General features: G+C 69.8%; 48 protein-coding genes, 1 tRNA gene, 2 pseudogenes and 1 riboswitch (1 of these 52 running past the window's edge). Of the genes and pseudogenes, 28 read left to right on the forward strand and 23 right to left on the reverse strand.

What is annotated here, in order from left to right:
* From BWR60_RS22190 to BWR60_RS22220, 8 genes and pseudogenes are all read right to left on the reverse strand, one after another.
* Positions 1–899: pseudogene (locus BWR60_RS22190) on the reverse strand (glutamine--fructose-6-phosphate transaminase (isomerizing)); the annotation flags it as partial.
* Positions 897–1097 (reverse strand): annotated as a pseudogene (locus BWR60_RS39025) (glutamine--fructose-6-phosphate transaminase (isomerizing)); the annotation flags it as partial. The pseudogenes BWR60_RS39025 and BWR60_RS22190, both read right to left, overlap by 3 nt.
* Complete coding sequence (glmU, locus tag BWR60_RS22195) at positions 1098–2474, reverse strand: bifunctional UDP-N-acetylglucosamine diphosphorylase/glucosamine-1-phosphate N-acetyltransferase GlmU (RefSeq protein ID WP_230983140.1); 1377 nt, start codon at positions 2472–2474, stop codon at positions 1098–1100. It abuts the pseudogene before it with no gap.
* A gap of 108 nt (positions 2475–2582) precedes the next feature.
* Complete coding sequence (locus BWR60_RS22200) at positions 2583–3413, reverse strand: DUF3108 domain-containing protein (protein ID WP_088153210.1); 831 nt, start codon at positions 3411–3413, stop codon at positions 2583–2585.
* Between the two features lie 89 nt (positions 3414–3502).
* The gene (locus BWR60_RS22205; protein ID WP_088153211.1) at positions 3503–3817 is read right to left on the reverse strand and encodes a BA14K family protein; all 315 of its coding nucleotides are present in this window, start codon (positions 3815–3817) and stop codon (positions 3503–3505) included.
* Positions 3818–3904: 87 nt separating this feature from the next.
* Positions 3905–3979 (reverse strand) — tRNA-Val (locus BWR60_RS22210).
* 80 nt (positions 3980–4059) lie between these two features.
* The gene (gene dusA / locus BWR60_RS22215) at positions 4060–5061 is read right to left on the reverse strand and encodes a tRNA dihydrouridine(20/20a) synthase DusA (RefSeq protein ID WP_088153212.1); all 1002 of its coding nucleotides are present in this window, start codon (positions 5059–5061) and stop codon (positions 4060–4062) included.
* A gap of 53 nt (positions 5062–5114) precedes the next feature.
* Complete coding sequence (locus tag BWR60_RS22220; protein WP_088153213.1) at positions 5115–6530, reverse strand: DEAD/DEAH box helicase; 1416 nt, start codon at positions 6528–6530, stop codon at positions 5115–5117.
* 361 nt (positions 6531–6891) lie between these two features.
* On the opposite strand from BWR60_RS22220, the gene BWR60_RS22225 reads away from it, so the two are divergent.
* Positions 6892–7812 (forward strand): LysR family transcriptional regulator, encoded by a 921-nt coding sequence (locus BWR60_RS22225; protein WP_034845196.1) that lies wholly within the window; start codon positions 6892–6894, stop codon positions 7810–7812.
* Positions 7813–7836: 24 nt separating this feature from the next.
* Here BWR60_RS22225 and BWR60_RS22230 read toward each other — a convergent pair whose 3' ends face one another.
* On the reverse strand, positions 7837–8190 hold the full coding sequence (locus tag BWR60_RS22230) for a hypothetical protein (RefSeq protein WP_088153214.1): 354 nt from the start codon (positions 8188–8190) through the stop codon (positions 7837–7839).
* A 201-nt stretch (positions 8191–8391) separates the two neighbouring features.
* Between BWR60_RS22230 and BWR60_RS22235 the strand changes: the two genes are divergently transcribed.
* From BWR60_RS22235 to BWR60_RS22270, 8 genes are all read left to right on the forward strand, one after another.
* Complete coding sequence (locus BWR60_RS22235; protein WP_088153215.1) at positions 8392–9555, forward strand: ABC transporter substrate-binding protein; 1164 nt, start codon at positions 8392–8394, stop codon at positions 9553–9555.
* Positions 9556–9738: 183 nt separating this feature from the next.
* On the forward strand, positions 9739–10770 hold the full coding sequence (locus BWR60_RS22240; protein ID WP_088153216.1) for an ABC transporter ATP-binding protein: 1032 nt from the start codon (positions 9739–9741) through the stop codon (positions 10768–10770).
* Entirely contained in the window at positions 10767–11714 is a 948-nt protein-coding gene (locus tag BWR60_RS22245) for an ABC transporter permease (RefSeq protein WP_088153217.1), read from the forward strand. Before BWR60_RS22240 ends, BWR60_RS22245 begins: the two co-directional genes overlap by 4 nt.
* Entirely contained in the window at positions 11704–12549 is an 846-nt protein-coding gene (locus BWR60_RS22250; RefSeq protein ID WP_088153218.1) for an ABC transporter permease, read from the forward strand. Before BWR60_RS22245 ends, BWR60_RS22250 begins: the two co-directional genes overlap by 11 nt.
* A gap of 12 nt (positions 12550–12561) precedes the next feature.
* Positions 12562–13989 (forward strand): gamma-aminobutyraldehyde dehydrogenase, encoded by a 1428-nt coding sequence (locus tag BWR60_RS22255; RefSeq protein ID WP_088153219.1) that lies wholly within the window; start codon positions 12562–12564, stop codon positions 13987–13989.
* 165 nt (positions 13990–14154) lie between these two features.
* On the forward strand, positions 14155–15357 hold the full coding sequence (locus BWR60_RS22260; protein ID WP_088153220.1) for a TIGR03862 family flavoprotein: 1203 nt from the start codon (positions 14155–14157) through the stop codon (positions 15355–15357).
* Between the two features lie 64 nt (positions 15358–15421).
* Positions 15422–16189 carry an enoyl-CoA hydratase gene (locus BWR60_RS22265; protein ID WP_088153221.1) on the forward strand — a complete coding sequence of 256 codons (768 nt, stop codon included), beginning with the start codon at positions 15422–15424 and terminating at the stop codon, positions 16187–16189.
* A 121-nt stretch (positions 16190–16310) separates the two neighbouring features.
* Entirely contained in the window at positions 16311–16787 is a 477-nt protein-coding gene (locus tag BWR60_RS22270) for a hypothetical protein (RefSeq protein WP_088153222.1), read from the forward strand.
* 4 nt (positions 16788–16791) lie between these two features.
* On the opposite strand, the gene BWR60_RS22275 is transcribed toward BWR60_RS22270, so the two are convergent.
* Both BWR60_RS22275 and BWR60_RS22280 read right to left on the reverse strand, forming a co-directional pair.
* Entirely contained in the window at positions 16792–17970 is a 1179-nt protein-coding gene (locus BWR60_RS22275) for a fumarylacetoacetate hydrolase family protein (protein WP_088153223.1), read from the reverse strand.
* A 43-nt stretch (positions 17971–18013) separates the two neighbouring features.
* Positions 18014–19543 carry a UxaA family hydrolase gene (locus BWR60_RS22280; RefSeq protein ID WP_088153224.1) on the reverse strand — a complete coding sequence of 510 codons (1530 nt, stop codon included), beginning with the start codon at positions 19541–19543 and terminating at the stop codon, positions 18014–18016.
* A gap of 225 nt (positions 19544–19768) precedes the next feature.
* Between BWR60_RS22280 and BWR60_RS22285 the strand changes: the two genes are divergently transcribed.
* The 7 genes from BWR60_RS22285 to BWR60_RS22315 all read left to right on the forward strand — a co-directional run bounded on the left by BWR60_RS22285 (position 19769) and on the right by BWR60_RS22315 (position 28181).
* The gene (locus BWR60_RS22285) at positions 19769–20896 is read left to right on the forward strand and encodes a sugar ABC transporter substrate-binding protein (protein WP_088153225.1); all 1128 of its coding nucleotides are present in this window, start codon (positions 19769–19771) and stop codon (positions 20894–20896) included.
* 20 nt (positions 20897–20916) lie between these two features.
* Positions 20917–22467 (forward strand): sugar ABC transporter ATP-binding protein, encoded by a 1551-nt coding sequence (locus tag BWR60_RS22290; RefSeq protein ID WP_088153226.1) that lies wholly within the window; start codon positions 20917–20919, stop codon positions 22465–22467.
* Between the two features lie 145 nt (positions 22468–22612).
* Positions 22613–23677 (forward strand): ABC transporter permease, encoded by a 1065-nt coding sequence (locus tag BWR60_RS22295; RefSeq protein WP_088153227.1) that lies wholly within the window; start codon positions 22613–22615, stop codon positions 23675–23677.
* A gap of 10 nt (positions 23678–23687) precedes the next feature.
* On the forward strand, positions 23688–24638 hold the full coding sequence (locus BWR60_RS22300; protein ID WP_088153228.1) for an ABC transporter permease: 951 nt from the start codon (positions 23688–23690) through the stop codon (positions 24636–24638).
* A 106-nt stretch (positions 24639–24744) separates the two neighbouring features.
* The gene (locus tag BWR60_RS22305; protein ID WP_218823618.1) at positions 24745–26211 is read left to right on the forward strand and encodes an alkaline phosphatase family protein; all 1467 of its coding nucleotides are present in this window, start codon (positions 24745–24747) and stop codon (positions 26209–26211) included.
* Positions 26212–26364: 153 nt separating this feature from the next.
* Positions 26365–27285, forward strand: a complete 921-nt coding sequence (locus BWR60_RS22310; RefSeq protein WP_088153229.1) for an SMP-30/gluconolactonase/LRE family protein — start codon at positions 26365–26367, stop codon at positions 27283–27285.
* Between the two features lie 14 nt (positions 27286–27299).
* A complete protein-coding gene (locus tag BWR60_RS22315; RefSeq protein ID WP_088153230.1) occupies positions 27300–28181 on the forward strand; it encodes a DMT family transporter in 882 nt (293 codons plus the stop codon).
* Positions 28182–28300: 119 nt separating this feature from the next.
* Here the strand turns inward: BWR60_RS22315 and BWR60_RS22320 are convergent, their stop codons facing one another.
* Positions 28301–28987, reverse strand: a complete 687-nt coding sequence (locus tag BWR60_RS22320) for a GntR family transcriptional regulator (RefSeq protein WP_088153231.1) — start codon at positions 28985–28987, stop codon at positions 28301–28303.
* 197 nt (positions 28988–29184) lie between these two features.
* On the opposite strand from BWR60_RS22320, the gene BWR60_RS22325 reads away from it, so the two are divergent.
* The 6 genes from BWR60_RS22325 to BWR60_RS22350 are packed head-to-tail and all read left to right on the forward strand — an operon-like array spanning position 29185 to position 35344.
* A complete protein-coding gene (locus BWR60_RS22325; protein ID WP_088153232.1) occupies positions 29185–30198 on the forward strand; it encodes an ABC transporter substrate-binding protein in 1014 nt (337 codons plus the stop codon).
* A 1-nt stretch (position 30199) separates the two neighbouring features.
* Positions 30200–30961, forward strand: a complete 762-nt coding sequence (locus BWR60_RS22330; protein WP_088153233.1) for an ABC transporter ATP-binding protein — start codon at positions 30200–30202, stop codon at positions 30959–30961.
* A gap of 2 nt (positions 30962–30963) precedes the next feature.
* Complete coding sequence (locus BWR60_RS22335; protein ID WP_218823619.1) at positions 30964–31830, forward strand: ABC transporter permease; 867 nt, start codon at positions 30964–30966, stop codon at positions 31828–31830.
* A gap of 49 nt (positions 31831–31879) precedes the next feature.
* Positions 31880–33622: an L-arabinonate dehydratase gene (gene araD, locus BWR60_RS22340; protein WP_088153234.1), complete on the forward strand. Its 1743-nt coding sequence runs from the start codon at positions 31880–31882 to the stop codon at positions 33620–33622.
* Between the two features lie 10 nt (positions 33623–33632).
* On the forward strand, positions 33633–34601 hold the full coding sequence (locus tag BWR60_RS22345) for an SMP-30/gluconolactonase/LRE family protein (protein ID WP_088153235.1): 969 nt from the start codon (positions 33633–33635) through the stop codon (positions 34599–34601).
* A gap of 23 nt (positions 34602–34624) precedes the next feature.
* Complete coding sequence (locus BWR60_RS22350) at positions 34625–35344, forward strand: ribonuclease activity regulator RraA (RefSeq protein ID WP_088153236.1); 720 nt, start codon at positions 34625–34627, stop codon at positions 35342–35344.
* 248 nt (positions 35345–35592) lie between these two features.
* On the opposite strand, the gene BWR60_RS37200 is transcribed toward BWR60_RS22350, so the two are convergent.
* On the reverse strand, positions 35593–36057 hold the full coding sequence (locus BWR60_RS37200) for a hypothetical protein (protein ID WP_179221895.1): 465 nt from the start codon (positions 36055–36057) through the stop codon (positions 35593–35595).
* Between the two features lie 78 nt (positions 36058–36135).
* Between BWR60_RS37200 and BWR60_RS37205 the strand changes: the two genes are divergently transcribed.
* The gene (locus tag BWR60_RS37205; RefSeq protein ID WP_088153238.1) at positions 36136–36471 is read left to right on the forward strand and encodes a hypothetical protein; all 336 of its coding nucleotides are present in this window, start codon (positions 36136–36138) and stop codon (positions 36469–36471) included.
* 609 nt (positions 36472–37080) lie between these two features.
* Complete coding sequence (locus BWR60_RS22370; RefSeq protein ID WP_088153240.1) at positions 37081–37458, forward strand: hypothetical protein; 378 nt, start codon at positions 37081–37083, stop codon at positions 37456–37458.
* 75 nt (positions 37459–37533) lie between these two features.
* On the opposite strand, the gene BWR60_RS22375 is transcribed toward BWR60_RS22370, so the two are convergent.
* Complete coding sequence (locus BWR60_RS22375; protein ID WP_088153264.1) at positions 37534–38469, reverse strand: 2-hydroxyacid dehydrogenase; 936 nt, start codon at positions 38467–38469, stop codon at positions 37534–37536.
* Positions 38470–38704: 235 nt separating this feature from the next.
* On the opposite strand from BWR60_RS22375, the gene BWR60_RS22380 reads away from it, so the two are divergent.
* From BWR60_RS22380 to cbiB, 4 genes are all read left to right on the forward strand, one after another.
* Complete coding sequence (locus BWR60_RS22380) at positions 38705–40249, forward strand: glycosyltransferase (protein ID WP_218823620.1); 1545 nt, start codon at positions 38705–38707, stop codon at positions 40247–40249.
* Positions 40250–40896: 647 nt separating this feature from the next.
* Entirely contained in the window at positions 40897–42003 is a 1107-nt protein-coding gene (locus tag BWR60_RS22390) for an SPFH domain-containing protein (RefSeq protein WP_088153243.1), read from the forward strand.
* A gap of 9 nt (positions 42004–42012) precedes the next feature.
* A complete protein-coding gene (locus tag BWR60_RS22395; protein ID WP_088153244.1) occupies positions 42013–43074 on the forward strand; it encodes a primosomal protein N' (replication factor Y) - superfamily II helicase in 1062 nt (353 codons plus the stop codon).
* A gap of 158 nt (positions 43075–43232) precedes the next feature.
* Entirely contained in the window at positions 43233–44207 is a 975-nt protein-coding gene (gene cbiB / locus BWR60_RS22400; RefSeq protein ID WP_088153245.1) for an adenosylcobinamide-phosphate synthase CbiB, read from the forward strand.
* 178 nt (positions 44208–44385) lie between these two features.
* Here cbiB and BWR60_RS22405 read toward each other — a convergent pair whose 3' ends face one another.
* The 9 genes from BWR60_RS22405 to BWR60_RS22445 all read right to left on the reverse strand — a co-directional run.
* A complete protein-coding gene (locus tag BWR60_RS22405; RefSeq protein WP_218823621.1) occupies positions 44386–45855 on the reverse strand; it encodes a cobyric acid synthase in 1470 nt (489 codons plus the stop codon).
* A gap of 136 nt (positions 45856–45991) precedes the next feature.
* Positions 45992–46603: a cob(I)yrinic acid a,c-diamide adenosyltransferase gene (gene cobO / locus BWR60_RS22410; protein ID WP_088153265.1), complete on the reverse strand. Its 612-nt coding sequence runs from the start codon at positions 46601–46603 to the stop codon at positions 45992–45994.
* An 11-nt stretch (positions 46604–46614) separates the two neighbouring features.
* Positions 46615–49722 carry a cobaltochelatase subunit CobN gene (gene cobN, locus BWR60_RS22415; protein WP_429913036.1) on the reverse strand — a complete coding sequence of 1036 codons (3108 nt, stop codon included), beginning with the start codon at positions 49720–49722 and terminating at the stop codon, positions 46615–46617.
* Between the two features lie 912 nt (positions 49723–50634).
* Positions 50635–51663, reverse strand: coding sequence for a cobalamin biosynthesis protein CobW (cobW, locus tag BWR60_RS22420; protein ID WP_088153248.1), 1029 nt, complete (start codon positions 51661–51663; stop codon positions 50635–50637).
* A gap of 9 nt (positions 51664–51672) precedes the next feature.
* Positions 51673–52197, reverse strand: a complete 525-nt coding sequence (gene cobU, locus BWR60_RS22425) for a bifunctional adenosylcobinamide kinase/adenosylcobinamide-phosphate guanylyltransferase (protein WP_088153249.1) — start codon at positions 52195–52197, stop codon at positions 51673–51675.
* A 122-nt stretch (positions 52198–52319) separates the two neighbouring features.
* A riboswitch (cobalamin riboswitch) is annotated at positions 52320–52533 on the reverse strand.
* Positions 52534–52587: 54 nt separating this feature from the next.
* Positions 52588–53757: an acyl-CoA desaturase gene (locus BWR60_RS22430; RefSeq protein WP_088153250.1), complete on the reverse strand. Its 1170-nt coding sequence runs from the start codon at positions 53755–53757 to the stop codon at positions 52588–52590.
* A 79-nt stretch (positions 53758–53836) separates the two neighbouring features.
* Positions 53837–54874 carry an ABC transporter permease gene (locus BWR60_RS22435; protein WP_088153251.1) on the reverse strand — a complete coding sequence of 346 codons (1038 nt, stop codon included), beginning with the start codon at positions 54872–54874 and terminating at the stop codon, positions 53837–53839.
* Between the two features lie 166 nt (positions 54875–55040).
* Entirely contained in the window at positions 55041–56537 is a 1497-nt protein-coding gene (locus BWR60_RS22440) for a sugar ABC transporter ATP-binding protein (protein ID WP_088153252.1), read from the reverse strand.
* A 131-nt stretch (positions 56538–56668) separates the two neighbouring features.
* On the reverse strand, positions 56669–57671 hold the 3' portion of the coding sequence (locus BWR60_RS22445) for a sugar ABC transporter substrate-binding protein (protein WP_088153253.1). The gene runs 20 nt beyond the window's last position; only the last 1003 of its 1023 coding nucleotides appear in the window; its start codon lies off the right edge, out of view; it ends in the stop codon at positions 56669–56671.

The following is a 57671-nucleotide window of genomic DNA, read 5'->3' on the forward strand; positions in this document are numbered from 1 at the left end:
ATCTCGACCGGCAGCCGCGCCACGGTCTCGAACCAGTATTTCGCCACCATGCCGGAATAGAAGGCGGTGCCGCAGGCGACGATGGTGGCGCGCGGCACATCGGCGAAGTCGAAGGGCAACGGCGGCGGCACGATGGCGCGCGTCGCCGGGTCCAGCATGGTGCGCAGCGTGTCGCCCACCACCGCCGGCTGCTCGTAGATCTCCTTCAGCATGTAGTGGCGGAAATCGCCCTTGCCGATCAGCGCCCCGGTCTGGGCGATCGGCTTCACCGGCCGCTCCACCGACTGGTCCCCGGCATCGTAGATCTCGACGCCCGAGCGGGCGATCACCGCCCAATCGCCCTCGTCGAGATAGCAGATCCGGTCGGTCCAGGACCCGATCGCCATGGCGTCGGAGCCGACATACATCTCGCCGTCGCCGAAGCCGATGGCCAGCGGCGAGCCGCGGCGGGCCACCACCAGCAGGTCCTCCTCGCCGGTGAACAGGAAGGCCAGGGCGAAGGCTCCCTCCAGCCGCTTCAGCGCGGCGGCGCTGGCCTCGCGCGGCGCCAGCTGCTGGTCGAGATAGTGGCTGACCAGATGGGCGACGATCTCGGAATCGGTCTCGGTGGCGAAGACATGGCCCAGGCCCTCGAGCTCGCGGCGCAGCTCGCGGAAATTCTCGATGATGCCGTTGTGGACGATGGCGACCCGGTCGGTCGCGTGCGGATGGGCGTTGGTCTCGCTCGGCCGGCCATGCGTCGCCCAGCGGGTGTGGCCGATGCCGANCTCGCGGCGCAGCTCGCGGAAATTCTCGATGATGCCGTTGTGGACGATGGCGACCCGGTCGGTCGCGTGCGGATGGGCGTTGGTCTCGCTCGGCCGGCCATGCGTCGCCCAGCGGGTGTGGCCGATGCCGATGGTGCCGTCGACCGGGTCCTCGCCCAGGCGCCGCTCCAGATTGGCCAGCTTGCCCTCGGCCCGGCGGCGCTCGATCCGGCCGCCGACCAGCGTGGCGATGCCGGCGGAATCATAGCCGCGATATTCCAGGCGTTTCAGCGCCTCGACCAGGCGGGACGCCACCGGCCGGGTCCCGACGATGCCGACGATGCCGCACATTCAGCTCTTCTCCTGCGCCCGCCCAGCTTTTCGCTCACGTTCAGCCTTCTCGGCCTTCTTCTTCTCGCGATAGCCTGGCGCCCAGCCGGGCTTGTCCTCCTGCCGCGCCCGGCCGATCGCCAGCGCGTCGGGCGCCACGTCGCGGGTGATGACGCTGCCGGCGGCGATGTTGGAGCGGTCGCCGACCGTCACCGGCGCCACCAGCACGGTGTCGGAGCCGACGAAGACCTCGGCGCCGATGCTGGTGCGGAACTTGTTGTAGCCGTCGTAGTTCGAGACGATGGTGCCGGCGCCGATATTGGTCTTCTCGCCGACCGAGACGTCGCCGAGATAGGTCAGGTGGTTGGCCTTGGCGCCGGCGGCGAGGTCCGCCGCCTTCAGCTCGACGAAATTGCCGATATGCGCCCCCTCGCCCACCACCGTGACCGGGCGCAGCCGGGCGAAGGGCCCGATGCGGGCGCCGCTGCGGATCGTCGCCCCCTCGATATGGCTGAAGCCCAGGATCTCGACCCCGCCCTCGACCGTGACGCCGGGGCCGAAGAAAGTCGACGGGCCGACCACCACGTCGCGGCCAAGCTTGGTGTCGACCGACAGCCAAGTGGTCTTCGGGTCGATCAGCGTCGCGCCGCCGAGCATAGCGCTGCGGCGCAGCCGGTCCTGCAGGATCGCCTCGGCATCGGCCAGCTCGACCCGGGAGTTGATGCCGAGCACCTCGTCCGGGTCGCCCTCGACCACGCTGCAGGCCCAGCCGCGGGCGCGGGCGGCCTCGACCGTGTCGGTCAGGAAGAACTCGCCCTTGGCGTTGTTCGCCTGCAGCGCAGCGACCAGCTCCGGCAGGCGGCGGCCGTCGAAGGTCATGATGCCGGCGTTGCACAGCCCGATGTGGCGCTCATCCGCGCTGGCCTCGGAATACTCGACGATGCGGTCGAGGCCGCCATCGGGGGTCTGCACCAGCCGGCCATATTGCAGCGGGTCGACCGGGCGCATGCCCAGCACCACCACCGCCGGATCCGCCGCAGCACGGCGGGCATCGACCAGCCGCTCCAGCGTCGCCGTGGTCAGGAGCGGCGTGTCGCCGAACAGCACGATGACGTCGCCCTCGAAGCCGTCGATCGCCGGCAGCGCGGCGCGCACAGCGTCGCCGGTGCCGCGCTGATCGGGCTGGATGAAGGTCGGGACCGGGGCGACGCTCTTCGCCACCGCCTCCATCCCCGGGCCGACCACCACGGCGATCCGCTCGGGCGCCAGGGCCTGGGCGGCAGCGACGACATGGCCGAGCATCGACCGGCCGGCGAGCTCATGCATCACCTTGGGACGGTCGGATTTCATCCGCGTGCCCTTGCCGGCGGCGAGGATGAGACAGGCGACAGCACTCACGGGGCGATGGCTCCACAATCACGGAACAGCGTCCCGCGTGGTCTGCCACGGCCGGGCCGAAAGGCAAATTCAATTATTGTTTCGACGGGTTACGCGGCCCGGCTGAGATCAGGAGGCACCGGCCTGCGCCGCGCGCAGATGCACCACCACAAGGCCCCAGGGCGACTCGCTCTGAATCCGCACCGGCACCGCCGGCAAGCCGCCGCCGGGCGAGGCCAGCCAGGTCTCGATCACCCGCTCGTCCGACACGCGGGAGCTGCGCTGGAAATACTCGGTCGGCTTGGTGGTCCGCCGCTCGTCGCCGAAGTTGAAGTCGCCCACCATCGGCGTCAGCGTCAGGGTGCAGCGCTGGGTCTCGCCGCCATACATCCCCTGATCGGCCTTCTGCAGCATCACCGTGCCGCCATCGGCCAGGTCGGCGCGGTACAGGCGGCGCCCGTCGAACACCGGCACCTGGCCCTTGCAGGCCGCGGCGCCGACATGCAGGGCCTGCAGGATCGAGACCACGCCGCTCAGCGGGTCGACGGCATGCACCAGCTGCTCCGGCGGGATGGTCTGCGCCCGCTTCGGCTTCTTGCTCGGCACGATCTCGACATCCATCCGGCCGCCGCCGAGGAAGGTGATGGTCGTGGTCCGGGCGTCGTCGCCGTTGATCCGCTCCACCACATTGCGCGCCGGGCGCACCTGCGGGCCCTGCAGGGCGCCGCTCGACTGCACGTTCGAGCGCCAGTCGCTGAAGGTGGCGGCGATGCCGACGACATGGGCCGACAGGTCGACGTCGTAGCGGTCGCTGCCCAGCGACACGCCCGACGTCACCTCCAGCATGCGCAGGCCGCCGACATAGACGTCATAGGTCATGCGGGCGCTGGCATCGGCGGCCATGGCGGGGCCGGCGGCCAGAGCCATGGCGGAGGCGGCGATCGGAATGAGGCGGTGCATGCGCGTCAGGAACCTCGCGGCGACGGGGACGGCAGACTGCGAAGAAACTGGGGCGCGATTGCGGCGATATCCAGGGGCTGACGCGTCGCCTACAGGCGGCAGCGGGCCGTCACGCCGGGCCGCACGACATAGAGGTCGGTCCGCGGGTCATAGCTGCGATAGCGCTGGGCGCAGGCGCGCTGGTGCTGCGACAGGCTGGCCGGGGCCTGCTGCCCGGCACGCCGCTGCTGCTGGATCCGCTGCTGGTGGCGCCGGAGATTGTCGTATCTCTGCGAGTCCAGATAGGGGGTCAGGAAATCCTGCGCGAGGGATGGCGCCGGGATCGCGACCATCGCCGCCAGCGCCAGCGACGCCAGGACTGTCCGCAGCCCCGGACCCGCCGTGTCACGTGCTTTCGCAGCCATGGATCCTCCGCTCGAATGGCCGATGGATATCGGCCTCGCTAGCGGAAGACTGTGTCGACAATGGGGAAGGCTATCGGGGGGATAGGATGGTGGGCGCGACAGGGATTGAACCTGTGACCCCTCCCGTGTGAAGGGAGTGCTCTCCCGCTGAGCTACGCGCCCCCGCGTCGTCGGGGCCGCTTAAGTACGAGGCGGCACCCCGGCTGTCAAGGCCGCAATGCGGCGGCCCCGACGTCTTTTCGTCAGGCCGCCCGGCGCTGTTCGATCGCGGCCTCGACCAGGTCGACGGCGGCGCGCAGCACCTCCGGCCCCGCCCCCGGGCGATGGGCGTTCTCGGCGAGGTGACGGCGGAAGGCGCGGGCGCCCGGCACGGCCTGGTACAGGCCCAGGATGTGGCGGGTCATGGATCCCAGCGGCACGCCCCTGGAGCGGTTCGCCTCGACATAGGGCAGGAAGCCGTCGATCGCGTCGCGGCGGCTGCGGACCGGTCCGTCCTCGCCGAAGATCCGGCGGTCGGCCTCGGCCAGGACCCAGGGGTTCTGGTAGGCCTCGCGGCCGATCATCACCCCGTCGAGATGCGCGAGCTGCGCCTCGGCGGCGTCGAGAGAGGTGATGCCGCCATTGATGGCGATGGTGAGATGCGGGAAGTCGCGCTTCAGCCGGTGCACCACGTCGTAGCGCAGCGGCGGGATCTCGCGATTCTCCTTCGGGCTCAGCCCGCTCAGCCACGCCTTGCGGGCATGGACGATGAAGGTGTCGCAGCCGGCCTCGGCGACGGTGTCGATGAAGGCCACCAGCTCCTCATAGCTGTCGCGGTCGTCGATGCCGATGCGCGACTTGACCGTGACCGGCACGTCGCAGGCGGCGCGCATCGCCGCGACGCAGGCGGCGACGGTCGCAGGCTCCGCCATCAGGCAGGCGCCGAAGCGGCCGGACTGCACCCGGTCGCTGGGGCAGCCGACATTCATGTTGATCTCGGCATAGCCCCAGTCGGCACCGATGGCGGCGGCGCGGGCCATCGCCTCGGGGTCGCTGCCGCCGAGTTGCAGCGCCACCGGCTGCTCCGCCTCGGAGAAGCCGAGGATGCGGTCGCGGTCGCCATGCAGCACCGCCCCGGTGGTCACCATCTCGGTGTACAGCCGGACGCGGCGCGAGACCTGGCGCAGGAAGAACCGGCAGTGCCGGTCTGTCCAGTCCATCATCGGCGCCACGGAGAGGCGGTGCTTGTCGGCGGTCGGAGTCATGGCCGCAGTCTATCCAGAAGGACGCCGGGACCGAAGCCCCGGCATTCTGTCGGTTACCGGCCGACCGGGCGGCGGCGCATCGGCGCCGAGCCGCCGTCATTGGCCGGCGCCTGGCGGCGGTCGCCGCCCTGCTGCGCCGGGCGCTGGCCCTGGTGCCCGTGGCCATGCGGACGCTGGCCGTTCTGGCCCTGGGGCCGCTGCCCCTGGCCGTGATGGCCGCCATGGCCATGCGGGCGCTGGCCCTGACCGCCCTGCGGGCGGCCGCTGCGCTGCTGCGGACGGCCCTGGCCGCGCGGGGCCGGGCCGGCGCTGCCCTGCCGGAACGGGATGGTGGAGCGGTAGGCATGCTCCTCCACCACCGGCACGGGCTGGCGGATCAGCTTCTCGATGTCGCGCAGATAGGCGCGCTCCTCGACGTCGCAGAACGAGATCGCCATGCCGTCGGCGCCGGCGCGCGCGGTGCGGCCGATGCGGTGGACATAGCTCTCCGGCACGTTCGGCAGCTCGAAGTTGATCACATGGGTGACGCCGTCGACATCGATGCCGCGGGCGGCGATGTCGGTCGCCACCAGCACCCGGACCTTGCCGTTGCGGAAGCCCAGCAGGGCGCGCTCGCGCTGGCTCTGCGACTTGTTGCCGTGGATCGCGTCGGCGACGATGCCGGCCTGGGTCAGCTGCTTGGCCACCCGGTCGGCGCCGTGCTTGGTGCGGGTGAACACCAGGACGCGGCGGATGCTCTCGTCGTCGCGCAGGATCTCGGTCAGCAGGGACCGCTTGTCGTCCTTCTCGACGAACATGACGCGCTGGTCGATGCGCTCGGCCGTGGTCGCGACCGGCGCGACCTCGACCCGCACCGGGTCGGTCAGCAGGCGGCCGGCCAGGTCGGAGATGTCGGTCGGCATGGTGGCCGAGAAGAACAGGCTCTGCCGCTTGGCCGGCAGGGTCGCGACGATCTTCCGGATGGCGTGGATGAAGCCCATGTCGAGCATCTGGTCGGCCTCGTCCAGGACGAAGACGTCGAGCTCGTTGAGGCGGATGGCGCCCTGGGACATCAGGTCGATCAGCCGGCCCGGGGTGGCGACCAGCACGTCGACGCCCTGCGCCATGGTGCGGATCTGCGGACCCATGCCGACGCCGCCGAACACGGTGGTGCGGGTCAGCGGCAGGTGGCGGCCGTAGACGCGGAAGCTCTCGGCGATCTGGCTGGCCAGCTCGCGCGTCGGGCTCAGCACCAAAGCGCGGCAGCCGCGGCGCGGCGCGGTGCGCCGGTCGGCCATCAGCCGGTGCAGGATCGGCAGGGCGAAGGCGGCGGTCTTGCCGGTGCCGGTCTGGGCGACGCCCAGCAGGTCACGGCCCTGCAGCAGATGGGGGATGGACTGCGCCTGGATCGGCGTCGGGGTCTCGTAGCCCTCGGCCGCCAGCGCCTTGAGGAGGAGCGGGTTCAGGCCGAGATCGGTAAAACTGGTCAAAGGGGAACTTTCGGTAACAACGACGCCGGGCCGCCGACCGGTGCGTCCGGGTCGGGGCGATAAGCGCGGGTTGACGGTGACGCCCCGCGCGATCTGGGCAGTCGGATGGGTTCGATCGGGACCGACAGGACGCATCCCGGAGGGAGCGCTCACGCGATCGGTGGCCGACGGCTGTCCTGTGGACCAAACCACTGCAGCGCCCGGAATGTCGTTGCGCAGTGCACAAAAGTCAAGGCTGTCGCGGCTTTGCATTCCTGCCCTGCATGGCGCCTCAGAAAGTTTCGTTCGGTTTCACCGATCGTCTCTCACCGTCCATCGATTTTCCTTGCGGCCGAGATCGGGCCGCGGGACCGTGAAGCGCATGAACGTGACGCTGCGTCAGATCGCGTATTTCACTGCGGTGGCCGAGGCCGGCTCGGTCTCCGGCGGCGCCGCGGCGGTCGGCATCTCGCAATCGGCGATCACCGACGCGCTGAAGGCGCTGGAGGAGCAGACCGGCGCGAAGCTGTTCGAGCGGCACGCCCGCGGGGTGATCCTGACCTATCCCGGCCACCAGTTCCTGCGCCATGCCCGCACCATCCTGGCGGCGGTGGCTGATGCCCAGAACGCGCTGAAGACCCTGCCGGAGGCGGTGCAGGGCACCCTGCCTCTCGGCGTCACCACCATGGTCTCCGGCTATTTCCTGGCCGACCTGCTGGCCCGGTTCCGCCGGGTGTTCCCGAATGTCACGGTCGAGGTGATCGAGGAGGAGCGGAGCTATATCGAGCACCTGATGATCAATGGCGAGATCGCGGTCGCGGTGATGATCGTCTCGACCCTCGACAACCGCGACGCGCTGGAGAGCGAGATCCTGGTCCGCTCCGAGAGCCGGCTGTGGCTGCCGCCGGACCACCGCTTCATGGGGCGCGAGGCGATCCCGCTGGCCGAGATCGTCGACGAGCCGCTGATCGCGCTGGCGGTGGACGAGATCGTCGAGGCCAGCGACCTGCTCTGGCGCGCCGCCGGGCTGATCCCGAAGCGGGTGCTGCGAACGGCGTCGGTGGAGGCCGTGCGCAGCCTGGTGGCGACCGGCGCCGGCGTCGCCATCCTGCCCGACATGGCCTACCGCCCCTGGTCGCTGGAAGGCGACCGGATCGAGGCCCGGCCGCTGGCCGACCCGCTGCCGACGCTGGATGTCGGCGTGGTCTGGCGCCGCGGCTCGCCGCTCTCGACCCAGGCCGAGACCTTTATCCAGGTCGCCCGCACCCACCCGGCCCCTCGCCTGCGGTCACTGCAGGCTTAGCCGGCCGGACGGTGCCAGCCCGGATCAGTTGAAGATCGTGAGGCCCATGAAGCCGCGCCCGCGGATCCCTTCGAGGATCACGGACAGGCCCAGGAAGGTGAGGACGAAGCCGGCTGCACCGACGATCTGGCCCAGCCGCGAGGGTTCAAGGCGCAGAAAGTCCTCGACCTTGGCCGTCCCCGAGATGTCGTAGCCCAGGCGCCGTCCCAGCCACGCCTGCCAGGGCCGGTACAGGCGAAACCCGCGCAGAGCCACGCCGACATATGTCCCGATGAAGCGCCTCTGCAGATCGAGCAGGAAGCGGCCGAAGGTGAACCACCATGCAATCCACCCTCCTGCCAGCATCGCACCGCCGGCCAGGATCAGCCAGATGTCCATTCCTCTCCCCCCGACTATTCACCGGACCGAGCCTCATCGACCAATAGGGCCGTTTCCGGGCGGTGCGGTGAACGGAACGCGGCGATCGGCATGCAAAGCCATCGGTTTTCCCGATAGTAAAACCGGATATTTCATATTTCTCGGTGTTCCGGCAACGGACCTACCATTCTCTCCAACAACACGATCAACGGGGAGATCGAGATGGGATCGCAGCTTCGCCGGATGCTCGCTCTGGGCAGCGCCCTGGTGTTCGGCACCACCACCCTGGCCGGCGCCGCGCCGCTGGCGAAGATCGGGGACGGCGAGGGCCAGGTCGATATCGTCGCCTGGGCCGGCTACATCGAACGCGGCGAGACCGACAAGGCCTATGACTGGGTGACCGGCTTCGAGAAGGAGACCGGCTGCAAGGTCAACGTCAAGATCGCCGGCACCTCGGACGAGATGGTGGCGCTGATGAACGAGGGCGGCTTCGACCTCGTCACCGCCTCCGGTGACGCCAGCCTGCGCCTGATCTACGGAAAGCGGGTGCAGGAGATCAACACCGACCTGGTGCCGAGCTGGAAGACGATCGACCAGCGGCTGCAGAACGCGGCCTGGTTCACCGTCGACAGCAAGCATTACGGCGTGCCCTACCAGTGGGGCCCGAATGTGCTGGCCTACAACACCGACGTGTTCAAGACCCCGCCGAAGAGCTGGAGCGTGGTGTTCGAGCCGCAGAACCTGCCCGACGGCAAGCCGAACAAGGGCCGGATCGAGGCCTATGACGGGCCGATCTACATCGCCGATGCGGCGCTGTACCTGATGAAGGCGAAGCCCGAGCTGGGGATCAAGGACCCCTATCAGCTGAACGAGGAGCAGTACAAGGCGGCGACCGACCTGCTGCGCGGCCAGCGCCAGCTGGTGATGCGCTACTGGCACGACGCGTCGGTCCAGGTCGACGACTTCATCAATGAGGGCGTCGTCGCCTCCTCGACCTGGCCGTTCCAGGTCAACCTGCTGAAGTCGCAGAACAAGCCGATCGCGAGCGTGATCCCCGAGGAAGGGGCGACGGGCTGGGCCGACACCACCATGCTGCATGCGGACGCGGCGCATCCGAACTGTGCCTACAAATGGATCGAGCATTCGCTGAGCAAGAAGGTCCAGGGCGACCTGGCGGCCTGGTTCGGGTCCGTGCCGGTGGTGCCGGCCGCCTGCGAGGGCAACGAGCTGCTGGGCGCCGAGGGCTGCAAGGCCAACGGCTTCGAGAATTTCGACAAGATCCACTTCTGGACCACGCCGCGACAGCAGTGCGCGGACCATCCGGAAGGCTGCGTCCCCTATCTGCGCTGGACCACGGACTACATCGCGATCCTGGGCGGAAGATAGACCGCTCTCGCCCCCTCACCCTCCCGGCCCAAGCGGGCCGGGCCCCTCCCTCTCCCCGAGGAGAGGGACCGGATTGCAGCTCCTTCACCTCTCCTTGGGGAGAGGTCGAAATCGCGCAGCGATTTCGGGTGAGGGGGAGCCGGCCGCGCCGCATCGCATTCGCATACCCACAGGCCATCCCCCATGACCGATCGCAGCCTTGCCGTCCGCTTCGACCATGTCAGCCGCCATTTCGGGGCGGTGCGGGCGGTCAACGACGTCAGCTTCGAGATCCGCGACGGTGAGTTCTTCTCGATGCTCGGCCCCTCCGGCTCAGGCAAGACCACCTGCCTGCGCCTGATCGCCGGCTTCGAGCAGCCGACATCCGGGCATCTGCTGCTGCACGGAAGCGACGTCTCGACCACCCCGCCCTATGACCGGGACGTCAACACGGTGTTCCAGGACTACGCCCTGTTCCCGCATATGAGCGTGTGGGAGAACGTGGCCTATGGCCTGATGATCCGGCGCGTGCCGAAGGCCGAGCGCCGCCGGCAGGCGGAGGAGATGCTGGGCATGGTCAAGCTCGGCGACTTCGCCGGCCGCCGGCCGGCCCAGCTGTCGGGCGGCCAGCGCCAGCGCGTCGCCCTGGCCCGCGCCCTGGTCAACCGCCCCTCAGTCCTGCTGCTGGACGAACCGCTCGGCGCGCTCGACCTCAAGCTGCGCGAGGCGATGCAGGAGGAGCTGAAGGCGCTGCAGCGCCAGGTGGGCATCACCTTCATCTATGTCACCCACGACCAGGGCGAGGCCCTGGCGATGAGCGATCGGGTGGCGGTGTTCAACCTGGGCCGGGTCGAGCAGATCGACACGCCGGGCGCGATCTACGACCGGCCGGCCACCGCCTTCGTCGCCGGCTTCGTCGGCGCCTCCAACATGGTGGATGCCGCCACCGCCGGGAAGCTGATGGGCCAGGCCCGACCCTTCGCCCTGCGGCCGGAGCGCATCCGCATCCTGACCAACGGCCAGGCGGTGCCGGCGGATGCGGTGGAGGTGGCGGGCACGGTCGACGGGGTCAGCTTCCTCGGCGCCACCACCCGCTATCGCGTGGCGTTGGCCCCAGGCGGCGCCATCGACGTGGTCGAATCCAATCTCGACGCGGTGCCGAAATCCCCGGGCCAGGCCGTGCGCCTCGCCTGGCGGCGCGACCATGCCCACCCGCTGACCGAGGCCGCGGCATGAGCGTCGCCGCCGCCCTCCCCGCCCCGGCCGCGGACGGCGTCGGCCGGCGGGCCGCCCGCCTGCTGTACCGCAACGGCTGGCTGGTGCTGCTCCTGCTGCTGGTGCCGCCGGTCCTGTGGCTGGGCGTGATCTATCTCGGCTCGCTGTTCGCGCTGCTGCTGCAGAGCTTCTATTCGGTCGACGGCTTCACCGGGATGATCGTCCCGGAATTCACCCTGTCGACCTATGCCGACCTGTTCACCGCCGCCAACATGGACATCGTGCTGCGCACGGGCGTGATGGCGGCGACCGTCACCATCATGTGCGCGCTGATCGCCTTCCCGATCGCCTATTACGCCGCCCGCTATGCCCGCGGCCGGGCCAAGGCGGCCTTCTACATCGCGATCATGCTGCCGCTGTGGTCCAGCTACCTGGTCAAGGTCTATGCCTGGAAGCTGATCCTGGCGCGCGAGGGCGTGGTCACCTGGCTGGCCGGCCAGTTGCACCTGACCTGGCTGCTCGACGGCATCCTGGCCCTGCCGGTGGTCGGCGGCCCGTCGCTGTCCAGCGCCTATCTCGGCACCGCCACGGTCTTCGTCTACATCTGGCTGCCCTACATGATCCTGCCGGTGCAGGCCTCTCTGGAGCGGGTGCCGCGGTCGCTGACCGAGGCCTCGGCCGATCTCGGCGCCAGGCCGGGGCAGACCTTCCGCACCGTGGTCCTGCCGCTGGCCTTCCCGGGCGTGGTCGCCGGATCGATCTTCACCTTCTCGCTGACCCTCGGCGACTACATCATCCCCGGCATCATCGGCTCCTCCCGCCCCTTCATCGGCCAAGTGGTGCTGCAGCTGCAGGGCACCGCCGGCAATGTGCCGCTGGCCGCCGCCTTCACCGTGGTGCCGATCGCGATCATGGCCGTGTACCTGACGGCGGCGAAGCGACTGGGGGCCTTCGATGCGCTCTGACGCCACCGCTACGCGCGGCAAGCTCACCGCCGGCACCCGCGCCCCCTGGGGCCTGCGCCTGTCGGCCCTGGCCGGCATCCTGTTCCTGCATGTGCCGCTGCTGTTCATCCTGCTCTACGCCTTCTCCAGCGACGAGAAGACCTTCCAGTTCCCGCCGCCGGACCTGACCCTGCACTGGTTCAGCGTGGCCTGGCTGGAGCGGCCGGACATCTGGGCCGCGCTCGGCCTGTCGGTGAAGGTCGCGGCGATGGCGACGCTGCTGGCCATCGTGCTGGGCACCTGCGCCGCCGCCGCGGTCTGGCGCAGCAGGTTCTTCGGGCGCGAGACGCTGTCGCTGCTGATCATCCTGCCGATTGCGCTCCCCGGCATCATCACCGGCATCGCCCTGCGGTCGGCCTATTCGCTGCTGGACATCCCGTTCAGCTTCTGGACCATCGTCATCGGCCACGCCACCTTCTGCATCGTCGTCGTCTACAACAACGTGCTGGCCCGGTTCCGGCGCACCTCCGGCTCGCTGATCGAGGCGTCGATGGATCTCGGCGCCGACGGGTTCCAGACCTTCCGCCACGTGGTGCTGCCGAACATCGCCACCGCGCTGCTGGCCGGCGGCATGCTGGCCTTCGCCCTCAGCTTCGACGAGGTCATCGTCACCACCTTCACCGCCGGGCAGCAGCAGACCCTGCCGATCTGGATGCTGACCGAACTGATCAAGCCGCGGCAGCGGCCGGTGACCAATGTCGTCGCCATCATCGTCATCGTGGTGACGTTCCTGCCGATCCTCGGCGCCTACTACCTCACCCGTGACACCCACGACTTTTCCGGCTCCGGTAAGTAAGGGAGACATTTCATGGACATCGAGCTTCTGATCGACGGCGCTCTGGTGAAGGGCGAAGGCCAGGCCGAGAAGGTGCTGAACCCGGCGACCGGCAAGCTGATCGTCGAGGTGCCGGAGGCGTCGCAGGCCCAGCTCAACGCCGCCGTGGCCGCCGCCGCCCGCGCCTTCGAGAGCTGGTCGCTGACCACCCCGGCCCAGCGCGCCGGGCATCTGCTGAAGCTGGCCGACGCCATCGAGCGCGAGGCCGAGGCCTTCGCCCGGCTGGAGTCGCAGAATTGCGGCAAGCCCTATGCCCGGGTGCTGGAAGACGAGATGCCGGCGATCATCGACACCTTCCGCTTCTTCGCCGGGGCGACGCGCTGCCTGATCGGCTCGGCCGCCGGCGAATACGTCACCAACCACACCAGCATGATCCGGCGCGACCCGATCGGCGTGGTCGGGTCGATCGCGCCGTGGAACTACCCGCTGATGATGCTGGCCTGGAAGATCGCCCCGGCCCTGGCCGCCGGCAACACGGTGGTGCTGAAGCCGTCGGAGCAGACACCACTGACCGCGCTGAAGCTGGGCCGCACCCTGGCCGAGATCTTCCCCAAGGGCGTGATCAACGTCGTCGCCGGCCGCGGCGAGACGGTCGGCTCGGCCCTGACCGCCCATCCCCAGGTGCGCATGGTGTCGCTGACCGGCGACATCGCCACCGGCCAGAAGGTGCTGCAGGCGGCGGTGAAGAACCTGAAGCGCACGCATCTCGAGCTCGGCGGCAAGGCGCCGGTGCTGGTGTTCGACGACGCCGATGTCGAGGCGGCGGTGGCGGGTGTGCGCGCCGGGGGCTTCTACAATGCCGGGCAGGACTGCACCGCCGCCTGCCGGGTCTATGCCGGCCCGAAGATCTATGACCGGCTGGTGGCCGACCTGGCCGGCGCCGTCGCCAGCCTGAAATACGGCGCGCCCGACGACGCGGCCAGCGAGCTCGGCCCCCTGATCAGCGAGCGCCAGCGCGACCGGGTGGCCAGCTTCGTCGAGCGCGCGGCGGCGCAGAAGCACACCGAGATCCTGGCCGGCGGCGGCAAGGCCGAGGGCGACGGCTTCTTCTTCAGGCCGACCCTGGTGGCCGGCGCGCTGCAGACCGACGAGATCGTGCGCAAGGAGGTGTTCGGCCCGGTGGTCTCGGTCACCCGCTTCGACGACCCGGACGCCGCCATCGCCTGGGCCAATGACAGCGATTACGGTCTCGCCTCCTCGGTCTGGACGTCGAATGTGAAGACGGCGCTGAAGACAGCGGCCCGGCTGCAATATGGCTGCGTCTGGGTGAACGCCCATTTCACCCTGACCAGCGAGATGCCGCATGGCGGGCTGAAGATGTCCGGCTATGGCAAGGACATGTCGATGTACGGGCTGGAGGACTACACCGTCGTCCGCCATGTGATGATGAACTTCAGCTGAAACCTCTCACCTTCCCGTCATTGCGAGCGAAACGAAGCAATCCAGGCGAAGCAGCCGCTAGACTGGATTGCCACGCCCCTTCGGGGCTCGCAATGACGGGTATGGGGCTTGGCCTGATAAGCCGGAAGCGCTAGGGTCCGCGCCCCGCAACCGACCGCCCGTCCCGTGCCCGAAACAATCGCCATCATCGGCGGCGGCCCCGCCGGGCTGATCGCCGCGCAGCGCCTGGCCGAGGCCGGGCGCTGCGTGACCGTCTACGACCGGATGCCGAATGTCGGGCGGAAGTTCCTGATGGCCGGGCGCGGCGGGCTGAACCTGACCCATTCCGAGCCGCTGGACCGCTTCGTCACCCGCTACGGCGCGGCGCAGGGCTGGATCGAGCCGCTGGTCCACGCCTTCACGCCGGACGACCTGCGGGCCTGGAGCCACGACCTCGGCGTCCCGACCTTCGTCGGCTCCAGCGGCCGGGTGTTCCCGGAGAGCCTGAAGGCCTCGCCCCTGTTGCGCGCCTGGCTGGGCCGGCTGGCGCAGCTTGGCGTCGAGATCCGCACCCGGCATGACTGGATCGGCCTCGGCGCCGGGCACCGGCTGCTGCTGCGCGGGCCGCAAGGTGAGTTTGAGGCCGCGGCCGACGCCACCATCCTGGCTCTCGGCGGCGCCAGCTGGCCGAGGCTGGGCAGCGACGGCGGCTGGGCACCGGTCCTCGCCGCGCGCGGCGTCGCCATCGCGCCGCTGCTTCCGGCCAATGCCGGGGTCGAGATCGCCTGGTCGCCGCATCTGCGCGACCGCTTCGCCGGCACGCCGCTGAAGCGCATCGCGCTGACGCTCGGCGGGCGCACCGTGCGCGGCGAGGCGGTGATCGCCGCCACCGGGCTGGAGGGCGGCGCGGTCTACGCGCTCGGGGCTCCGCTGCGCGAGGCGATCGCGCGGGACGGCGGCGCCACGCTGACGCTGGACCTGCGGCCGGACATGACTACGGCGGAGATCGCCGACCGGCTGGCGCGCGCCGGCAGCAGCGACAGCGCCCCGAACCGGCTGCGCCGCGCCCTGTCGCTGACCGGCCCGGCCTGGCCGCTGCTGCGCGAGGGCTTCGCCGCCGCGGCGCTGGCGACGCCGGAGGCCTTGGCCGCCGCGATCAAGACGATCCCGCTGCGCTCGACCGGCCTGCGGCCGCTGGTTCGCGCCATCTCCACTGCCGGCGGCATCCGCCGCGACGCTCTCTCCCCGGCGCTGGAACTGCAGGCGCTGCCGGGCGTCTTCGCCTGCGGCGAGATGCTGGACTGGGAGGCGCCGACCGGCGGCTATCTGCTGCAAGGCTGCTTCGCCACCGGCATCGCCGCCGCCCGCGGGCTGCTGGGCGGTCTTTGAGCACTCGACATGGCCGCGGCCACCTCTCTACCGTGACGTCCCGGAGATCCAGGGAGAGACCGCCATGACCGATCCCGTCCTGACCGAGACCAAGGGGCCGGTCGCGACCCTCCGGCTGAACCGGCCGGAGAAGAAGAACGCCATCAGCTTGGCCATGTACCAGGGCATGACCGCGGCGCTGAAGGCGGCGGCCGAGGACCCGGCGGTGCGAGTGGCGGTGATCCGCGGCGGCGACGATTTCTCGGCCGGCAACGACATCGCCGATTTCCTGGCGGCGGGCGGCGACGCCGGGCTGAAGCCGATCCTCGACTTCCTCGATGCCCTGTCCGGCTTCCCGAAGCCGGTGGTGGCCGGGGTACGTGGCGCCGCGATCGGCATCGGCACCACCCTGCTGCTGCATTGCGATGTCGTCCTGGCCACGCCCTCGGCGCGCTTCGCCCTGCCCTTCGTCCAGCTCGGCCTGGTGCCCGAAGCCGCGTCCTCCCTCCTCCTCCCCGCCGTGGCCGGCCGGCTGAAGGCCTCCTGGTGGCTGCTGACCGGCGAGGGCTTCGATGCCGAGGCTGCCCTGCAGGCCGGGCTGATCACCCGGCTGATCGGCGAGACCACGCTGGACGCCGAGATCGACGCCGCGGCGGCGCGCCTCGCCGCCCTGCCCCCGGCCGCGATCCGCCAGACCAAGGCGCTGCTGCGGGCACCCCAGGAGGCGGCGGTGCGCGAGGCCATGACCCGCGAGGTCCAGGCCTTCGCCGTGCAGCTGAAATCCGCCGAGGCCAAGGAAGCCTTCACCGCCTTCCTGGAGAAGCGGAAGCCGGATTTCAGTCGGTTCGAGTAAGCCGTTGCCGCAAGAATTCCTTCAACCGAGACAATTTTAGGTTCTTTTAGACGTCATCCGGCCATATTGACGAAGCATCGTTTCGACTGTCCTGATCGACAAGAAGGGGGAGTCAGTCGAAATGCATTCACCTGTCCTGAAGCACGGCATCGCCGTCGCCGCCGCGGCGCTGGTCCTGTCCGGCTGCGTGGCGTCCAAACCCAACCCGGTGCAGCAGATGGCCAACGGCATGGTCGGCAAGCCGGTCGCCGTGGCGATCAAGGCCTTCGGCCCGCCGACGCTGAACCTGCCGCCCTGCTCCTATTGTACCGATGGCGGCACCTATGCCTGGGACAACACCCGGATCTCGAAGCAGTGGCAGAACCAATGGGTGCAGACCGGCACGACCACCGAGCAGCGCATCGTCGGCCAGACGCAAGGCGGCAACGGCATCGCGCCGATGCTGATCACCCAGGATGTCGAGACCCCGGTCGGCGAGAACCGGATGGTCCTCGCCGACAATGTCGACTATCTCTGCAACATCCAGGCCTTCACCGACATGAAGGACAACATCAAATCGATCGACGTCGTGGGGTGCACCGCCGACAGCCGGTACTGACGCCTTAGGACGGCAGCAGCCCGCGCTTCGCCAGGCTGGCCATCAGCGCCCTGGCCCCGAAGGTCCAGGGGGCGATCTTGTCGCTGTGGTTCACCCGGTTCACCAGCATCCCCAGGCTCGGGGTCGAGATGGTGACGATGTCGCCGATCTTGTGGGTGAAGCCCATGCCCGGCGCCTCGCGGTCGTCGGTCGGCGCGAACATGGTGCCGAGGAACAGCACCGCCCCGTCCGGATACTGGTGGTTCGGGCCCAGCATCTGGCCGGCGAGGTCCAGCGGGTCGCGGCTGATCTTCGAGATCGAGCTATGGCCCTGCAGCGTATAGCCCTCCGGCCCGTGCACCGCCATCGACAGGTCCGCCTTGCGGATGTCGTCGATGCCGAAGCCGCCGTCGAACAGCCGGATGAACGGGCCGATGGCGCTGGAGGCGTTGTTGTCCTTGGCCTTGCCGAGCAGCAGCGCGCTGCGGCCTTCGAGGTCGCGCAGGTTGACGTCGTTGCCCAGCGTCGCGCCGACGACCTTGCCGCTCGACGCCACCACCAGCACGATCTCGGGCTCGGGGTTGTTCCAGGTAGAGATCGGCAGGATGCCGATCTCGGCGCCGAGGCCGACCGAGGACATCGGCTGGCTCTTGGTGAAGATCTCGGCATCCGGGCCGATGCCGACCTCGAGATATTGCGACCAGGCGTTCTGCGACAGCAGCACGTCCTTGATCCGCTGCGCGTCGGCCGAGCCGGGCTTAATGGCCGCGAGGTCATCGCCGATGATCGAGACGATGCGCTGGCGGATGGCGTCGGCCTTGGTGGCGTCGCCGCGCGCCTGCTCTTCGATCACCCGCTCCAGCATCGAGGCGACGAAGGTCACGCCGGCCGCCTTCACCGCCTGCAGGTCGATCGGCGCCAGCGGCCAGGGCTTGGCGGCGTCGCGCGTGGTCTCGTCGGCATTGGCCAGCAGCTCGGCGACGCTGCCGATCACCGGGCCGTCGGCCCTGGCCAGCGCGGCCGGGTCGGCAGCGGAGATCAGGTCGGCAACGGTCGGCGCGGCCCGGGTGATGTCGATCACCTGGCCGCCGCGCAGCGCCACCACCGCCGGCCCCTGGATCTGCGGCAGCCAGACCCGGCCGACCAGTGTGGCGCGGTCGGCATCCGCCGGCAGGCAGGCCGCGACCGAGATGTAGTCCTTCATGGGTGTCCCTTCCCGCTTCTCTTCTGGTCCGGCGTCGCCGCCGTCACATCACCGCGCCGATCTGCCAGGGCACGAACTCGTTGTCGCCGAAGCCCTGGGCCTCGCTCTTGGTCTGGGCGCCCGAGGCCACGGCCAGGAACATCTCGAAGATGCGGCGGCCGGCCTGCTCGATCGACTCGTCGCCGTCGATGATGGTGCCGCAATTGATGTCCATGTCCTCCTCCATGTGCCGGTACATGGTGGAGTTGGTGGCGACCTTGATGCAGGGCGCCGGCTTGAAGCCGGAGACCGAGCCGCGGCCGGTGGTGAAGCAGACGATCTGCGCCCCGCCCGCCACTTGGCCGGTGGCCGAGGCCGGGTCGTAGCCCGGCGTGTCCATGAAGACGAAGCCCTTGGCCGTCATCTGCTCGGCGTATTTGTAGACCTCGACCAGGTTGGTGGTGCCGCCCTTGGCTGCGGCGCCCAGCGACTTCTCCAGGATCGTGGTCAGGCCGCCGCGCTTGTTGCCGGGCGACGGGTTGTTGTTCATCTCGCCGCCGTTGCGGGCGGTGTAGCCTTCCCACCACTTGATCCGGGCGATCAGCTTCTCGCCGACCTGGCGGTTGACCGCGCGCCGGGTCAGGAGGTGCTCGGCGCCATAGATCTCCGGCGTCTCCGACAGCACGGCGCTGCCGCCGTGGCGGACCAGCAGGTCGACCGCAGCGCCCAGCGCCGGGTTGGCCGAGATGCCGGAATAGCCGTCCGACCCGCCGCATTGCAGCGCCACCATCAGCTCGCTGGCCGGCACGGTCTCGCGACGCGCCTTGTCGGCCTCAGGCAGCATCTCCATCACCCGGGCGATGCAGTGGTCGACCGTCTTGCGGGTGCCGCCCAGATTCTGGATGTTCATGGTCTGGAACAGCGGCCCGCGCTCGATCTGGTAGGCGTCGAGCAGGAAGTCGATCTGGTTGACCTCGCAGCCCAGCCCGATCATCAGCACGCCGGCGAAGTTCGGGTTGCGGGCATAGCCCCACAGCGTGCGCTGCAGGTTGTCGTAGCCTTCGCCTGAATCCGCCATGCCGCAGCCGGTGGAATGGGTGATCGCGACCACGCCGTCGACATTCGGGAACTGCTCCAGCACGCCGGAGCGCTCGAAATGCGCGGCGATCATCCGGCTGGTGGTGGCCGAGCAGTTCACCGAAGACAGGATGCCGATGTAGTTGCGGGTGCCGACCCGGCCGTTGGCACGGCGGAACCCCTGGAAGGTCGCACGCTCGGCCTCCGGCAGCATCGCGGTCGGCTTGGCGTCGGCGCAGAAGGCGTAGTCGCGCTCGAAATCGCCCATGGCGCAGTTCTGGACATGGACATGCTCGCCGGTGCCGATCGCCTCGGTGGCGAAGCCGATGATCTGGTTGTAGCGGCGGATCGGCTCGCCCTGCGCGATCGGCCGGGTCGCCATCTTGTGGCCGGCCGGGATGTGGCCGGCCGTGGTCACCCCCTCCTCCGGGATCGGCGTGCCCGGCGTGATGTCGGCGCGGGCGAGGACGACGTTGTCGTCGCGGTTCAGGCGGATGAAGAGGCTGGGGCTGGGCATCGGTTTTGCACGCGTTCTTGGGCTTGCCTGGCGGATCTTGGGCGGCGGTCACTTTACGTCGGACTTTTGGCCGGCGCCATCCTCCAGAAGCGACCGTCCCGAGGCTCGCGGCATTCTGTCTGATGAATTGACGGCCGCAACGGATAAGCGCAACATTCCGGCTGCCAATTATGTCGGACGAGTTTCAATCGTTCGCGTCCAAAGGCTTCTCAGGGAGGAACCCGAATGCTGCTTCGCCGTCTTGCCGCGGTCGCCGCGGCGGCCCTTCTGTCGACCGCCCTCACCGTCCCCGCCTCCGCCGCGCCGAAGACCGTCCCCGGCCCCGGCGCCCTGCCGCAGTGTTTCGCGCCCTGGAACCAGGACACGAAGTTCTTCAAATGGGACGCGCATCAGGGGCCGTTCCGCATCGCCCTGGTCAACGGCTTCGTCGGCAACATCTGGCGCATCCAGATGATCCAGACCGCCAAGGCCTTCGCCGCCCTGCCGGATGTGGCCAAGGACATCAAGGAGTTCAAGGTCATCTCGACCGGCACCGACGCCGCGGCGCAGCTGGGCGCGATCGAGGATTTCATCAACCAGGGCTTCGACGCCATCGTCGTCAATGCGGTCAGCCCGACCGGCTTCGACCGGGTGATCAAGCTGGCCAACCGCAAGAACGTCGTGCTGGTGCCCTTCGACAACGTCCTCGACACCACCGAGGTGATGCAGGTCAACGAGGACCAGACCGCGATGGGCGTGAACTCGGCCAAGTTTCTGATCGAGAACGTGCCGAACGGCGGCAAGATCCTCGAGGTCCGCGGCCTGCCCGGCAACTCGGTCGACCGCGACCGGCATGACGGCTTCCAGAAGACGATGAAGGACTCCGGCAAGCCCTACGACATCGTCGAGGTCGTGGGCAACTGGGCGCCGGGCGACTCGCAGAAGGCCACCGCCGACGCCCTGGCCGTGCACGGGCATTTCGACGGCATCTTCACCCAGGGCGGGTCGAACGGCACGGTGCAGGCGCTGCTCGACGCCAAGCAGCCGCTGGTGCCGATGGCCGGCGAGGGCGAGAACCTGTTCCGCCAGCAGATCGCCCAGTACAAGGACCAGGGGCTGAAGGGCTATTCCTACGGCCAGTCCCCGGCGCTGGTCGCCATCGCCATGAAGGCGGCGATCGCCGCGCTGAAGGGCGAGACGATGCCGCAGATGGTGTCGATCCCGATCCCGGTCGCCGACTACAAGACCCTGAAGGACGGCGAGAACTACTGGTCGAACCTGACGGTCGACTTCTTCGCGCCGAACGCCTTCGAGCCCTGCGGCATCACCTTCACCGCGCCGCAGATCATGGCGCAGAACGCCGAGAACAAGTAAGCGCGGTGGCGTCGTCGGGCATGACGGCAGCCGCCGGCACGCCGCCGCTGGTGCGGCTGACCGGGGTCAGCAAGCATTACGGCGGCGTGCACGCGCTGCGCGAGGTGGATTTCGCGGCCCGTTCCGGCTCGATCCACGGCGTCCTCGGCGAGAACGGGGCCGGCAAGAGCACGCTGATCAAGATCGTCGCCGGGGTGGTGCAGCCCAGCGCCGGCGAGCTGGCGATCGACGGGCGGCCGGCCAGCTTCACCTCGCCGCAGGCGGCGAACGCGGCCGGCGTCGTCTGCGTGTTCCAGGAGCTGTCGCTGCTGCCGGACCTGTCGGTCGCCGATAACATCTGCATCACCCGGCCGCCCCGCCGCTTCGGCCTGATCGACCGCCGGGCCCAAAGGCGGCGGGCGGAGGAACTGCTGGCACGGATCGGCTGCTCCGACATCGACCCGCGGCTGCCGGTCAAGGCCCTGCCGCTGTCGCGCCGGCAGATGGTCGAGATCGCCAAGGCGCTGGGGCGCGACCCGCGCCTGCTGATCCTGGATGAGGCGACCTCGGCCCTCACCGCCGCGGATGTAGAGAAGGTCTACGCCCTGCTGCACCAGCTGCGCCGGGACGGGATGGGCGTGCTCTACATCTCCCACCGCATGCCGGAGATCAAGGCGCTGTGCGACACCTGCTCGGTGTTCCGCAATGGCCGGCACATCGACACCTTCCCGGCCGGCGAGCGCGGCGATGACGAGGTGGTGCGGATGCTGATCGGCCGCGAGATCCACAACGCCTATCCGCCGAAGCCGGCCCGGACCGAAGCGCCGGCGCCGGTGCTGGAGACGCGCAGCCTGCGCTGGGGCCAGCGCCTGGCCGATGTGTCGCTGACCGTCGGCCGCGGCGAGATCGTCGGCCTGGGCGGGCTGGACGGCCAGGGCCAGCGCGAGCTGCTGCTGGCCCTGTTCGGCGTGCTGCGCGGGGTCGAGGGCAGCGTGCTGGTCGACGGGAAGCCGGTGCGGGTCGGCAGCCCGTCCCGGGCCAAGCGCGCCGGCATCCGCATGGCGCTGATCCCGGAGGACCGCAAGACCGAGGGGCTGCTGCTGCCGATGTCGGTCGGCGAGAACATCACCCTGGCGGCGCTGGGCGGCATGGCCAAGGGCGGCGTGATCGACCGCAAGCGGGAGGCTGACAGCATCGCCCGCATGGTCGAGGCGCTGCGGATCAAGATCGGCTCGGCCGACGCCGCGGTCGGCACCCTCTCCGGCGGCAATCAGCAGAAGGTGGCGATCGCCAAATGGCTGCTGACCGACGCCCGCATCATCCTGCTGAACGACCCGACCCGCGGCATCGATGTCGGCACCAAGCAGGAGATCTACCAGCTGCTGCACGATTTGGCGGCGGCCGGCACCTCGATCCTGTTCTACTCGACCGACTATGACGAGCTGATCGGCTGCTGCGACCGGGTGCTGATCCTGTATGGCGGGCGGGTGGTGCGGACGCTGGAGGGCGACGCGATCACCGAGACCAACATCGTCGCCAGCGCCCTGAACCTGGCTGCAGGCGACGCGATGCCGGAGGTGGTGCCCGCATGATCAGACCCCGGCAAGATACCAAAGATCGTCATTGCGAGCGCAGCGAAGCAATCCACAAGGCCGCTCACACGGCTCCATGGATTGCTTCGTCGGCTTCGCCTCCTCGCAATGACGGTGAGGTGGGCGGCTTGCGCGGAGGTCCGATATGACCGCCCTGCTCCACCGCCTGTCGCGCCAGGGCGGGCTGCTGCTCGCCATCGGCCTGTTCGTGCTGTTCTACGGCCTCTACTCCTACCAGCACCCGCGCGGCGGCAGCGCCGACCTGATCGTCCAGAACGCCAACGAGACCTTCACCCTGGCCCTGGTGGCGATGGCCCAGACCGTGCCGGTGCTGCTGGGCGGGCTCGACCTCTCGGTCGGGCCGCTGATGACCATGGTGAACTGCCTGGCGTCGCATCTGCTGACCGGCAGCGGCTGGGAGCTGGCGCTGGGCATCCTGCTGTGCCTCGCCGCCGGGCTGTTGGCTGGCTTCATCAACGGCGCGCTGGTGGTGTACGGCCGGATCCAGCCGATCATCGCGACGCTGGCCACCGGCGCGGTGCTGATCGGCATCGCGCTGTTCCTGCGGCCAACGCCGGGCGGCGCGGTCGACAGCGACCTGTCCTGGGCCGCCACCAACACGCTGTTCGACGTCGCCGACACCTATGGCTGGTGGGGCGGCGACCTGCCGGGCTGGTTCCAGGCGATCCAGTCGATCCCCGTGCCGATCATCCTGATCGTGCTGGTGGTGCTGCTGGTCTGGCTGCCGTTCAAGAACTCGGTCACCGGCCGCGGCTGCTACGCCATCGGCTCCTCCGAGCAGGCGGCCTTCATGTCCGGCGTCGCCATCGACCGGTCGAAGCTGGCGGCCTTCACCCTGGCCGGATTCTTCGCCGCGGTCGCCGGCGTCTACCTGGCGCTGCAGACCGGCAGCGGCAATGCCGACACGCCGATGGCCGGCGCCTACACCCTCAACTCGATCGCCGCGGTGGTGATCGGCGGCACCTCTCTGTTCGGCGGCTCGGGCGGCGCGGTGGCCTCGATCGTCGGCGTCATGGTGCTGCGCGCCATCTCCTTCTGCTTCCGCGTGGTGCCGGAGGACAGCGTGCTGGGCTTCCTGGCCAACCCGCTGCTGCAGCCGCTGTTCGAGGGGGTGATCCTGCTGGCCGCGGTCTCGCTGGGCGCCGCCCGGGTGTTCACGGTCAAGAACCGCCTGCAGCTGTTCGGGTAGCGGAGGACCGATGCAAGCCTATCTCCGCTCCATCGACCGGCCGATCCTGGTGGCCTGCGGCTTCGTCATCCTGATCCTGGCGGCGGGCACCGCCTACACCGCCATCACCCAGGGCACGGCCACCTTCCTGTCGCCGGTCTATCTGCTGCAGCAGCTCAAGGTCGCCGCCTTCCTCGGCGTCGTCGCCGCCGGGATGATGCTGGTGATCCTGATGGGCCATATCGACCTGTCGGTGCCCTGGACCGTGGCCGCCTCGGCCATGCTGGCCACCGCCGCGGGCGGGCCGGAGGCGATCCCGGTCGGCCTCGCGGTCGGCGCCCTGGTCGGGCTGGTCAACGGCCTCGGCGTCGCCGTGCTGCGCGTGCCGTCGATGATCTTCACCCTCGGCGTCAACACCGTGCTGCGCGGGCTGATGGTGATGCTGACCGGCGGCTTCTCGCCGACCAGCATGGCGACGCCGCCGATGGCCTTCCTGGCCAAGACCGAGCTGCTGGGCATCCCGATGGCGGTGTTCGTCTGGGCCCTGCTGTCCCTCGGCATCGTCTTCCTGCTGACCCGCACGCCGATGGGCCGCTACATCTACGCCATCGGCAACAAGGAGGCTGCGGCCTATCTGTCCGGCGTCAACACCCGGCTGGTCATCCTCGGCGCCTTCACCCTGTGCGGGCTGTGCGCGGCTCTGGCCGGCATCCTCCTCGCCGGCTATTCCAGCAAGGCCTACCAGGCGATGGGCGACCCCTATCTGCTGCCGGCCATCGCCGCCGTGGTGATCGGCGGCACCAACATCCTGGGCGGCCAGGGCCGCTATGCCGGCACGGTGGTCGGCACCATCCTGATCGTGCTGCTGCAGAGCGTGCTGTCGGTGATGCAGATGCCGGAGGCCGGGCGGCAGATCATCTACGGGCTGGTCATCATCCTGATGCTGCTGCTGTACGGGCGCGGCGGCCGGTCGGCGGCCTGACGTTATCGTTTTGTAAGGTCGCGACAATCCGGCCCCGGCGAAACAAATCCGTCACGCGCCGGTGAAATCATCCCCGCCTCTCACTCCCTGCCAGAGGTCCGGGGTCATGAAGAAGCTCAGTCGGCTGCTGACGGCGACCGTTGTCGCCGGCGCCGGGTTCATCGGGTCGGGCCAGGCCCAGGCCGGCCCGGTCCGCCATGTCGTGCTGATCAGCGTCGACGGCCTGCACGCCGTCGACCTGGAGAACCTGATCGCCGCCCACCCCGACACGCCGCTGGCCGGCCTGGCGGTCAAGGGCACCCGCTACGTCAACGCGGCCACCCCGATCCCGTCCGACTCCTTCCCGGGCCTGCTGGCGCAGGTGACCGGCGGCACGCCGCGCTCGACCGGGGTCTATTACGACGATTCCTACGACCGCACCCTGTCGGCGCCGGGATCGGACTGCTCCGCGGTCGGGACCGAATCCGAGTTCGCGGAGAACATCGACTATGACGACTCGGCGCTCGACGGCGGCGCCGGCCGGCACGGCGGCGCGGCGATCGACCCGGCGAAGCTGCCGCGCGACCCGAAGCAGGGCTGCCAGCCCGTCTATCCGCACAGCTTCCTGCGGGTGAACACCGTGTTCGAGGTGATCCGCAGCCATGGCGGCCACACCGCCTGGGCCGACAAGCACCCGGCCTACGACCTGGTCAACGGCCCGTCCGGCCAGGGCGTCGAGGACCTGTATACGCCGGAGATCCAGGCGGTGAAGAACGCGGTCCCGGACACCGAGGCGAATGACGACCTGAAGGTCGCCGCGGTGATCAACGAGATCGGCGGCAAGAGCAGCGACGGGGCGCGGACCGCCGAGGTGCCGGCGATCCTGGGCCTGAACTTCCAGGCGGTCAGCGTCGGCCAGAAGCTGGCCGGCGTCGGCTATCTCGACGTCCAGGCGACGCCGAGCCCGGGGCTGGAGGACGCCCTGCTGCACACCAGCCAATCGATCGGCCGGATCCTGCAGGCCCTGGCCGACCGCAAGCTGCTCGACTCAACTCTCGTCATTGTCAGCGCCAAGCACGGCCAGTCGCCGATCCAGCCCGGCCGGACGGTCGGCATCAACGATGCGGCCTATGGCAGGATCCTCGGCGACAACCTGGCCTTCGAGATCGCCGACGACGCGACCTATATCTGGCTGAAGGACCAGGGCAGGACGGCGGAGGCGGTGGCGGCCCTGGCGGCGCACCAGGACGAGCTGGGCATCGGCGAGATCTTCGCCGGCAAGGCCCTGGCGGCCCGGTTCGACGATCCGGCGACGGATCCGCGGACGCCCGACATCGCCATCCAGCCGCGGATCGGCGTCGTCTACAAGGGTGCGAAGAGCACCAAGATCGCCGAGCATGGCGGCGCCAACCCGGACGACGTCAATGTCGCCCTGCTGCTCTCCGGGCCGGGCATCGGCGCCGGCATGGTGACGCAGCCGGTGCAGACGGCGCAGATCGCGCCGACGATCCTGACGGCGCTCGGGATCGACCCGAAGGAGCTCGCGGCGGTCCGCCAGGAGGGCACGACGGCCCTGCCGGGGCTCGGCCGGTAGCCGCATCGTTCTATCCGGCAGGGCGCCCCGTCCGCGGCGCCCTGCCGTCCCGTCGAATCATTGACGAGCCTCGCGGGCGGGCGCCACACTCCGGCCAGTTATGTCCGATCAATGGGCTGCCCGGCCAGGCCCGGGCCAAGGGAGGAAACCGGGATGCTCGACCCCTGCTTCGAGGTGCTGGACAAGCGCTTCGCCGGCTATGTCATGGGCAATGTCCATATCGACGTGCTGGCCAGCGATGTCGGGCTGCGCTGGTCGGAAGGGCCGGTCTGGTTCGGCGACGGCCGCTACCTGCTGTGGAGCGACATCCCGAACAACCGGATCATGCGCTGGGACGAGACCGACGGCAGCGTCAGCGTCTACCGCAACCCGTCGAACTACACCAACGGCCACACCCGCGACCGGCAGGGCCGGCTGGTGTCCTGCGAGCATGGCGGCCGCCGGGTCAGCCGCACCGAATATGACGGCCGCGTCACCGTGCTGGCCGACAGCTATAACGGCAGGCGCCTGAACTCGCCGAACGACGTGGTGGTGAAGTCGGACGACACGGTGTGGTTCACCGATCCCTCCTACGGCATCCTGTCGGAATACGAAGGCCACCAGTCCGAGCCGGAGCAGGATGGCTGCCATGTCTACCGCTTCGACCCGAAATCGGGGGCGCTGAAGGCGATCGCCACCGATTTCGTCAAGCCGAACGGCCTGGCCTTCTCGCCGGACGAAAAGCTGCTCTATGTCGCCGACACCGGCGCCAGCCACGACCCGGACGGGCCGAAGCACATCCGCCGCTTCCAGGTGCGCGACGACGGCACGCTGGCCGGCGGAGAGGTCTTCGCCGACTGCACCTTCGGCCTGTTCGACGGCTTCCGCGTCGACCATCACGGCAACATCTGGAGCAGCGCCGGCGACGGCGTACATTGCTACACCCCGGACGGCACGCTGATCGGCAAGATCAAGGTGCCGGAGGTGGTGGCCAATGTCTGCTTCGGCGGCGTGAAGAAGAACCGTCTGTTCATCTGCGCCACCACCTCGCTGCGGTCGGTCTACCTGAACACGCGCGGCGTGCAGACGCCCTGAGGATCCGACTGGCCATGCCGCCCGCCCTGCCGCGGACCGTGGCCGCCCCCGCCGCCGGCATGCTGCTCATGCTGGCGGCGATGGGCAGCTTCACCACCATGGACACGGTGTCGAAGCTGCTGACGGACCGCTACGACCCGGTCCAGGTGACCTGGGCGCGCTACACCTTCCACGCGCTGCCGATGCTGCTGATCGCGGGGCCGGCGTGCTTCCGGCGGATGGCCGCGACAACCCGGCCGGGGGTGCAGCTGGTGCGGGCCCTGGCGCTGCTGGCCTCCGCCGTGCTCGCCATCCTCGGCTTCAGCCTGATGCCGCTGGCCGATTTGTTCGCGATCAACTTCATCGCGCCGCTGCTGGTGATCGTGCTGTCGGTGCTGTTCCTGGGCGAGCATGTCGGCCCGCATCGCTGGGCGGCGGTGGCCGCCGGCTTCGCCGGGATGCTGATCATCGTCTGGCCCAGCGGCGACGGCGTCGGGCTGCTCGGCGGCCTGGTCGCCTTCGGCTCGGCGCTGTTCTGGGCGATCGGCCTGGTCGCGACAAGGCGGCTGGAGGGCGAGGATCCCCGCACCACCCTGTTCATCACCGCGCTGACCGGCACCGTGCTGCTGAGCCTGGCGCAGCCCTTCGTCTGGACACCACCCGACGCGGCCGGCTGGGGCCTGATGGTGGCGATGGGGCTGCTGGGCCTGCTGTCGCACACCCTGCTGATCGCCGCCTTCGCCCAGGCCCCCGCCTCGTCGCTGGCGCCGTTCCAGTACAGCCAGCTGCTCTACGGCCTGGCCTATGGCTGGCTGGTCTTCGGCGACATGATCGGCGCGCGGCCGCTGCTGGGCTGTGCCGTCATCGTCGCTGCCGGCGCCTATGTCTGGTGGCGGGAGCAGCGGGTTCCGGGCTGAGCCGCTGCATTGGGACGATCCCTCGATCCCTTCACCGTCATGGCGAGCCCCGCAGGGGCGTGGCCAAACACGGGCCCGTTCGCCCAGGCCCCAGGGACTGCTGCAATCAGCCGGACTGTTTATCCCCTGACGTAGTCCGGGAACTTGGCGCGGATCTCGTCGACCTGCGACAGCGTGCCGGACAGATGTCCGCGCAGCGCCTCCTGCGCCGCATCGGCGTCGCCGGCGGCGATGGCATCGAGGATCCGGGCATGGTCGTCCAGGATCGACTGGGCCTTGCCCGGCACCGGCAAATGCAGCCGGCGCAGCCGGTCGAGATGGCCGCTGCGGCTGCGAATCAGCGCCCACAGGCCCGGCACCTCCGCCGCCTCGCACAGCTGGCGGTGCAGCGACTGGTCGGTCTCGACGAAGCCCTCGAGATCCTGGGCGTCGACCAGGGCCCGCTGGCGGGCGATCAGCGCCTGCAGCCGCGGCATGAAGGACCGGTCCGGCTGCAGCGCCAGGGTCCGCACCACCTCCAGCTCCACCGACCGGCGCAGGAAATGCGCCTGCCGCGCCGTCGCCAGGTCGATCGGGCTGACCACCGTGGCGTGCTGCGGGAAGATGTCGACCAGCCCCTCCTCCGCCAGCCGCAGCAGGGCGTCGCGGATCGGCGTCTGGCTGACCCCGAACTGGGCCATCAGCTCGTTGCGCGCCAGCACCGACCCCGGCGCCAGGGTCAGCGCGATGATCTGCTCGCGCAGCCGCTCATAGACCTGCGGCGCCGCCTGCCGGGCGCGGTCGAGCTGGATCGCCGTGACGGTCATGCTGGTGGAGTCCTCGTCCCCTTTGTCCCCGCGATTTGAGCGGGGCCGGGCCGCGCCCGCAATGGCGATGATAATCGCGCTTGGCCATAGATGCACTAATGCATTAGTGTCTCAGTGACTCGCAACCGGGCGCCCCAGCGGCCCGAAGCCGGATCGAACCGGCCGCAGCCCAACGCCCTATCGTGGAGGAAACACGGATGAAGTGGATGCGACTCTGCGCGGCCGCCCTGGCGCTGGCCGGCACCCTGGCCGCCGCGGCGCCGGGCATGGCCCAGGACAAGGCCGAGATCACCATCTCGCGCCAGCCGGGCATCCTGTACATGGCCGCCCATGTCATGGAGAAGCAGAAGCTGGTCGAGAAGCACGCCGCCACGCTGGGCGTGCCCGACCTGAAGGTCAGCTGGACCACCTTCTCCGGCGGCGGCGCCCAGACCGACGCGCTGCTGGCCGGCGGCGTCGACATCGTCAACACCGGTGTCGGCAACCTGCTGCTGCTGTGGGACCGCACCCGCGGCGGGGTGAAGGGCATCGTCGCCTCCTCCGCCCTGCCGCTGAACCTGCTCAGCCGCAACCCGAACATCAAGTCGCTGCAGGATTTCGGGCCGACCGACAAGATCGCGGTGCCGACCGTCCGCGTCTCGACCCAGGCGATCCTGCTGCAGATGGCCGCCGCCCAGGCCTTCGGCGCCGACCAATGGGCCAAGCTGGACGGCAACACCGTGCAGCTCGGCCATCCCGACGCGGCCGCGGCCCTGGCCAACACGCAGCATGAGGTGACCAGCCATTTCTCGGCCCCGCCCTTCGACTATTTCGAGCTGAAGAACATTCCCGGAACGCATGTGGTGCTGCGGTCGCCCGATGTCATCGGCGGCCCGCTGACCCAGGCGCAGTTTTTCACCACCACCCGATTCGCCGACGCCAACCCGAAGGTGGTCGAGGCGGTGAAGGCGGCCACCCTCGAGGCGGTCGACTTCATCCACAAGGACACCCGCGCCGCGGTCGAGATCTATCGCGAGGTCACCGGCGACAAGACCAGCGTCGACGACCTGATGGAGATGCTGAAGCAGCCGGGGATGATGGACTTCATCGCCGCCCCCCAGGGCACGATGAAGTTCGCCCAGCACCTGTACAAGATCGGCACGCTGAAGACCGAGCCGAAGGCCTGGACCGACTACTACCTGCCGATCGCCGCCGACCTGAACGGCAACTGAGATGGCGCTGCTCGAGGTCAGCGGCGTCACGCTGCGCTACAAGACGCCGTCGGTCCAGGTCACGGCGACCGAACGGGTCAGCTTTCAGGTCGACCAGTCGGACCGCTTCGTGCTGCTGGGCCCGTCCGGCTGCGGCAAGTCCACCCTCTTGAAGGCCGTCGGCGGCTACATGAAGCCGAGCGAGGGCGCGATCCGGATCAAGGACCGCGAGGTGGCGGAGCCGGGCGCCGACCGGATGATGGTGTTCCAGGAGTTCGACCAGCTGCTGCCCTGGAAGACGGTGCTGGAGAACGTGATGTTCCCGCTGCGCACGGCGCGGAAGCTGCCGCGGCGGGAGGCGGAGGAGCGGGCCCGGGCCTATATCGAGAAGGTCCACCTGACCCGGGCGGTCGACAGCTATCCGCACACCTTGTCGGGCGGCATGAAGCAGCGCGTCGCCATCGCCCGCGGCATGGCGATGGAGCCCGACATCCTGCTGATGGACGAGCCCTTCGCCGCGCTGGACGCCCTGACCCGCCGGCAGATGCAGGACGAGCTGCTGCAGCTGTGGCAGGACACGCGCTTCACCGTGCTGTTCGTCACCCATTCCATCGCCGAGGCGATCCGCATCGGCAACCGCATCCTGCTGCTGTCGCCGCATCCCGGCCGGGTCAAGGCCGAGGTGCGCGACGTCGACCAGGTCTCGGCCGAGGACGGCAGCGCCGGCCAGCTGGAGCAGCAGATCCACGACCTGCTCTTCACCGGGCCGGGGCACAGGGAGTGACCATGATGGGACAGGCCCGCATCCTGATGGCGGATACCGAGGCGGCGGCCGCCCCGCAGATCGGCGCGGTCGAGCGGAAGCTCGGCCTGGCCGAGCTGCTGTGGGGCAGCGCCTTCATCCGCAAGACCTTGCTGATCCTGGTGCTGGCCGCGATCTGGCAGGTCTATGCCTCGATCCTCGACAACCCGCTCCTGTTCCCGACGCTGGGCGACACCTTGTCCGCCATGGCCGACGGCTTCCTGCACGGCCCGCTGGCGCTGCGGGCCTGGACCTCGATCAAGGTGCTGCTGATGGGCTATGCCGCCGGCATCGCCCTGGCCGCCACCCTGACCGTGCTGGCGATCAACACCCGCATCGGCACCGATTTCCTCGAGACCATGACGGCGATGTTCAACCCGCTGCCGGCGATCGCGCTCCTGCCGCTGGCGCTGATCTGGTTCGGCCTCGGCATCGGCAGCCTCGTCTTCGTGCTGATCCATTCGGTGCTGTGGGCGGTGGCGCTGAACACCCATTCCGGCTTCCTCGCCGTGTCGAACACGCTGCGCATGGTCGGCCGCAACTACGGGCTGAAGGGCTTCGGCTATGTCGCCCGCATCCTGGTGCCGGCCGCCTTCCCCTCGATCCTCACCGGGCTGAAGATCGGCTGGGCCTTCGCCTGGCGCACCCTGATCGCGGCCGAGCTGGTGTTCGGCGTCTCCTCCGGCCAGGGCGGGCTGGGCTGGTTCATCTTCGAGAACCGCAACCTCCTGGATATCCCCTCGGTGTTCGCCGGCCTGCTCACCGTCATCATCATCGGCCTGGTGGTCGAGAACGTGATTTTCCGGACCATCGAACGCCGGACGGTGCGACGATGGGGGCTGCAGAACTGAGTCTCTGCCTCCCCAGCCACCGATCCTCTCCCGACGACGGCAGCGAGCCATGACCGACAATCGCCGCAAGACCCCCGACACCCTCCGCAGCGCCCGCTGGTTCGCGCCCGACGACCTGCGCTCCTTCGGCCACCGCTCCCGCGCCATGCAGATGGGCTTCGCGCCGGAGGAATGGGCCGGCAAGCCGGTGATCGCGATCCTCAACACCTGGTCCGACGCCAACCCCTGCCACGCCCATTTCAAGACCCGGGTCGAGGATGTGAAGCGCGGCGTGCTGCAGGCCGGCGGCTTCCCGATGGAGCTGCCGGCGCTGTCGCTGTCGGAGAGCTTCGTCAAGCCGACCACCATGCTGTACCGCAACATGCTGGCGATGGAGGCGGAGGAGCTGCTGCGCTCCCACCCCGTCGACGGCGCGGTGCTGATGGGCGGCTGCGACAAGACCACCCCCGGCCTGCTGATGGGCGCCACCAATGCCGGCCTGCCGATGATCTTCATGCCGGCCGGCCCGATGCTGCGCGGCAACTGGAAGGGCAAGGTGCTCGGCTCCGGCTCCGACGCCTGGAAGTTCTGGGACGAGCGCCGGGCTGGCAACATCAGCGACCAGGACTGGGTCGATATCGAGGGCGGCATCGCCCGCAGCTACGGCCATTGCATGACCATGGGCACGGCCAGCACCATGACCGCGATCACCGAGGCGCTGGGGCTGACCATGCCCGGCGCCTCCTCGATCCCGGCCGCCGATGCCGGCCATATCCGCATGGCCTCGACCTGCGGCCGCCGCATCGTCGAGATGGTGTGGGAGGATCTGGTCCCGGCGAAGATCCAGACCCGCGCCGCCTTCGAGAACGCGATCGTGGTGGCGATGGCGATGGGCTGCTCCACCAACGCCATCATCCATCTGGTCGCCATGGCGCGCCGCGCCGGCCATGACATCGGTCTGGACGATTTCGACGCCGCCAGCCGGGTGGTGCCGGTGATCGCCAATGTCCGCCCCAGCGGCGACCAGTATTTGATGGAGGATTTCTTCTACGCCGGCGGCCTGCCGGGGCTGATGACCCGGCTGCGCAACCACCTGAAACTGGACGCGCTGACCGTCAGCGGCCGGACGGTGGGCGAGAACATCGCCGGCGCCGAGATCTACAACGAGGACGTGATCCGGCCGATCGACAACCCGCTCTATGCCGAGGGCGCGCTGGCGGTGCTGCGCGGCAACCTGTCGCCCGATGGCTGCGTCATCAAGCCCAGCGCCTGCGAGCCGCGCTTCCTCAAGCACAGCGGCCCGGCCATCGTGTTCGACGACTACCCGGCGATGAAGGCGGCGATCGACAGCGATGATTTGGACGTCACCGCCGACCATGTGCTGGTGCTGCGCAATGCCGGGCCGCAGGGCGGGCCGGGCATGCCGGAATGGGGCATGCTGCCGATCCCGAAGAAGCTGGTGAAGCAGGGCGTGCGCGACATGGTCCGCATCTCCGACGCGCGGATGAGCGGCACCAGCTACGGCGCCTGCATCCTGCATGTCTCGCCCGAATCCTATGTCGGCGGCCCGCTGGCGCTGCTGCGCACCGGCGACATCGTCACCCTCGACGTCGCCGCCCGCCGCCTCGACATGGAGGTGTCGGAGGCGGAGCTGGCGCGCCGCCGGGTCGAGCTGCAGCCGCCGCAGCCCCGCTACGAGCGCGGCTATGGCTGGATGTTCAACCGCCATATCCGACAGGCGCATGAGGGCTGCGACTTCGACTTCCTCGAGACCGGCTTCGGCGCCCCGGTGGCCGAACCGGACATCTTCTGAGGGAATAGCGATGAGCGATCGGAACGACGTCCGGGACGGTTGGGCGCCCTCGACCCGCTATCCCGACCCGGCGGTGCAGGTGCTGGACCCCAGCTTCGCGCCCTACCGGATCTTCAGCGCGGCGGTCGAGCGCATCGCCACCGGCTGCCGCTGGGCCGAGGGGCCGGTCTGGTTCGGCGACCGCCGCGCTTTGCTGTGGAGCGACATCCCGAACAACCGGATCCTGAAATGGGATGAGGAGACCGGGGCGGTCAGCGCCTTCCGGAAGCCGTCCAACAACGCCAACGGCAACACCCGGGACCGTCAGGGGCGGCTGGTCACCTGCGAGCATCTCGGCCGCCGCGTCACCCGCACCGAATATGACGGCAGCATCACCGTGCTGGCCGACGGCTTCGACGGCAAAAGGCTGAACTCGCCGAACGATTTGGTGGTGAAGTCCGACGGGTCGGTCTGGTTCACCGACCCGCCCTTCGGCATCGCCGGCAACTACGAGGGCCGACAGGCGGCGCAGGAGCTGCCGGGCAATGTCTATCGGATCGACGGGGAGACCGGCGCCCTCACCGTCGTGGCCGAGGACATCCGGGGGCCGAACGGCCTGTGCTTCTCGCCCGATGAGAGCCTGCTGTACCTCGTCGAATCCCGCGCCGTGCCGCACCGGCTGATCTCCGCCTTCGACCTGACCGATGGCGGCCGCCGCATCGCCAACCGGCGGGTGCTGATCGACGCCGGCCCCGGCACGCCGGACGGCATGCGCGTCGATGTCGACGGCAATCTCTGGTGCGGCTGGGGCATGGGCAGCGCCGAGCTGGACGGGGTGATGGTGTTCAACCCCGACGGCAAGCCGATCGGCCGGATCGCCCTGCCCGAGCGCTGCGCCAACCTGTGCTTCGGCGGCGAGATGCGCAACCGCCTGTTCATGGCCGCCAGTCAGTCCGTCTACGCGCTCTATGTCGGCACCCAGGGTGCCGTCGGCGGCTGACCTTTCCGAATGAGGACGAAGGAATGACCGGATTGAAGCCCGAGACCCGGGACAAGCTGAAGACCGTCAGCACCGCCACCCTGACCACGGCGCTGTTCAAGCGCGGCCTGCGCAACCAGTTCATCCAGGATGTGCACCCGCTGAACCCCGCGGGTGCGCCGATGGTCGGCGAGGCCTTCACCCTGCGCTACATCCCGGCGCGCGAGGACCTGAACCCGATCAGCGTGTTCCAGGACCGCGCCCACCCGCAGCGCAAGGCGGTCGAGGACTGCCCGCCCGGCGCCGTCTTCGTCATCGACAGCCGCAAGGATCCGCGCGCCGCCTCGGCCGGGTCGATCCTGGTGGCGCGGCTGATGAAGCGCGGCGTCGCCGGCGTGGTCACCGATGGCGGCTTCCGCGATTCGCCGGAGATCGCGAAGCTGGACATCCCCGCCTATCACAATCGCCCGGCGGCCCCGACCAACCTGACCCGCCACCAGGCGCTGGACATCAACGTGCCGATCGGCTGCGGCGACGTGCCGGTGTTCCCGGGCGACATCGTGGTCGGCGACGGCGAGGGCGTGGTGGTGATCCCGGCGGACATCGCCGACGAGATCGCCGACGAGGCGGTCGAGATGACCGCCTTCGAGGATTTCGTCACCGAGGAGGTGATGAAGGGCCGCTCGATCCTCGGCCTCTACCCGGCGACCGAGGAGCAGACGAAGTCCGACTTCACCGCCTGGCGCAAGGCCAACGGGCGGTAGAGCGGAATGAGGTGAGGCCGGATCGGCGCATCCGTGCGAGATGTTCGATTGCCTCTCCCGCCGGACGCGGGAGAGGTCGACAGCGCGCAGCGCTGGCGGGTGAGGGCTGGTCCCGGCCTCGACGCCCGCCCCTCACCCGGAGGCGCAAGCGCCTCCGGCCTCTCCCGTGAACAGGAGAGGCAAAACACTTCGACCCTATTGCTCTGTGTCAAGCCCGGCAATGACAGTCAGGGGGGCGGACGCCGGCGTCACCCCGTATCCGCCGGCTCCGGCCGGTCGACCGGCGGCAGGTCCAGCCGCGCCAGGTGCTGGTCCGATGTCTCGACCCAGCGCTCCGCCTCCTCCGGCGGCAGGCCGAAGACCGGGCACAGCCGGGCCACCGCCTCCGCCGCCGGGAAGCCGTCGGCGATCTCGACCAGATCCGGCCGGTCCATCTGTTCCGCCATGGCGAAGAAGCGGCGGTCGCATTCCGCCTCGTCCTCCGTCCCCGCCTGGATCGCGGCGCCCAGCGCCATGATCACCCGCAGCCGCCGCCGGATCACGTCCGGCGGCGCGGCCGGGACCGGGGCAGCCTCCMCATCGTCGGCCGGCGCGTAGCCCAGCTGCTCCAGCGCCGCATCCGCGGTGGCGAGCCATTGCCCGGTGTCCGCCGGCAGCCCGAACTCCCGGCACAGCCGGGCCACCGCCGCCGGCGCCGGGGTGGTCTCGACCATCTCCGCCACCTCNCATCGTCGGCCGGCGCGTAGCCCAGCTGCTCCAGCGCCGCATCCGCGGTGGCGAGCCATTGCCCGGTGTCCGCCGGCAGCCCGAACTCCCGGCACAGCCGGGCCACCGCCGCCGGCGCCGGGGTGGTCTCGACCATCTCCGCCACCTCAGGCCGCTCCAGCCGCTCGGCGATCTCGCCGAAACGTTCGCTGGCCTCGGCATCCTCCGCCTCGGTCCTGGCGCCGTCAAAGGAAGCGGCCGCCATCGCCAGCATCGCCCGCATCCCGGCCGGCGCCCTGTCGCTCGCCTCGACCGGCCGGACCTTCTGCGGCGGCGGCACCTCGGGCGGGCGGGACAGCCTGTCCTCCAGCAACAGGGTCAGCCGCAGCGAGCGGGCGGCGACGGCGATACGCTGGCAATAGTCGACACCCGGCTGCGGCGCCTCCACCGCCTCGGTGCGGGCGGCCTCCATCACCTCCATCTGGATCTCGGCCGCCCGGGCCAGCAGGCGCAGATGCCGCGCCGCCCGCTCCTCCTGGGGAGCGGCCGGGGCCTCCGATNCTGGCAATAGTCGACACCCGGCTGCGGCGCCTCCACCGCCTCGGTGCGGGCGGCCTCCATCACCTCCATCTGGATCTCGGCCGCCCGGGCCAGCAGGCGCAGATGCCGCGCCGCCCGCTCCTCCTGGGGAGCGGCCGGGGCCTCCGATGCCGGGTCGGTCTGCACCTTGTCCATGGAACGTATCATGAACAAGAATCGGAGTTAATGCAACGGCACACTGTGTTCACGACGGAGCGAGTCGAGCTGCGGTCATGTCGGAGCCGGCCGGCTGGCGGGCGATCGGGATGTTCAAATCAGCTCGGTTGCGCGGGCCTCGCCCATCGCATCGATCAAATGCCTTCACAGCAGCGCTGTCGGAATTTACAGTCGGACCGCGAGTGGATGCACAACTTTATTGAACAATTTCCGGAAATCCGGAGTCATCCGGCTCGATCTTGCAATTGTGCTAAATTTTATTGACGGAGGATACTATGGCGACTTCATACAAGACATCGGGTTCGGCAGGCGACAGCGGCTCCCAGGCAGCGGGACCCGGCACCAGCGCCCGGCTGTCTTCCAGCGTCGACCTGTACGGCATCCTGCAGGACGCCGCCCGGGACGCCGTGGGTGCAGGCTCCTCGGACGACATCGTGAACCGCATGTCGTCCTACATCGACGGCCGCCTGTCGTCGTTGCTGAGCAACTACGACTTCTTCCTGTCCATCACCACGGGCAATCAGGGTGGCGCCGGCGGCTGGGGCCGGAACGGACAGATCTTCCAGGGACAGCAGATGTGGGGCGGCGGCGCCGGCATCCTGCCGGGGATCGGCGCGCAATACGGGGTGGTCTGCGTGGTGGTCTGGCTCTGACCGCGCGGGGCGTGGTGCGCCACGCCCCTTTTCTCCTCGGCCCGGAGCGGGGCGGCACGGCCGCCCCATCCCCCTTCACACCACCGGCGTCAGCAGCGGCCGGCCGGCGAAATGGGCCAGCAGGTTGCGGACCACGAGGTCGGCCATGGCGTTGCGGGTCTCGACCGTGGCGCTGCCCACATGCGGCTGCAGCACCACGTTGTCGAGGCCGTACAGCGCCTCCGGCACCTTCGGCTCGAACTCGAACACGTCGAGCCCGGCGGCGCCAAGGCGGCCATCGACCAGGGCCGCGACCAGCTCCGGCTCGTCCACCACCGTGCCGCGGGCGATGTTGACCAGGATGCCCTCGGGGCCTAGCGCCTCGATCACCGCGCGGTTGACGATGTGGTGGGTGGCGGCGCCGCCCGGACAGCACAGCACCAGCACGTCGCTGTCCTTCGCCAGCGCGACCAGGTCCGGATAGTAGGGATGGTCGATCTCCGGCTTCGCCCGCGGGCCGTGCCAAGCGATCGACAGGCCGAACACCTGCGCCCGATCCGCCACCGCCTGGCCGATCCGGCCCATGCCGACCACGCCCAGGCGCTTGCCGCGCAGGCTGCGGGCCAGCGGCAGGCCGCCCTGGGTCCATTTGCCGGCGCGCACGAAGCGGTCGCCGACGCACAGCCGCCGCGCCGTCGCCAGCATCAGCAGCAGGCCGAGATCCGCCACCTCGTCATCCAGCACGCCCGGCGTGTTGGTGACACGGACGCCGCGGCTCTTGGCATGGCCGGTGTCGACCTTGTCGTAGCCGACGCCGAAATTGCCGATGATCTCCAGCGCCGGGAACCGGTCCATGAATTCCGCCGAGACGCCGGGGCCGGTGACGATGCCGCGCACCTCCGGCGCCACGCGCCGGATCAGCGCCTCGCGGTCCTCGGCCTCCCACAGCCGGTGCACGGTGCAGTTCGCCTCCAGCTCGGCGAAGGGGCCCGGCATCAGACCGGCGAGAGCGAGGACGACGGGTTTGGTCATGGTGGCTTCCTCCATGGCCCCGGAGCGGCGGGCCGCCGGCCAGCCTATCGTACAAGTCCGACGATTCAAGCCATTCCGGCCGCCATGTTCATGGGGCCGGCCGATGCCTGCCATGCTGGCGCCACGTTCCGCTGCGTTTGATGTCAGCACGGTACCGATACGGTACACTGACGGAACAACGACATGAGTCGGCTGTTGTGAGTTCTGAATATACGCAAGAAAAGGCCGGGCCATCTTGACCCCCTTGGATATCGTCGAATTCGGCGTCTACGGTCTACTGGCCATCGCGCTGACGCTATTGTGCCTCCTGTCCTGCAATCTGCTCTGGCTCGCGATCACCTTCTGGCGGCATCAGTCGCAGGGGCAGAGCCTGGCGACTCAGCGGACGGCACCGACCCCGGATGACGCCCTGCCCAGGGTGCTGATCCAGATCCCGGTGTTCAACGAACGGCATGTGGTGCGCCGCATCCTCGGCGCCGCCGCCGCGCTCGACTGGCCGCAGCACAAGCTGACGATCCAGCTGCTCGACGACAGCATCGACGAGACCCGCGAGATCGCCGAGGCGGCGGTGCAGGAGCTGCGCGCCGCCGGCGTCGACGCCCACCGCCTGCACCGGGTCGACCGCACCGGCTTCAAGGCCGGGGCGCTGCATGCCGGCCTGGCCGTCACCGACCACCCCTATGTCGCGATCTTCGACGCCGACTTCATCCCGCGGCCGGACTTCCTGCGCCGCACTGTGGGCGTGCTGGAGAACGACAAGAAGCTGGCCTTCGTGCAGGGCCGCTGGGAGCATCTGAACGGCGACGAGAACCGCCTGACCCGCGCCCAGACGCTGATGCTGGACGCGCATTTCGGCATCGAGCAGCCGGCCCGCAGCATGACCGGCCTGCCCCTGCCCTTCAACGGCACCTGCGGCATCTGGCGCCGCGCCGCGATCGACGACGCCGGCGGCTGGAAGGCCGACACGCTGACCGAGGATCTGGACCTCAGCCTGCGCGCCCATCTCAAGGGCTGGCGCGCCCGCTACCTGTCCGACATCACCGTGCCGGGCGAGCTGCCGTCGAGCGTCGCCGCCTGGCGGGTGCAGCAGTTCCGCTGGACCAAGGGCTTCACCCAGGTCGCCTGCAAGCTGCTGCCCACGATCTGGCGGTCGGCCCTGCCGCGCAGGGCCAAGGTCGCGGTCAGCCTGCAGCTGCTGCAGTGCCTGTTCTATCCGCTCGGCGCGCTGGCGATGGTGAACACGCTGATGTTCCTCATCGTCGGCTTCGACCAGCCGGTGGCGCTGACCGTGCTGGGCGTGGTCTCGACCGTGCTCGGCATCGCCGGCACCTCCGCCTTCCTGATCTCCGGCCGTTGCGCCGTGCGGCGCGAGCGGCTGGGCCAGGCGGTGATGGACATGCTGGCCACCATGGCGCTGAACGCCGGCCTGTCGATCTCGAACTCGCGCGGCGTGATCGAGGCCTTCCTCGGCCGGCGCAGCGGCTTCGTGCGCACGCCGAAGAAGGGCAGCTCTCGCCGCTCCGGCTACCGCAGCGGCGCCGGCAGCGGCATCCCGGAGACGGCGGCCGGCGTGGTGCTGCTGGGCATGGTGCTGACCGACCTGGCCTGGTACCTGCCGTTCCTGGTGGTATCCGGCACAGGCCTGCTGATCATGGGCACCGCGCTGCTGGCCGAACGCTACGACCTGCGGCTCGACCCGAAGGCCCTGCCCCGCACCATGCCGGGCGTGAAGCTGGCGCCGCCGGCGGCCCGGGCCTCGCAGCCCAACACGCGGAGCTGAAGCGGCAGGCTGGCTCCTCGCCGTCATTGCGAAGAGGCGAAGCCGACGAAGCAATCCAGGGGCCGGTGCGCACCGGCCCCTGGATTGCTTCGCTGCGCTCGCAATGACGTGTTGGGAATTCTGAAAGGGTCTCGCCCGTCCTACAGCCGTTTCTCCAGCACCATCTCGTAGGGCTCGAAGCCGTGCTTGCGATAGGCACGGACGGCGCTGTCGTTGCCGGCCAGCACGCCGATCCGCATGCGCGCCACGCCGGTGCGGTGAAGACGTCGGAGACATAGCCGAAGCGGTTCGAATCCGCGGTCTCCGAGATCAGGTCGTCCTGCTGCACCCAGCAGGCGGAGAAGCCGGCGAGATCGCCCTCGGCCGACACCGCCACCAGGATCACGCCGCCGCGCTCCGGCGCATGGCCTTCGAGCCAGTCGAGATAGGGCCCCGCCGTCTCCCGGCCCGGCAGGCGGGTGTCGTGCAGCGCCCGCTCGTAGTCCTGCATGTCGACCAGCGCGGCCCGCAGCGCCGCGCGATCACCCGGCCCCGCCGGCCGCACAGTCACCTCGAACATCCCATCCCCCGCTGCCTCTTTTTGGTCCCAAGCTGATACTATCTTCGTTGCGAGTTCGGCCCGTGGGGGCCGGCGACGGAGAGCGGCCATGTCCCTGTGGAGCAAGATCGGCGGCGAGTTCATCGACATCATCGAATGGACCGATGATACGCAGGACACCATCGTCTACCGCTTCGAGCGGCACAACAACGAGATCAAGTACAACGCGCAGCTGACCGTGCGCGAGAGCCAGGTCGCCGTCTTCGTCAACGAGGGCAAGGTCGCCGACGTCTTCCAGCCCGGCATGTACACGCTGGAGACCAAGAACCTGCCGATCCTGTCGACGCTGCAGGGCTGGAAATACGGCTTCGCGAGCCCGTTCAAGGCCGAGGTCTACTTCCTCAACACCAAGCGGTTCACCGACCTGAAATGGGGCACGATGAACCCGGTGATGCTGCGCGACCCGGAATTCGGGCCGGTGCGGCTGCGCGCCTTCGGCACCTATGCCATCCGGGTCAAGGACCCCACCGCCTTCATCCGCGAGATCGCCGGCACCGACGGCCGCTTCACCACCGACGAGATCACCGACCAGCTGCGCAACCTGATCGTCACCAGCTTCGCCGGCGCGGTGGCGAAGTCGAACATCCCGGTGCTGGACCTGTCGGCCAATTACGACAAGGTCGGGCAGGTGATCCGCGATGCGATCCAGCCGGAGTTCGACGCCTACGGCCTGGAGGTGGCGACGCTGCTGGTCGAGAACGTCTCGCTGCCCGAGGAGGTGGAGAAGGCGCTGGACCGGCGCAGCAGCATGGGCGTGGTCGGCGATCTCGGCCGCTACACCCAGTACCAGACCGCCGAGGCGATCAAGGCCGCGGCCGAGAATCCCGGCGGGGCCGCCGGCATCGGCATCGGCATGGCCACCGCCGGCGGGCTCGCCTCCGCCATGGGCGGCGCGGTGCAGCAGGCCGGCCAGGCCCCGGCCGCCGGTTCGGCGCCGCCGCCGCTGCCGGGCGGCGAGGCTTACCACGTCGCCATCGACGGCAAGCAGTCCGGCCCCTTCCCGGCCGCCCAGCTGCAGGGCCTGGTGCGCGACGGGCGCCTGACCCGCGACAGCCTGGTCTGGTCCCAGGGCATGGCCGCCTGGACCAAGGCGGGCGAGGTCACCGCACTGGCCACCCTGTTCACCGACCAGCCGCCGCCCCTGCCCCAGGCCTGATCCCGGATCATGGCGGACATGGCCTTCACCTGCGCGTCCTGCGGCGCGCAGCTGGAATACGCGCCCGGCACCCGGGCGATGAAATGCCCCTATTGCGGGCATGAGAACCCGATCGCCGCCTCGCCCTGGTCGACCGTCGCCGAGATCGACTACGGCGCCGGGCTGGCCGAGGCCGAGCAGTCGGCCCCGACCGAGACGGTGCCGGTCATCTCCTGCAAGCGCTGCGCCGCGGCGTTCCAGCTGGACCCCGCGATCCAGGCGTCGCGCTGCCCGTTCTGCGGCACGCCGATCGTGCTCGAATCGCGGGCCGTCACCCATCTGCGGCCGGGCGCGGTGTTGCCCTTCGGCTTCGACGCCAAGGCGGCGCGGGCGAAATACGAGGCATGGCTGTCGGGCCTGTGGTTCGCGCCGAACGACGTGAAGCGCCTGGCCAAGACCGATAACGGCTTCATCGGCATGTATGTGCCGTACTGGACCTACGACGCCGCCACCACCAGCGACTACACCGGCCAGCGCGGCGTCACCTACACCCGGACGGTCCAGGACGGCGACAAGACCCGCACCGAGATCGAGACCCGCTGGACCCCGTGCAGCGGCACCGTCTCCCGCGACTTCGACGACGTGCTGGTGGTGGCCAGCCAGTCCCTGCCCCAGGCCTATCTCGACCGGCTGGAGCCCTGGGACCTGACCGAGCTGGCCGGCTACGACCCGAGCTATCTGCGCGGCTTCGGCGCCCAGACCTACCAGCTCGGCCTCGCCGACGGCTTCGAGGCGGCGAAGCAGAAAATGGACCGGGTGATCCGCCGCGACGTCTGCGACGATATCGGCGGCGACAAGCAGACCATCGGCAGCCTGCAGACGGCCTATGGCGCCGTGACCTTCAAGCATGTGCTGCTGCCGGTCTGGCTGAACAGCTTCCGCTACGGCGGCAAGGGCTACAGCTTCGTGATCAACGGCCGCACCGGCAAGGTGCAGGGCCAGCGGCCGTGGAGCTGGGTGAAGATCGGCCTCGCGGTGCTGGCCGCGCTCGTCGCCGTGCTGGTGTTCGTGAGCTTGTACGGCGGGCGCTGAGGCCATCTGACGGATCGGAATCCCCCTTTCTGTCATGCCCGGGCTTGACCCGGGCATCCAGGGCGGCCAGAGCAGTTCCCGATGGCCCCTGGATCCCCGGGTCAAGCCCGGGCATGACAAAGGGAACATGGGTCTGACCGTTACCTGCGTGTGGTTCCGTGCCGTTCTATCCGAATCATCTCTGGATCCTGGCCGCGGCCCTGCTGCTCGACGCGGTGATCGGCGACCCACCCTGGCTGTGGCGGCGGTTGCCGCATCCGGTCGCCCTGGCCGGCCAACTGATCGCCTGGCTGGACCGCCGGCTGAACCATGACGGCGATCCTACGGCGCGGCGCCGCGCCATGGGCGTTGCGACGACGCTGCTGCTGGTGCTGCTGGCCGGCGGCATCGGCTGGGGCCTCTCCGCCCTGCTGCGCGCCCTGCCCTTCGGCTGGGTGCTGGAGATCGCCGTCGCCGCCGTGTTCCTGGCCCAGCGCAGTCTGCACGAACATGTCACTGCCGTGGCCGCCGCCTGCGAGCTGGAGGGGCTGGAGGGCGGCCGCCGCGCCGTGTCGATGATCGTCGGCCGCGACCCGCAGAGCCTGGACATGGCCGGCGTGTGCCGCGCCGCGATCGAGAGCGACGCCGAGAACTATTCCGACGGCGTGTTCGCTCCGGCTTTCTGGTTCGCCCTGCTCGGCCTGCCCGGGATCCTGGTCTACAAGGCGGTGAACACCGCCGACAGCATGATCGGCCACCGTACCGCCCGGCACGAGGCCTTCGGCTGGGCCTCGGCGCGGCTGGACGATGCCCTGAACCTGGTGCCGGCGCGGCTGTGCGGTGCCCTGCTGGCCCTGGCGGCGCCCTTCGGCGGCGGCCGCATCGGCGCGGCGTGGCGGGCGATGCTGCGGGACGCGCCGAAGCACCGTTCGCCCAATGCCGGCTGGCCGGAGGCGGCGATGGCCGGCGGCCTCGGCCTCGCCCTGGCGGGCCCGCGCCAGTATCACGGCACGGTGGTGCCCGATGCCTGGATGGGCGACGGCGGAAGGGCCGAGGCGACGCCCCGCGACATCCGCCGGGCGCTGGAGGTCACCAAGGGCGCCGGAACGGTGCTGGTCCTGGGGACGATGGCGGCGGCGCTGGTGCTCTCGTAGCAGCGGCCGGCTCTCACCCCCTCACCCTCCCATTCGCCAACGCGAATGGGCCCCTCCCTCTCCCCGAGGAGAGGGAAATGAAGCGCCGGCTCCCACACCTCTCCTTGGGGAGAGGTCGAAATCGCGTCAGCGATTTCGGGTGAGGGGGTGGCTCCGGCGCATCCTCCTGTCCGGACACCTAAGGCTGGAGCCCCGCGATCTTCGCCAGCGCCGCCATGTCGAGATGCCGCTCCAGATGGTCGGCCAGCCCGTCCAGCGTGGCGTCGACCGTGGCGTCATAGGCCAGGCCGGCCTCGGCGCGGGGCTTGAGCGCGGAGAGGAAGGCGGCCCGAAACTCATCCGCGGCGAACAGGCCGTGGACATAGCAGCCGGCGACGCGGCCATCCGGAGAGACGGCGCCATCCGGCCGGCCCTCCAGGTCGAGCAACGGCCGGGCCAGAGCCGGGCCCTCGGTGCGGCCGACATGCATCTCGTAGCCGCGGATCGCCGTGCCGGTCGGCAGATGCGTGCCGGCGACGGCGACCAGGCTCTTCTCCGGCGTCATCACCGTCTCGAGGTCGAGCAGCCCGAGCCCGTCGGCCGAGCCCGGCGGGCCGTCGATGCCGTCCGGGTCGTGCAGCCGGCGGCCCAGCATCTGGAAGCCGGCGCACAGGCCCAGCACCCGACCGCCGCGGCGGACATGGGCGGCGATGTCGATGTCCCAGCCCTGCGCGCGCAGGAAGGCGAGGTCGCCGATGGTCGATTTCGATCCCGGCAGCAGCACCAAATCGGCATCGCCCGGCAGCGCCTCGCCCGGCGGCACCATCCGCACCGCCACATCCGGCTCCAGCCGCAGCGGGTCGAGGTCGTCGAAATTGGCGATGCGCGACAGCACCGGCACCGCGACCGTGATCGCCCGGCCGCGCGGCGTCTCGATCTCGGCCAGGGCGTTGGCGTCCTCGGCCGGCAGCCGGGCGGCCTGGGGCCAGTGCGGGATGATGCCGAGGCCGCGCCAGCCGGTGCGCTCCGCGACGATCCGCATGCCGTCGGCGAACAGCGCCGCGTCGCCGCGGAAGCGGTTGATGATGAAGCCCTGGATCCGCGCCGCCTCTTCCGGCGCGATCACCGCATGGGTGCCGACCAGGCTGGCGATGACGCCGCCGCGATGGATGTCGGCCACCAGTACCACCGGCAGGTCCGCCGCCTCGGCGAAGCCCATATTGGCGATGTCGCCGGCGCGGAGATTGACCTCGGCCGGGCTGCCGGCCCCCTCCACCAGCACCAGGTCGGCCTCCGCCGACAGCCAGCCGAAGCTGTCCAGCACCGCCGCCAGAAGCTGCGGCTTGCGGCCGGCATAGTCGCGGGCCTTCAGCGTGGCGATGCGGCGGCCCTGGACGATCACCTGGGCGCCGGTCTCGCTCTCCGGCTTCAGCAGCACCGGGTTCATGTGCACGGTCGGGTCGATGCCGCAGGCCCGCGCCTGCAGCGCCTGGGCCCGGCCGATCTCGCCGCCATCCGCCGTCACCGCGGCGTTGTTCGACATGTTCTGCGGCTTGAACGGCCGCACCCGCAGGCCGCGCCGGGCGAACACCCGGCACAGCCCGGCGACGACCAGCGACTTGCCGACATCGGAACCGGTACCCTGGATCATCAGGGCGGGGACTTTCATGCCCCGTTCCCCTTCCTGTCATTGCCGGGCTTGACCCGGCAATCCAGGGGCCACGGGCACAGACGGCTCCCGGCCCCCCTGGATGCCCGGGTCAAGCCCGGGCATGACAAGAAAGGGGAAGCAGCCTTCGGCCCCATCAGAACTCGATCCCCGCCTGCGCCTTCACGCCGTCGCGGAACGGGTGCTTGATCAGGGTCATCTCGGTGACCAGGTCGGCGATCTCGATCAGCTCGTCCTTGGCGTTGCGGCCGGTGACAATGACATGGGTGTCCGCCGGCTTCTCGTCGCGCAGGAAGGCCACGACCTCCTCGATCGGCAGATAATCGTAGCGCAGCACGATGTTCAGCTCGTCCAGCAGCACCAGGCGATAGGACGGGTCGCGGATCATCGCCTTGGCGGCGTCCCAGGCGGCGCGGGCGGCGGCGATGTCGCGCTCGCGGTCCTGCGTCTCCCAGGTGAAGCCCTCGCCCATCGCGGCGATGGTGACCAACTCCGGGAACCGCTCCAGCACATGGCGCTCGCCGGTGTCCCAGCTGCCCTTGACGAACTGCACCACCCCGGTGCGGAAGCCGTGGCCGATCGAGCGCAGCACCATGCCGAAGGCCGCCGTCGACTTGCCCTTGCCCTTGCCGGTGTGGACGATCAGCAGCCCCTTCTCGATGGTCTTGCCGGCCAGCATCCGGTCGCGCACCGCCTTCTTCTTCGCCATCTTCTCGGCGTGGCGGGCGTTGATCTCGTCCTCGGTCATGCCGTCGGTGTTCACGGGCGGGGCTCCTTCGTCAGCACATCGAGATCATGGTAGACGGCATTGGCGCGCGGCTGCCACAGGCCGCGGTCCAGCGCCTCCTGCAGCCGCTCCGCGATCTCGCGCGCCGCCGCCGGGTTGGCCTGCTCCAGGAACGCCCGCACCTCGGGGTCGCCGAGCATCGCGTCATAGACCAGGTCGAACTGGTGGTCGGCCACGGCGTCGGTGGTGGCGGCGAAGGCGAACAGATAGTCCACCGTCGCCGCCATCTCGAAGGCGCCCTTGTAGCCGTGGCGCATGACGCCGCGGATCCATTTCGGGTTCACGACGCGGGCGCGGACGACGCGCGCGATCTCCTCGCGCAGGGTGCGGATCACTGGCCGCTCGGGGCGCGAATGGTCGTTGTGCCAGACCGCCGGCCGGGCACCGGACAAATGGTGGATCGCCGCCGCCAGCCCGCCTTCGAACTGGTAGTAGTCGTCGGAATCGAGCAGGTCGTGCTCGCGGTTGTCCTGGTTGTGGATCACCGCCTCGACCTTCTGAAGCCGGCGGGCGAACAGATCGTGCGCCGCGGCGCCCTCGGCGCCGTCGCCATAGGCCCAGCCGCCCCATTCCAGATAGGCCCGGCCGAGATCGGCCTCGTCGCGCCACAGCCTCTCGTCGATCAGCGCCTGCAGACCCGCCCCGTAAGCACCTGGCTTGGAGCCGAACACCCGGAAGCCGGCGCGGCGGCGGGCCTCGGCCTCGGGCATGCCGCCGTCGACGAGCGCCGCGGTCTCGGTGCGGACCCGGGCGGCGAGCGGGTTCGCCTCCTCCGGCTCATCCAGGGCGGCGACGGCGCGGACGGCGCTGTCGAACAGGTCGATCTGGCTGGGGAAGGCGTCGCGGAAGAAGCCGGAGACGCGCAGGGTGACGTCGACCCGCGGCCGGCCCAGCACGCCTTCCGGCATCACCTCGAAGCCGGTGACGCGGCGGGAGGCCGGGTCCCAGCGCGGCTGCACGCCCAAGAGAGCCAGGGCCTGGGCGATGTCGTCGCCGCCGGTGCGCATGTTGCTGGTGCCCCAGGCGCTGAGCGCCATCGACCGCGGCCAGTCGCCATGCTCCTGCCGGTGCCGCTCGACCAGCAGCGAGGCGGATTTCCAGCCGAGATGCCAGGCGGCTGGGGTCGGCACCGTGCGGCTGTCGACCGAATAGAAATTGCGGCCGGTGGGCAGCACGTCCAGCCGCCCGCGGGTCGGCGCGCCGGAGGAGCCGGGCGGCACGAAGCGCCCATCCAGCCCGCGCAGCAGCCCGTCGATCTCGGCAGCGCCGGAGCCGTCGACCGACGGCGCGACCGCGGCCGCGATCTCCGCCAGCACCGCGGCGGTGGCGGTCCAGCCGAGGGCCGGCGTCCGGGTGCCGGCGACCAGATCCCGCGCCAGCCCTTCCAGCCGCTCCACCGTGTCGCCGAAGGTCCGCCAACCCTTTTCGGCTCCCAGCACCGCCGGGCGCGGCCCGGCCCAGGCGTCGCCGAAGCGGCAATCCAGCGGGTCGAAGCCGAGGCCGAGATCGCCAGCCAAAGCGCGGATCAGCGAGGCGTCGCCGCCCTGCCCGGCCCCGCGCGGCACCCGGGTCAGCGCCACCAGCAGATCGGTGCGCTGGTTGCCCTCGGGCGAGCGGCCGAAGATGTGCAGCCCGTCGCGGATCTGCATCTCCTTCAGCTCGCACAGATGGTTGTCGATCTGCGCCAGGGCCGAGTCGGAATCGGCATCCGCCGCCACGCCGCAATCGCGGTCCAGCCCGGTCGACCGGGCGAGGTCGAGGATGCGGTCGCGCAGATGCGCCAGCCGGCGCGGGTCCATGCCGGCGGCCTCGTAATACTCGTCGACCAGCGCCTCCAGATCCTTCAGCGGGCCGTAGCTCTCGGCCCGGGTCAGCGGCGGCGTCAGATGGTCGATGATCACGGCGGCGGCACGACGCTTGGCCTGGGTGCCCTCGCCCGGATCGTTGACGATGAAGGGATAGAGATGCGGCACCGGGCCCAAGGCGGCCTCCGGGAGGCAATCCTGCGACAGCGCCAGCGCCTTGCCCGGCAGCCATTCCAGGTTGCCGTGCTTGCCCATATGGACGATGGCCTGGGCGCCGAAGCCCTGCCGCAGCCAGGCGTAGAAGGCCAGGTAGCCATGCGGCGGCACCAGGTCCGGGTCGTGATAGGTGGCCTGCGGGTCGATGTTGTAGCCGCGCGCCGGCTGCACGCCGATCACGACATGGCCGAAGCGGTGGACCGCCAGGCGGAAAGTGTCGGCCTCGACGAAGGGATCGGCCTCGGGCGCGCCCCAGCGGGCGGTGACGGCGGTGCGGACGGCCTCGGGCAGGCTGTCGAAATAGGCACGGTACTCGGCCAGGGGATAGGCCTCACCGCCGGTACGATCGGCCCGGTTGTCCAGGGCGTTGGTCGGGCCGGCGGAGACCCGCGCCATCAGCGCGGCGGCATCCTCGGGCACATCCGCGACGGCATAGCCGGCTTCGGCCAGCGCGCGCAGCACCTCGACCGTCCCGGCCGGGGTGTCCAGGCCGACGCCGTTGCCGAGCCGGCCGTCGCGGTTCGGGTAGTTGGCCAGGACCAGCGCGACGCGGCGCCCGGCCTCCGGCGTGCGGCGCAGCCCGGCCCAGGCGGCGGCGAGATCGGCCACGAAATCGATCCGGTCGGACACCGGGCGGTAGGACACCACGGTGCATTCGGTCAGCGGGTCCCAGCGCGCCTCCGACTTGAAGGACACGGCGCGGGTCAGCACCCTTCCGTCGATCTCGGTCAAAGCGACGTTCATCGCCAAGTCCTGGGCCGACAGGCCGCGCGTGCCGTCGCGCCAGGCCGCCTCGGCGCCGCCGGCGAACACCACCTGCAGCACCGGGCAGTCCGCCGCGTCGAACGGCGTCGGCTGGGCCGGGCCGCCGGGGCTGGAGACGGCGAAGCTGGTGGCGTTCAGGATCACCGCCGGCTTGTGGCGGGCGAAGGCGTCGGTCACCAGCTCGGCCGAGACCGCGTCCTTGAGGCTGGAGACGAAGATCGGCAGCGGGTTCAGCCCGCGTGCCTGCAGCGCCGCGATCAGAGCATCGACCGGCGCCAGGTTCCCGGCCTGCACCAGGGCGCGGTAGAAGACCAGGCCGATGACGGGGGCTGCGCCTCCCTCCCGCTCTCTTTCCCCACCGCTTTCCTTTTGAGTCCCCCCTCCCCTCGCGGGAGGGGGTAGGGGGNGGACTCTGTCGGGGACTCGGTCGGTTCGCTCCACCGCCGCTCGATCTCCCCGAAGGAAGGGTGCCGCAGATCCGGCCAGTACAGGCCGGCGCGCAGCAGCGGCCGGGGCTCGGCCCAGGGCAGGTCGTGGCCGATCAGCGTCCCGGCATATGCCAGGAAGCCGCGGGCGTTCTCGATGCCGCCCTCGACCAGATAGCGCCACAGCCGCCCCCTCGCCTCCTGAGGCAGGGTCGAGAGGCCGTCGAGATCGGCATCCGGCTTGTCGTCGCCCGGCAGCACCGCCAGGGCGATGCCCTCGCGCCGGCAGGCGGCATGCACCTGCTCGATGCCGTAGCGCCAGTAGCCGGCCCCGCCGAGCAGGCGCACCACCACCAGCCTCGCCCGGCTGACCACGTCGTCGACATAGGTGTCGACCGACAGGTTGTGGCCGAGCTGCAGCAGGTTGGCCAAGCGCAGCCGGGGAAACTCCTCGCCGAATCCCGCCCGCGCGGCCGACAGGCAGGCCAGCTCGGTGTCCGCCGCGGTCAGGACGACGATGTCGCCCGGGCTCTGGCCCAGATCGACCGCCTCCGACCCGTCGGCGATGCTGCCCGGCTTGGCGGCGAGGAGATGCATCAGGGGTGGCTCCCCGCTGGAGAGGCCGACTCCCCCTCACCCTCCCGTCGCCAACGCGACGGGCCCCTCCCTCTCCCCAAGGAGAGGGGAACAAGCGGCGCGCGCTCATACACCTCTCCTTGGGGAGAGGTCGAAATCGCGCAGCGATTTCGGGTGAGGGGGAGAGCCGGCGCCACCATTGGTCTCAGGCCGTCAGCGCCTTGGTGATCGCATCGCGGTCCAGGCCGCGCTCGCCGATCACCACCAGGGTGGTGCCGCGCGGCTCCTCGGTGCGCCAGGCGCGGTCGTAGTAGTGCTGGATGCGGCCGCCGACCGCCTGCACCACCAGCCGCATCGGCTTGCCCGCGACCTCGGCGAAGCCCTTCAGCCGCAGGATGTCATGCGCCTCGATCACCGGCTTCAGCTTGCGCGCCAGGGCGTCCGGGTCGGCCACGGTGCCGAGATCGACATGGAAGCTCTCGAAATCGTCATGGTCGTGCTCCTCCCCCGCATCGTGATGCGAGGGGCGCGCCGCCAGGTCGTCCTCGGCCGCGGCGCCGAGGCCCAGCAGCACCGCGGCGTCGATGGCGCCGTGCCGGGCCTTGACCACCTTCACCCCCGGCCGCAGCTGGGTGGCGAGGTCGGTCGAGACCGCGGACAGGGACTCGTCGTCCAAGAGGTCGGTCTTGTTCAGGATCACCATGTCGGCGCAGGCCAGCTGGTCCTCGAACAGCTCCTCCAGCGGGCTGTCATGGTCCAGCGCCTCGTCGGCCGCACGCTGGGCCGCCAGCGCCTCTTCATCCGGAACAAACCGCCCTTCGGAGACGGCCGCACCGTCGATCACGGTGATGACGCCGTCGACCGTCACCCGGGTGCGGATCTCCGGCCAGCCGAAGGCCTTGACCAGCGGCTTCGGCAGGGCCAGGCCGCTGGTCTCGATCACGATGTGCTCCGGCGGCTCGTCTCGGGCCAGCAGCTTCTCGATGGTCGGGATGAAGTCGTCGGCCACGGTGCAGCAGATGCAGCCATTGGCCAGCTCGACCACATCCTCCTCGCGGCAGGTGGCGTCGCCGCAGCTGCGCAGCAGGTCGCCGTCGACGCCGACATCGCCGAACTCGTTGATGATCAGCGCCAGCCGGCGGCCATTGGCAGTCTGCAGCAGGTGGCGGATCAGCGTGGTCTTGCCGGCGCCGAGGAAGCCGGTGACGACGGTGGCGGGGATCTTGGCGGGCATTCGGGGTCCTCAGGCGGATTTCAGGGTCAGGGGAAGGCCGGCGGCGACAAAGACGACGGCGGGCACGACGGCCGCCACGGCCTGGTGCAGGCGCCCGGCATGGTCGCGGAAGGCGCGGGCCAGGGCGTTGTCGGGGACGATGCCGAGCCCGACCTCGTTCGACACCAGCACCACCGGGCCGGGCGGCGCGGCGAGCCAGCACACCAGCCGCTCGGTCTCGGCGGCGATGTCGCGGTCGGCATGCATCAGATTGGACAGCCAGAGGGTCAGGCAGTCGACCAGCACGGCACGGCCGGGGCCAGCCGCCTGGCCGAGGGTCTCGACCAGCTCCAGCGGCGCCTCGACCGTGCGCCAGCGCGAGCCGCGCTGTTCCTGGTGGCGGGAGATGCGCTCCACCATCTCGGCGTCCCAGGCCTCGGCGGTGGCGAGATAGACGCAGTCGCCGGGCTGGCTCTCGACCAGCGCCTCGGCATGGCGGCTCTTGCCCGACCGGGCGCCGCCCAGCACCAGCGTCGCCGCCGGCAGCTCAGCCATGGTGGACAACCGGATGCAGCACGCCCTCGCCCTTCGCTCGGCCTGACAGGGCTTGGACGCCGGAGACGGAGCGCGGAGGCGCCGTACATCCCGCGCCACCGGTTCACCCCGCCCGGCGGTTCGCACGCATCGCCTCGCCGGCAGGTCTCCTGGCTCGCGGGTCGTCGCCCGCCTCCGCCTTCCCGGCCATCGGCCAGTGGCTGTCGGAGGTGGGCTCGCCGCCTACAGTTGCGGGGGCAGCCGCGGATCAGGTCTCTCGGAGGAACAGACCGTCCCGCGTTCCCTTTTCACCCCTCTGGCCTTCGCCTTCGGGGAACCGGCTGCGCGATGGCGGCACAGTAGGAGGCGCGTGATCGGGGGTCAATCGCCGCCGCATCCGGCGGTGGGGTCTCAAGCCGCCGCGAGGCGCTTGCCGACGGCTTCCAGGACCAGGCGATGCGCCCGCTCGACGATGTCGTCCATCGACCGGGACTTCGCGAACATCGCCGTCGCCCGCAGCCGGACCTCCTCCCGCGTCGGGAAGCTCGGCAGATGCGCCTTGGCCAGCAGGTCGACGGTCTTGTGCTGCGCGGTCGCCAGGGCATCGCGCAGGTCGGCCAGGGTCGGCGCATGGGCATGGGCCAGCGCCTCATGCAGCGCCGCCGCGATCCGCTCGGCCGGGAAGCTGGCGGCCAGATCGGCCGCGGCGCGCTCGATGACCTTGCTGCCGAGGCGCTGCTCGTTGCGCAGCACGGCCTCCGGCGGAGTCTTCAGGTTCCAGATCACGCCGCACCAGGACAGGGCCTTGAGGATGTAGAAGGTCGGGTCGACCTCCCACCATTTGAAGCCCTGGCGCACGCTGCTCTGATAGGCGTGGTGGTTGTTGTGCCAGCCCTCGCCCATGGTGATGAGCGCGAGCAGCCAGTTGTTGCGGGAATCATCGCCGGTGACATAGCGCTTGCGGCCATGCACATGGGCCAGCGAGTTGATGCTGAAGGTGCCGTGATAGACCAGCACCGTGCTCCAGACGAAACCGACCACCAGACCGGGCCAGCCGCCGATCAGGAAGGTGATCGCGGCCAGGATCACGGCCGGGGTCAGCTCCCATTTGTGCAGCAGCATCAGCTCGGGATAGCGCGCGAAATCGGCGATCTTGCTGAGATCCGTCGTGCGGTGCCGGGTCGAGAAGATCCAGCCGAGATGGGCGTAGACGAAACCCCGGTGCCGCGGCGAATGCACATCCTGCTCGGTGTCGGAATGCTGGTGGTGGTGCCGGTGCTTGGCGGCCCACCACAGCGTGCTCTTCTGCGCCGTGGTCTGCGACAGGAAGGCCAGGATGAACTGGAACACCCGGCTGGTCGAATAGGCGCGATGGGCGAAATAGCGGTGGTAGCCGGCGCCGATCGCGAAGATGCGCAGGAAGTACAGCACCACGCAGATCGCCACCGCCTGCCAGGTGACGCCGGTCCAGATCGCCGCGAAGCTGGCGAGATGCAGCAGGACGAACGGGCCGGCCTCCGGATACAGGATGTCCTCGTGGTCGTCCGAGGCGTCGTCCGGAACGGTCAGCGGGGTGGTCATGGGCTCCATCATACACTGGTGCATCGACCACGACGAAGGGGCGTCGGGCGCCCCCTAGATAAGGATCGACACGGCGCCGTCAAGCGGACGTGGCGCCGCGGGCCGTCGTCCGCAGCCGCTGGGCGTAGACATTGATCACCAGCGCCGCCAGCAGGATCAGGCCGCGGATCAGGATCTTCAGGAAGCTGTCGATGTCGACATGGTCCAGGCCGTTGTTCAGCACGCCCAGGATCAGCACGCCGACGATGGTGTTGCCGATGCCGCCGCGGCCGCCGAACAGGCTGGTGCCGCCGACCACCACCGCGGCGATGGCGTCCAGCAGGAAGGTGTCGAACTCGTTCTGCTGGGCGCTGCCGAAATAGGCGACGCCGAGCATGCCGGCGAGGCCGGAGCAGACGGCCGAGATCACGAGCACCGCGCCGATGATGACCCGGACATTGACGCCGGAGAACTCCGCCGCCTCGCGGTTGCCGCCGACCATGTAGACGTAGCGGCCGAAGCGCGTATAGGTCAGCACCAGATGGGCGATCAGCAGCGTCAGCCCGGCCACGATCACGATCCATGGCACCCCGCCGATCGAGCCGGAGCCGAGGGTGACGACCAGCGGCGGCACGGCGTAGGCGATCTGGCCGCGCACCAGCATGGCGCAGATGCCGGCGCCGATCTGCATCATCGCCAGCGTCATGATGAAGGACGGGATGCCGATCCGGGTCACGCCGAAGGCGTTGATCAGCCCCAGCGCCACGCAGGCCGCCAGCGCCACCAGGATCGCGGCCCAGCCCGGCAGCGGCACGTTGGGGATGTTGACGTAGGATTCCTGCACCGTGAAGAAGGCGACGACGATGCCGGCGGCGTTGGCGATGGCCGCGACCGACAGGTCGATCTCGGCGCACAGGATGACGAAGGTCAGCCCGACGGCGATGATCGCCGTGACCGACACCTGGTTCAGCACGTTGCTGAAATTGTCGAGCGTCAGGAAGGACGGGCTGGCGATGGCGAAGAACACCACCAGCGCGATCAGCGTGATGAAGGGCGCGATGTTGCGCAGCTGGCTGCTCAGCAGCGCGCCGAGCCTGGAGCCGGAGCCGCCGGCGGTCTGTGTGGTCTGCGCGCCCATCAGGTTTCCGCCCCTATCATACCAACCATCGAAAAGATGAACCCGTCATGGCGAGCCCCGCAGGGGCGTGGCCATCCAGGGCGGCTCGCACCGGCCCCTGGATGGCCACGTCGCTTCGCTCCTCGCCATGACGGTCCAACATGCGAAGACTTGCCCGCCATGCCCGTCACGCCGCCTCGAGCAGGCGGTCCTTGCTGACCGTTCCGTCCGCGAATTCGCGGGTGATCTGGCCCTTGCGCATCACCAGGATGCGGTCGGCCAGCGACAGCACCGTCTCCGGCTCCGCCGAGACCACGATGACGCCCATGCCCTGGTCGCGCAGGCCGCGGACGATGCCGACCACATCCTCCTTGGCGCCGACATCCATGCCGCGGGTCGGCTCGCTCAGGATCAGCACCCGCGGCGCATGGGTCAGCCACTTGGCCAGCGCCACCTTCTGCTGGTTGCCGCCCGACAGGGCGCCGAGCTCGGCATCGACATGCGGCGTGCGGATTCGCAGCGCCTCGACATGCCTGCGGGCGATGGCCCGCTCCGCCTCCGGCCGCAGCAGGAAGCGCGAGATCCGGTCGAGGATGCTGATCGAGACGTTCTTGTAGATCGGCTCGTGGTGGAACAGCATCGCCCGCCGGCTCTCCGGCACGAAGGCGATGCCGGCGCGGCGGGCCTTGGCGGTGGTCGACAGCCGCGCCAGGCGTCCGGCGATCGAGATCCGGCCGTCATCCGCGGGCAGCTTGCCGAACAGCGTCCGCGCCAGCTCCAGCTGGCCGCAGCCCATGAAGCCGTAGATGCCCAGCACCTCGCCGGCCCGGACCTGGAGCGAGATGTCCTGGTAGCGGCCGGCCAGCGACAGCCCGTCGACCGACAGCACCACCGGATGGCCGGGCTTCGGGTCCAGCCGGACCTCGCCGGTGTAGCTCTCGCCCAGCTCGTCATGGCCGGCGCCGATCATGCGGTCGATCAGCATGGTCTTGCTGGTCTCCGCCGCCGGCGCGCTCATCACCCGCTGGCCGTTGCGGAACACCGTCACCGAATCGGAGATGCGCAGGATGTCGTCGAGGAAATGGGAGATGAAGACGAAGCTGCGCCCCTCGTCGCGCAGCCGCCGCAGCACGCCGAACAGCCGCTCGATCTCCGGCGGCGACAGGGCCGAGGTCGGCTCGTCCAGGATGATGATGCGGGCGCCGGAGAACAGCACCCGGGCGATCTCGATCATCTGCTGCAGCCCGATCGGCAGCGCGCCGGCGGGGGTGCGCGGGTCGATGTCGATGCCCAGGCGGCGCAGCTGCTCCCCCGCCGCGCGGCGCATGCCGGCCCAGTCGACGATGCCAAGCGTCGTCAGCGGTTGCGACCCGAGGAACACGTTCTCGGCGACGCTGAGGTCCGGCACGATGCTCAGCTCCTGATGCACCATGCCGACCCCGGCCGCCAGCGCGTCGCGGGCCGAGCGGAAGCGGACCTCGCGGCCGTCGATCCGCATCGTGCCGTCATAGCCGGAATGCACGCCGGCGATGATCTTCATCATCGTCGACTTGCCGGCGCCGTTCTCGCCGACCAGGCCGTGGATCTCGCCGGCCTTGAGCGCGAAGTCGACATCCCGAAGGGCCCGGACGCCGCCGAACGCCTTCGAGATGCCGCTGAGCTCGAGCACAGGGGTTTCGGTCATCGCCTCATTCAGCCTGTCCGCCGCGAGCCGTCATTGCGAGGAGGCGAAGCCGACGAAGCAATCCAGGGGCCACGCCAAACGGCCCTGGATTGCTTCGCTGCGCTCGCAATGACGTACAGGGGCTGCTCCGATCAGATCAGGAAGTGATCCTGCATCCACTGCATCCCGGCCGCATTCGACTTGGTCACCACCGGACCGTCGGTGACCACCGACTTGGGGATGCCCTCGCCGCTCTTCTCGCCCGCCGTCACGGCCGCGACGCCGGCGATCACCGCGCCGCCATGGATGCGGCAGGACGGATTGCGCACGGTCGCGAACATCCGCCCGTCCGCCACCGCCTGGATCGCCGGCGGCATGGCGTCGACGCCGCCGATCAGGATGTCGGTGCGGTTGCGGGCCTTCATCACGTTGTAGGCGGCCAGCGCCATGTCGTCATTGTGGAAGAAGGCGGCGCTGATCTTCGGATACTTGGTCAGGTGGGTTTCCCACAGCCGGGCGGTCTTGGACACGTCCCAGTCGGCCGGGTCGGTGTTCAGCACCTCGATCTTCGGGAACTGCTTCACCACCGATTCGAAGCCGCGGGCCCGGCCCTGGGCGCCGGTGTGGCCCAGCGCGCCCTGGGTCATGATGATGGTGCCCTCGCCTTTGATGGCGGTGCACAGCGCCTGGGTCACGGCGCTGCCCATGAACTCGTTGTCCGGCGCCAGGAAGGAGTGGATGTTGATCTGGTCCAGCGGCGCGATCAGCGTGTCCATGTCGATCACCGGGATGCCGGCGTCGATCATCTTCTGCACCGGCTGGGTCAGCGTGCCGATGCCGAAGGCCTGGATCGCCACGAAGTCCCATTTCTGGGAGGCCATGTTGTCGATCGCGGTGCGCTGCTTCGGCGCCGCCAGCTCGCCGTCGAACCAGGTGATCTCGACGTTGAACAGCTTGCCCCAGTATTCCGCCGCCTGCTTGCCCTGGGCGCACCAGGTGGCCTGAAGCCCGGCGTTGGAGAAGGCTGCCTTCAATGGTTTTTCGGACCGGCCGACGGCTTCCGCCGCCTGCGCCGCCATCCTGAGATCCAGACCGCCGAATGCGGCCGCCGCACCGGCCGTCGCCGCCGCAGCCCGGATGAAATCACGACGGCTG

The sequence above is a fragment of the Inquilinus limosus genome (assembly GCF_002195995.1).
GTDB classification, from domain to species: domain Bacteria; phylum Pseudomonadota; class Alphaproteobacteria; order DSM-16000; family Inquilinaceae; genus Inquilinus; species Inquilinus limosus_C.

Excerpts from the sequence above, each read along its gene's own strand:
- BWR60_RS22310 (WP_088153229.1), top strand. The coding sequence starts at position 26,365 with ATGCTCGACCCCTGCTTCGAGGTGCTGGACAAGCGCTTCGCCGGCTAT.
- BWR60_RS22345 (WP_088153235.1), top strand. The coding sequence starts at position 33,633 with ATGAGCGATCGGAACGACGTCCGGGACGGTTGGGCGCCCTCGACCCGC.
- BWR60_RS22290 (WP_088153226.1), top strand. The coding sequence starts at position 20,917 with ATGACGGCAGCCGCCGGCACGCCGCCGCTGGTGCGGCTGACCGGGGTC.
- BWR60_RS22205 (WP_088153211.1), bottom strand. The coding sequence starts at position 3,817 with ATGGCTGCGAAAGCACGTGACACGGCGGGTCCGGGGCTGCGGACAGTC.
- BWR60_RS22245 (WP_088153217.1), top strand. The coding sequence starts at position 10,767 with ATGAGCGTCGCCGCCGCCCTCCCCGCCCCGGCCGCGGACGGCGTCGGC.
- BWR60_RS22320 (WP_088153231.1), bottom strand. The coding sequence starts at position 28,987 with ATGACCGTCACGGCGATCCAGCTCGACCGCGCCCGGCAGGCGGCGCCG.
- BWR60_RS22280 (WP_088153224.1), bottom strand. The coding sequence starts at position 19,543 with ATGCCCAGCCCCAGCCTCTTCATCCGCCTGAACCGCGACGACAACGTC.
- BWR60_RS22325 (WP_088153232.1), top strand. The coding sequence starts at position 29,185 with ATGAAGTGGATGCGACTCTGCGCGGCCGCCCTGGCGCTGGCCGGCACC.
- BWR60_RS22395 (WP_088153244.1), top strand. The coding sequence starts at position 42,013 with ATGGCGGACATGGCCTTCACCTGCGCGTCCTGCGGCGCGCAGCTGGAA.
- cobO (WP_088153265.1), bottom strand. The coding sequence starts at position 46,603 with ATGACCGAGGACGAGATCAACGCCCGCCACGCCGAGAAGATGGCGAAG.
- BWR60_RS22430 (WP_088153250.1), bottom strand. The coding sequence starts at position 53,757 with ATGACCACCCCGCTGACCGTTCCGGACGACGCCTCGGACGACCACGAG.
- BWR60_RS22285 (WP_088153225.1), top strand. The coding sequence starts at position 19,769 with ATGCTGCTTCGCCGTCTTGCCGCGGTCGCCGCGGCGGCCCTTCTGTCG.
- cobW (WP_088153248.1), bottom strand. The coding sequence starts at position 51,663 with ATGCCCGCCAAGATCCCCGCCACCGTCGTCACCGGCTTCCTCGGCGCC.
- cobU (WP_088153249.1), bottom strand. The coding sequence starts at position 52,197 with ATGGCTGAGCTGCCGGCGGCGACGCTGGTGCTGGGCGGCGCCCGGTCG.
- BWR60_RS22370 (WP_088153240.1), top strand. The coding sequence starts at position 37,081 with ATGGCGACTTCATACAAGACATCGGGTTCGGCAGGCGACAGCGGCTCC.
- BWR60_RS22350 (WP_088153236.1), top strand. The coding sequence starts at position 34,625 with ATGACCGGATTGAAGCCCGAGACCCGGGACAAGCTGAAGACCGTCAGC.
- BWR60_RS22335 (WP_218823619.1), top strand. The coding sequence starts at position 30,964 with ATGATGGGACAGGCCCGCATCCTGATGGCGGATACCGAGGCGGCGGCC.
- BWR60_RS22405 (WP_218823621.1), bottom strand. The coding sequence starts at position 45,855 with ATGAAAGTCCCCGCCCTGATGATCCAGGGTACCGGTTCCGATGTCGGC.
- BWR60_RS22305 (WP_218823618.1), top strand. The coding sequence starts at position 24,745 with ATGAAGAAGCTCAGTCGGCTGCTGACGGCGACCGTTGTCGCCGGCGCC.
- BWR60_RS22390 (WP_088153243.1), top strand. The coding sequence starts at position 40,897 with ATGTCCCTGTGGAGCAAGATCGGCGGCGAGTTCATCGACATCATCGAA.
- BWR60_RS22270 (WP_088153222.1), top strand. The coding sequence starts at position 16,311 with ATGCATTCACCTGTCCTGAAGCACGGCATCGCCGTCGCCGCCGCGGCG.
- BWR60_RS22235 (WP_088153215.1), top strand. The coding sequence starts at position 8,392 with ATGGGATCGCAGCTTCGCCGGATGCTCGCTCTGGGCAGCGCCCTGGTG.
- BWR60_RS22240 (WP_088153216.1), top strand. The coding sequence starts at position 9,739 with ATGACCGATCGCAGCCTTGCCGTCCGCTTCGACCATGTCAGCCGCCAT.
- dusA (WP_088153212.1), bottom strand. The coding sequence starts at position 5,061 with ATGACTCCGACCGCCGACAAGCACCGCCTCTCCGTGGCGCCGATGATG.
- BWR60_RS22230 (WP_088153214.1), bottom strand. The coding sequence starts at position 8,190 with ATGGACATCTGGCTGATCCTGGCCGGCGGTGCGATGCTGGCAGGAGGG.
- BWR60_RS22375 (WP_088153264.1), bottom strand. The coding sequence starts at position 38,469 with ATGACCAAACCCGTCGTCCTCGCTCTCGCCGGTCTGATGCCGGGCCCC.
- BWR60_RS22265 (WP_088153221.1), top strand. The coding sequence starts at position 15,422 with ATGACCGATCCCGTCCTGACCGAGACCAAGGGGCCGGTCGCGACCCTC.
- araD (WP_088153234.1), top strand. The coding sequence starts at position 31,880 with ATGACCGACAATCGCCGCAAGACCCCCGACACCCTCCGCAGCGCCCGC.
- BWR60_RS22330 (WP_088153233.1), top strand. The coding sequence starts at position 30,200 with ATGGCGCTGCTCGAGGTCAGCGGCGTCACGCTGCGCTACAAGACGCCG.
- BWR60_RS22300 (WP_088153228.1), top strand. The coding sequence starts at position 23,688 with ATGCAAGCCTATCTCCGCTCCATCGACCGGCCGATCCTGGTGGCCTGC.
- BWR60_RS22255 (WP_088153219.1), top strand. The coding sequence starts at position 12,562 with ATGGACATCGAGCTTCTGATCGACGGCGCTCTGGTGAAGGGCGAAGGC.
- BWR60_RS22315 (WP_088153230.1), top strand. The coding sequence starts at position 27,300 with ATGCCGCCCGCCCTGCCGCGGACCGTGGCCGCCCCCGCCGCCGGCATG.
- BWR60_RS22435 (WP_088153251.1), bottom strand. The coding sequence starts at position 54,874 with ATGGGCGCGCAGACCACACAGACCGCCGGCGGCTCCGGCTCCAGGCTC.
- BWR60_RS22440 (WP_088153252.1), bottom strand. The coding sequence starts at position 56,537 with ATGACCGAAACCCCTGTGCTCGAGCTCAGCGGCATCTCGAAGGCGTTC.
- BWR60_RS22200 (WP_088153210.1), bottom strand. The coding sequence starts at position 3,413 with ATGCACCGCCTCATTCCGATCGCCGCCTCCGCCATGGCTCTGGCCGCC.
- BWR60_RS22295 (WP_088153227.1), top strand. The coding sequence starts at position 22,613 with ATGACCGCCCTGCTCCACCGCCTGTCGCGCCAGGGCGGGCTGCTGCTC.
- BWR60_RS22275 (WP_088153223.1), bottom strand. The coding sequence starts at position 17,970 with ATGAAGGACTACATCTCGGTCGCGGCCTGCCTGCCGGCGGATGCCGAC.
- BWR60_RS22225 (WP_034845196.1), top strand. The coding sequence starts at position 6,892 with ATGAACGTGACGCTGCGTCAGATCGCGTATTTCACTGCGGTGGCCGAG.
- BWR60_RS22250 (WP_088153218.1), top strand. The coding sequence starts at position 11,704 with ATGCGCTCTGACGCCACCGCTACGCGCGGCAAGCTCACCGCCGGCACC.